Below are 56,246 nucleotides of genomic sequence, written 5' to 3'. Positions count from 1 at the left end.
TAAACGAGATGTGTATTCACCCAGTTCATTTTTCTAATTGCCGCTATCACATCTTCATTACGCCGAATCCATTTGCTATCTGATGGTACTGCACACGAACTGAAGTAAATGAATCTTCTGGTAACCAGGGAGACGGGTAAATCTGTATTGAACTCCCCGGCAAATAATATAGATAAAAAAAAGCGCGTCTGTCGACGCGCTCTTTACTTTTAGCTTGCTGCCAGTTATTTCAGGTATTCACCGCTGCGCAGCGCTTCAATACGTTTATCCAACGGAGGGTGAGTCATAAACAGCTCACTCAGTGATTTGGATTTACCGTTGATGCAGAACGCCATCATGCTGGTCGCTTCCTGCGGCTCATAGCTGGTTTTCAGACGCTGCAGCGCGGCGATCATTTTCTCACGCCCCACCAGTTTTGCTGAACCGGCATCCGCATGGAATTCACGGTGACGTGAGAACCACATGGTAATAATGCTCGCCAGAATACCAAATACCAGCTCCAGCACCGTCGCCACTGCAAAGTAAATCAACGGGTTGCCGTTACTGCTCTCACCTTCATCGCGGTTTCCACCCATAAAGCCAGCGGCAATTTGCGCCAGAATACGTGAGATAAAGATAACGAAGGTGTTCACCACCCCTTGAATGAGCGTCATGGTAACCATATCGCCATTGGCAATGTGGCTGATCTCGTGCGCGATGACGGCTTCAGCTTCATCCGGGCTCATGTTTTGCAACAGGCCTGTACTCACAGCCACCAGCGAAGCATCCCGGCGCGCACCGGTAGCAAACGCGTTAATATCTGGCGCATGGTAGATTGCGACCTGTGGCATGGCGATCCCGGCCTGACGAGCCTGATTCGCTACCGTATTCATCAGCCAGCGTTCCCTTTCATTGCGGGGCTGTTCGATTACTTCCCCACCAACGGACTTTAACGCCATCCACTTGGACATCAGCAGCGAAATGAAGGAACCACCAAAACCAAACAGCAGTGCCATGATCAACAAGCCTTGAACGCTGCTTGACTGAATCCCTGTCAGGCTCAATACCAGCCCGAAAACGACCATCACAGCCAGGTTCGTCAGCAGGAAGAGCGCGATTCGCATCATAATTTTCTTTTAACCTCAATTTAACAAAACGCACTATGCGATTACCCATATCGTATGGGTCTTATGGCTATTTTCAAGCATCCATAGGTGCTAAGTCACCAGAAAGACACAACTTTACATTTTATCGTATCAGACTGACGTCTTCATGCGTTTGTTAAAAAAACAGGCACAATTTCTTGTGCCTGTTTAAGGTTATTTACCGGTTGCGGGCTGTTCCGCTGGCTTTTCTTTTTCAAGATGCGCCAGGTCGAGCGCAATTTTTACCGTTTCATCCAGGTACGGATCGGGTTCCTGGTAATCCTTCGGCAGATCGTCCAGTTTCTTCAGCAGCGGTTTGCCTTCGCGCTTAAACCGATCGTTGATACGCGCCAGACGCATTGCGTCATCTTCGTTATTCTCTTTCTCACGCTGAGCGTAATTGAGAGATGCGATGTTGCGTTTATCCTTCAGCGCATTGAAACGCGCAATGTCCTTCATGATGTACTGGAACTCAGGATCGTTGGCAATACGCGCATTGTGCTCTTTCAGCAATTCAGGCCCAAACGGCGTCAGGTTATCTGATTTGGTGTAGGTCGCAGCATCAATGCTATCCCACGGCAGCGCGTTGTCTTCAAACTTCTCACCGGTTTCAGTTTCTTCATTGCCTGTCGGCATGATGATGTCCGGCGTAACGCCTTTACGCTGCGTACTGCCACCGTTTACACGGTAGAATTTCTGGATCGTATACTGAACAGAACCGAGCGCCGGCCATTCCGGACGCAGCATCTGATCGTAAATACGGTTCAGGGAGCGATACTGCTGTACGGTGCCTTTCCCGAAGGTTGGTTCACCAACGATTAGCGCACGACCATAATCCTGCATTGCCGCGGCAAAAATCTCTGATGCCGAAGCACTGAAGCGATCGACTAACACCACCAGCGGGCCTTTGTAGTACACAACGCCGTCGGTATCGCTGTCTTCACGCACTTTACCGTTATTGTCACGAACCTGAACCACCGGGCCAGAAGGAATGAACAGACCGGAAAGTGAAACGGCTTCGGTTAGCGCGCCACCGCCGTTGGTGCGCAGATCGATAATGATGCTGCTGACGTTCTGTTTTTCCAGCTTCTGCAACTGAACTTTGACATCATCCGTCAGGCCAACATAGAAGCCAGGGATATCCAGTACGCCAACTTTTTCTTTGCCAACGGTTTTCACGGACATTTTCACGGCGCGGTCTTCGAGGCGAATACGTTCACGCGTTAACGTTACGGTGCGCGTCTTGGTACCTTTACCAGCGGGCAGGATTTCAAGGCGAACTTTGCTGCCCTTAGGTCCTTTGATCAGCGCCACGACGTCATCAAGACGCCAGCCAATCACGTCAACCATACCTTTTCCGGTCTGGCCCACGCCGACAATACGGTCGCCAACGCTTATCGCTTTGCTCTTGGCTGCCGGGCCACCCGCTACCATGGAGTTAATGACGGTATAGTCATCATCCATTTGCAAAACCGCGCCAATACCTTCCAGAGACAGGCTCATTTCAGTATTGAACTGTTCGGTATTGCGTGGAGACAGATAGTTAGTATGCGGGTCGATTTCACGGGCGAAAGCCGTCATCGCCAGAGAGAACACATCTTCGCTATTGGTCTGCGCCAGACGGCGAATCGCAAACTTGTAGCGACGCGTCAGCGTTTCACGAATTTCCGCATCGGTTTTACCGGTCAGCTTCAGGCTGAGTTCGTCAAATTTAACCTTGCCGTCCCACAGCGCGTTAAGCTCTGCTTCGCTTTTCGGCCATGGGGCTTTGCTCCGGTCGAGGTTAAAGGTGTCGGTACCGGTGAAATCCATTGGACGAGCCAGTACGCTTAATGCGTACTGATAACGCTCAAATCGACGTTTTTGCGCCAGATTATAGAGATCGTAAAAGACATCCAGTTTACCGGTACGCAGTTCATCGCCGAGGACCGTTTTCTTTTTTGCATACTGTTCGATATCGCTCGCCAGCAGCACGTTGTGGCTGTAGTCGAGCAGATTCAAATAGCGGTCAAAAATTTTTGCCGAAAACGCCTGATCCAGGTCGAACTGGCGATAGTGTGAACGCGTAAAACGCGATGTCACACGTTCGCTTACCGTCGCATGCTGGGTTTCTTCCTTTAATACGGGGATTTGATCGGCACGCGTGATATCTTCTACAGCAAGTGCCTGGCCCGCTAATGCAAGCAGACCAGCTAACGCAGTAAGCCTAAAAAAAGTGTTCATGCCAGGCCTGGCCTCCGTTTCAGAACACCAGGTGTTCTGCGCGTACAATCAAAGACATACCCGAATTCAGCTGTACACGGACGCCATCTTTGGTGATTTCTAATACGGTGGCATCCATCGCATTATTACCTGCTTTCACCTTCAGAGATTGCCCTACCGTCAGTACTGAAATATCAGATACCGGGGTATGCTGTTCTTCACGAGGAGCACGCGGTGCTTTTGCTGCTGGTTTTTCAGCGCGAGGTTTACGCTCAGCGCCTTCTTTACGACGCGGAGCAGGACGCGGCTTACGCTCACGACGCGGTGCGTCTTCTTTTTCACCGGCAGCAGCGGCCGCTTCGCGTTTTTTCGCCTGTTGCTCTGCACGTTGCGCCTGAACGCGGGCTTTAGCTTCTTCGAGCTGTTTGCGGGCATGTTCAACGTGCTGCTCATCCAGCTCACCACAAGGGTTGCCGTCAAGATCGACACGCGTTGCGCCCAATTTTACGCCATACAGATAGCGCCAGCTTGAAGTATAGAGACGTAAGGCAGAGCGGAGCTGCGTCTTGCTGAGGTTCATTTCGCCCTCAACACGCTCTACCAGATCCTGAAAAATGCCAATTTTCAGTGGGCGCGCTTCGCCTTCCGCACTAAAACACTGCGGGAAGCGTTCGGCCAGAAACGCGATGACTTCTTTACTGCTATTCAACTTAGGTTGATTTTCCATGAAATTTCCTGATTACAACGGACGTAGCCAACAAGCGCAGGCATGAACAGGCGACATTATAATGACGTCATCAGTAATTGCTACGTTATCCGTTGATTATCCTGCGACGCGCGCAAAGAATTTTTTGTAATCCGTCGTTGCAAGCACGGTTTCAAGCGCTGCCACCAGCGTTCGCAGCCCCTGTTCATCCTCTTCACTGAAGCGGCCAAACGCCGTGCTATCGATATCAAGCACGCCGATCATCTGATTTTCGACGGTGATTGGCAGAACGATTTCTGCATTGCTGGCGGCATCGCATGCGATGTGCCCGTCAAAAGCATGAACGTCCTCAATGCGCTGCACCTGGTTCTGCGCTACTGCGGTACCACACACCCCGCGCCCTACCGGGATCCGCACACAGGCGATTTTTCCCTGGAAGGGTCCAAGCACCAGCGTATCGTTTTCGAGTAGATAAAAACCGGCCCAGTTTACTTCTGCAAGACGCTCGTACAACAACGCGCTGGTATTCGCCAGCGTTGCCAGAAAACTGGTTTCACCTGCCATTAATGCCTGAAAATCACGGTTCAGATCCGTGTATAGCTCTATTTTGTTCATTATTTAATCACTTGGTTGTCTTACCTAAAACTGCAGCCTACTAAAATAAACATTAAATGCGTTAATGCTCAAGATCATTCCCGTCATGAGTTAAGATAACATTACTTCAACAATTTGATTCGCGATACATGGCCTTAACGACACCACGCATCACGCCGACTAAAAAAATAGCCATCAGGTCCATTGGTGATGCAATTCCTCGTGCGCATTACCATCGCTGCCCTGAATGTGACCTGATCTTTAGCTTGCCTAAAATGCGTTCGCACCAAAGTGCATTTTGCCCACGCTGTCAGGCAAAAATTCGTGACGGACGCGACTGGTCATTAACACGGCTGGCGGCAATGGCTTTCACCATGCTGCTGCTGATGCCCTTTGCCTGGGGAGAACCACTCCTGCACATCTATTTATTAGGTGTGCGCATTGACGCCAATGTGCTGCAAGGTATCTGGCAAATGACCCGACAAGGTGACCCACTCACCGCATCTTTCGTACTGTTTTGCGTTGCCGGGGCACCAATCATTCTGGTTACCTCAATCGCTTATCTATGGTTCGGCAATATTCTTGGCATGAACCTGCGCCCGGTGCTGCTGATGCTGGAAAGACTCAAAGAATGGGTGATGCTTGATATCTATCTGGTTGGTATTGGCGTCGCATCAATCAAAGTTCAGGACTATGCTTTTTTGCAACCTGGTGTGGGGCTGTTTGCTTTTATTGCGCTGGTGATCCTGAGCATTTTGACGCTGTCGCATCTTAACGTTGAGCAGCTTTGGGACCGTTTCTACCCGCAAAGACCGGCTCGTCGGCCCGATGAAAAGCTCCGCGTCTGCCTCGGCTGCCATTTTACAGGTTATCCGGACGCCCGCGGTCGCTGCCCTCGCTGCCATATCCCATTGCGCTGGCGCAGAAATCAAAGTATCCAAAAGTGTTGGGCTGCTCTGCTGGCCTCAGTAGTCCTGCTTTTGCCTGCTAATCTGCTGCCCATCTCGGTAATTTATGTCAACGGCGGCCGACAGGAAGATACGATCCTGTCAGGCATAATGTCACTGGCGAACAGCAACATCGGCGTGGCGGCGATCGTTTTTATCGCCAGTATTCTGGTGCCATTCACCAAAGTGATTGTGATGTTTACGTTGCTCATCAGCATCCATTTTAAATGTGAGCAAGGATTGCGTACCCGCATCAAACTGCTGCGTATAGTGACCTGGATTGGTCGCTGGTCGATGCTGGATCTGTTTGTTATCGCTTTAACCATGTCGCTGATTAATCGCGATCAGATACTTGCTTTTACTATGGGACCGGCTGCGTTTTATTTCGGCGCAGCGGTAATATTGACTATTCTTGCTGTGGAATGGCTGGACAGCCGCTTACTTTGGGATGCACATGAGTCAGGAAACGCCCGCTTCGCAGACTGAAGCGCAGATTAAAACTAAACGCCGTATTTCTCCGTTCTGGCTGCTGCCGTTCATCGCGCTGATGATTGCAGGATGGCTTATCTGGGGAAGCTATGAAGATCGCGGTAATACCGTAACCATTGACTTTATGTCTGCGGACGGCATTGTTCCGGGCCGTACTCCCGTTCGTTATCAGGGCGTTGAAGTGGGCACGGTGCAGGATATCAACCTCAGTAAAGATCTGCGCAAAATTGAAGTCCGCGTCAGCATCAAATCGACCATGAAAGATGCTCTGCGCAAAGATACCCAGTTCTGGCTGGTCACGCCGAAAGCGTCACTGGCCGGGGTTTCTGGTCTGGATGCGTTGGTTGGCGGCAACTATATCGGCATGATGCCCGGAACCGGCGAGCCGGAAGATCATTTCGCCGCCCTCGATACGCAACCTAAATATCGCCTGGATAATGGCGATTTGATGCTGCATCTGCGGGCCCCTGACCTCGGATCGCTCAATAGCGGTTCGCTGGTTTATTTCCGTAAGATTCCGGTGGGCCGGGTGTATGACTACACCATCAACCCAAATCATCAGGGCGTAACTATCGACGTGCTGATCGAACGTCGCTTTACTAATCTGGTGAAAAAAGGCAGCCGTTTCTGGAACGTGTCCGGCGTAAATGCCGATGTCAGCCTCAGCGGAGCGAAGATCAAGCTCGAGAGTCTGGCGGCGCTGGTCAATGGAGCCATTGCTTTTGATTCGCCTGAAGACTCAAAACCCGCGGTGGCCGATGACACGTTTGGTTTATATCAGGATCTCGCGCATAGCCAGCGCGGGGTGATCGTCAAACTTGATTTACCCAGCGGCGACGGACTCAAGGCTGGTTCAACGTCGCTGATGTATCAAGGATTAGAAGTCGGTCAACTGACCAAACTGGATTTAAATCCAGGCGGTAAAGTCACCGGCGAAATGACGGTTGATCCCAGTGTCGTAACGCTGCTGCGTGACAACACGCGGATTGAATTACACAGCCCTAAATTGTCGTTAAGCGATGCAAATATCAGTTCGCTACTGACGGGGAAAACTTTCGAGCTGGTACCCGGCGAGGGAGAGCCGCGTAGCCAGTTTGCCGTGATCCCCGCTGAGAAGTCTTTATTGCACGATCCGGGCGTCATGACGTTTACGCTGACCGCGCCGGAGAGTTACGGTATTGATGCTGGCCAGCCGCTGATTCTCCACGGCGTACAGGTCGGTCAGGTGATTGAGCGCACGCTTTCCAGCAAAGGCGTCTCATTTACCGTTGCCGTTGAACCACAGCATCGTGCCCTGGTGCAAGGTGACAGTAAGTTCGTGGTCAACAGCCGTGTGGATGTCAAAGTAGGGCTTGATGGCGTTGAATTCCTTGGCGCCAGCGCCAGTGAGTGGCTCAGCGGCGGCATTCGCATTTTACCCGGTACCAAAGGTGAAATGAAAAAAAGCTACCCGCTGTATGCTAACCTGGAAAAAGCGATTGAAAACAGCCTGAGCGATCTGCCGACCACCACGGTCAGCCTGAGCGCCGAAACGTTACCTGATGTGCAGGCTGGTTCGGTGGTGCTCTATCGCAAATTCGAAGTCGGTGAAGTGATCAGCGTTCGTCCACGCGCCGATGCATTTGATATCGATCTGCATATCAAACCGGAATATCGCAATCTGTTGACCAGCAACAGCGTATTCTGGGCCGAAGGCGGGGCAAAGGTTCAGCTTAACGGCAGCGGTTTGACCGTACAGGCATCTCCCCTTTCGCGGGCGCTTAAGGGCGCGATTAGCTTCGATAACCTGAGCGGCGCCAGCGCCAGCCAACGCAAAGGCGACAAGCGTATTCTGTATGCTTCCGAAACCGCCGCGCGCGCAGTGGGCGGCCAGATTACCCTGCACGCGTTCGACGCTGGTAAACTCGCTGCCGGCATGCCAATTCGCTACCTGGGAATCGATATCGGCCAGATCCAGACGCTTGAGCTGATCACCGCCCGTAACGAAGTTCAGGCAAAAGCGGTTCTGTATCCGGAATACGTGCAAAACTTTGCCCGAAGCGGTACCCGTTTCTCCGTGATCACACCGCAAATTTCGGCGGCAGGCGTAGAGCATCTGGATACGATCTTACAGCCGTATATTAACGTTGAACCAGGACGCGGTAACCCGCGCCGTGATTTTGAGCTGCAGGAAGCCACTATCACCGACTCTCGTTACCTCGATGGTTTGAGCATTGTGGTGGAAGCGCCGGAAGCAGGTTCGCTGAATATCGGTACGCCAGTCCTGTTCAGAGGCATTGAAGTGGGTACCGTCACCGGGCTGACGCTGGGCTCGCTTTCTGACCGCGTGATGGTTGCCATGCGCATTAGCCAGCGCTATCAGCATCTGGTGCGCAACAACTCCGTGTTCTGGCTGGCATCCGGATACAATCTCGACTTTGGTTTGACTGGCGGCGTTGTGAAGACCGGTACCTTCAATCAGTTCATCCGCGGTGGTATCGCCTTCGCTACGCCGCCGGGTACGCCACTGGCCCCGAAAGCGCAGGCCGGTAAACACTTCCTGCTACTCGAAAGCGAACCAAAAGAGTGGCGTGAATGGGGCACCGCCCTGCCACGTTAATGTATCCACTGCTCCGGCGCGAGTACGTACGCCGGAGCAGTTATGCTACACTGCGCACCTGTTTTTTTGCCGGTGGTACCAAGTGGCTTATTTTCCCGACGCCTTTCTGACGCAAATGCGTGAAGCAATGCCTTCCACGCTCTCATTCGATGATTTTCTCGCTGCCTGTCAGCGTCCGCTGCGCCGCAGTATCCGCGTCAATACGCTGAAAATCTCCGTTGCCGACTTCCTCACTCTGACTGCGCCTTACAACTGGTCACTCACTCCAATTCCCTGGTGTGCAGAAGGCTTCTGGATCGAACGCGATGATGAGGAGTCAGTGCCTCTTGGCAGCACCGCGGAACATTTGAGCGGTCTTTTTTATATTCAGGAAGCCAGCTCGATGCTGCCGGTCGCCGCGCTGTTTGCCGAAGGCAATACCCCGGAACGCGTAATGGATGTTGCGGCTGCCCCCGGCTCCAAAACCACACAAATTGCTGCGAAAATGAATAATCAGGGCGCGATTCTGGCGAATGAATTTTCCGCCAGTCGTGTCAAAGTCTTACACGCCAATATCAGCCGTTGCGGGATAGCCAATGTCGCGCTCACCCATTTTGACGGACGGGTATTTGGCGCAGCATTACCAGAAGCCTTCGATGCCATTTTGCTGGACGCCCCATGTTCCGGTGAAGGCGTGGTGCGTAAAGACCCCGATGCGCTAAAAAACTGGTCGCCAGAAAGTAATCTGCAAATCGCCGAGACCCAGCGCGAACTGCTCGACAGCGCCTTTCATGCCCTGCGTCCCGGTGGCACGATGGTTTACTCGACCTGCACGCTGAATCGTGACGAAAATGAAAACATCATGCAATGGTTGATTGAGTCCTACCCGGATGCCGTCGAGTTTTTACCGTTGGGCGATTTATTCCCGGAGGCCGAACGCGCCCTGACGCAGGAAGGGTTCCTGCATGTGTTCCCGCAGATCTACGATTGTGAAGGTTTCTTCGTTGCGCGTTTGCGCAAAACGGCCTCCATTCCTGCGTTACCCGCGCCGAAATACAAAGTCGGTAACTTCCCGTTCACTCCGCTAAAAGGACGTGAATCCGCCCTTATCACTGAGGCTGCTAACGCCTGTGGATTGCAGTGGGAAGATAGTCTGCGCCTGTGGCAGCGTGATAAAGAAATTTGGCTGTTTCCAACCGAGATTGAACCCCTGATTGGCAAAGTTCGTTTTTCCCGACTCGGCGTCAAACTGGCTGAAACGCACAATAAAGGATACCGCTGGCAGCATGAGGCCGTAGTCGCTCTTGCCAACCCAAATCACAGCCATGCGTTTGAACTGACCCTTGCCGAAGCCGAAGAGTGGTACCGTGGCCGGGATATCTACCCACAAACCGCGCCGACCACCGATGATGTACTGGTTACGTTCCAGCATCAGCCGCTCGGCCTGGCAAAGCGTATTGGTTCGCGATTAAAGAATAGCTATCCACGCGATCTTGTCCGGGATGGCAAACTCTTTACAGGATAACGCACGTTTTTACTGGCGCTTTTGCTAACGTTGGCTACGCTGAAAAATGGACGCCCTAACTGGTCGTACCACAACCAGCAAATAAACGGAGAGCACGATGATGAAAACCAGTGTGCGCATTGGCGCTTTTGAAATCGACGACGCCGAATTACATGGCGAATCGCCAGGGGATCGAACGTTAACCATTCCGTGTAAATCCGATCCGGATTTATGTATGCAACTGGACGCCTGGGATGCCGACACCAGCGTCCCGGCCCTTCTTAACGGAGAACATTCGGTTCTATTTCGCGAGCACTACGATCGTAAGTCAGATGCCTGGATCATGCGCCTTGCCTGATTCAAAAAGAACCCGTCGCCAGACGGGTTATTTCCTGGTTAATTTCCCTCATCTATCAACATCTTCTACACTACAGGTATGGCTTTACCCTTTGAGGATGGAATGTTCACGCTGGTTCTTTTTGTGTGCTACCTGGGCGGCGGTTGTGAAGATATCGTTGTTGATGTCTACAAAACCGAGCAGCAGTGCCTGATATCGATGGACGATCAGCGAATTCGTAACGGCGGATGTTTACCCGCGGATGACTATATCGACAGCTTCTGGCGTCCGGCCCAGGAGTACAGCGATTTTTGATTACTGCAGTTGCACCAGCGTTAACTCGCCTCCAAACACTGCTCCGGTATCAATATAGTGCAGATTCTCGTAATCCAACCGTTGGCGCAATGGCGTATGGCCAAACCAGAAGTGATCCGCGCCGCGAATGCCGCTGCCTTTATTTATTAGCCTTGAGCGATCCCACAGCACCCGCTGTAAATCGATATCTTTTTGCCACTGATAATCATCATCAGGGTAATCTGCGTGGGCAATGACATGAATGCCATTGCTGCAACGCAGCTCCAGAATCCAGGGTAATTGCTGACATTCTTCAAGAGCGAATTTTGCCGCTGGCTGCTCCGCCTGTGCAAACCACGAACCGCCATTCATAAACCACAGCGATTGCTCCCCCATTGCCAGCGCATCCAACCCCATTTGTTCATGATTCCCTCTGACCGCGACAATCCAGCTTTTACGCAGTAATTTCAGGCAGCGCAAACTGTCAGGCCCGCGATCGATAACATCTCCCACTGAAACCAGCAGGTCCTGCCACGGATCAAAATGACAGTGGCGCAATTTAGCCATCAATAATGAGAAGCAACCGTGGATGTCCCCGACCACCCAGACGTGACGCCAGCGCGTCGCTTCCACTCTCTGATAGGCATTGTCAGGCAGTCCCATTTGACCTCCTGCGCTTGTTTCAATCACCATTAAGTTTAGCAATAACAGCAAGAGGCACCGTACCGTATAGTACGTTCTGGCAAATGTTCAAATATTCAATTGTTTATATGTAATTGAGCATTAAGCATTTTCCCTCTGGAGGTAACAACAACCAGGGGTGTTGGCTTTTGTTCATAGCAGTCCAGTATTCTTGAAAGAAGGTCACGCGGGATATTTGTAGAATCCATAGCTTTCATTACAAATGTTTTTTTATTAATAGTCCGGAGAAGCAAACTATTAAAAGCTACTTGTTTATATTCATTGAACTCATAATATCGTTGTGCTTTACAAAAAGCCTTAACTAAAGTTTCCCAAATCTGTATTTCTTTTTCTGGATTATGATCTCTCATAAATCCATCATACCATCTCGCAAGATCTTTGGGGAATACTTCAGCAAAAACAAGCATTAATATCTCAATTCTATTTTTTTGTTCAGCGGTTAATATTGAGTTATAGCAATCTTGCTCAAGAAGATCTTTAATAGATATTATAAACCCAGAACGATGGTAGTCTTCAATTTCAATTGTTAATTCTTCCTTTTTTTCTAATGAAACAGGATTGGTATAATTTAAACCCAGATGCTTATTGATTTTATTACACTCATCCAAAACTACCTTACTACAAATTTCTATGGGTAGTTCAAAAAACTCTCTTCGCCTATTGACCCGATAAGGTTTAAGACGCGCGTGGACGTTCTTCTCAGCTTCCTGATAGTTCCCTACCCGACAGGCCATCACGACATCAAAGGGCAACGGCACGCCAGTCATCCCGTTAAATAGCTGCTTAGCCCTCTGTTCTGGCATGTGCTTTGTGAAACCTATTTTGAAGAGGCTTTTCTGATAAGCTTCATTCTTCATAATGTAAACATAGCCAATTGAATCACTCATACATTCCTTCCATTTAGTGTAATTCCATGACTTTTAGTTAAACGTTGCACTCTTTAACTTCCCCCTCCTGAGCTCCTCACACTAAATTGATAGAATTAATATAATTATTAATGTGTTAAGATGTTATCTTAACCTATAAAACACTGCCGATGTTATATTTTCTCAAAATCCGATAAGTCCGCGCACAGGTACGTAAGTTGTAAGTTAAGAAACCGATCCCCTGAAAAAAGGACCGAAAAGTACTTGGATGTGTGAAAGAAAATGTTTAGATTGTAGTAACAGCCTAGGGAAGCCGAAGCAGATGTTTCGTATCTTTCGGGGCTATGCCCTATAACTAACTGGTTTATAAGGCACATAAAAAGAGACCGAATACGATTCCTGTTTTTTCCAAAATTATTTTTTATCCTTCATTTTCAATGCAATAACAAACCATTAGAACAAAAAATGCACAAATAAAGGTGTGTTTTCAGGCACTAAAAATCATATAGTTAGCCAACATTTCGGACATATTCGGACCGGTTTCGGACAGTTTTTCCTTCCAAAATTGAATGCGTTGACGCCAGCAAGCATAAAATAGAACAGATAAGCCGAAGTGTTCAGGAAATGTTTGAAGAGGCTGATATGTGGATGAATGATTTCTTAAATCTCTAACCAGATAGCCCAACAACAGAGGGAATAACCAGATTAATTCCATGTTTTCTATGAGTTAATATCTGTATTAATATAGCTGTGCATATTAGTTCTAAAGGCCACATTAATGTAACTCTGTAGCTCAACACATAATTCGTTTCTGCCGAAACGTGTAACGGCTGTTATTAAATTCATGGATTTATCATTGATATTCAGTAAATTGTCTCCTTGATTCATCATCCTCAAGGTACTCAAAAGAAAGAAGGCGAATCTTGGTAAGTTTATAAAACCACTCGCAATCTTTTCGTTGAATAATTTCGCCAGGTTTGAAACATATCCCGGATGTCACCCGGATAATCGCATATTTACCATTACTAAACCTGACCCGGTGAATGCAGAAAGGTTGACCGGCCTGCCCGTGACAGCTATTCGACAGAATATGTCCTTCAATAAAAACAGATTTTTTAGATTTCATTATCATACCCTCGACAACTGCAAAACAGGATAAACATTGTCATTTCCCGACATCACTTACGTTAAAAGGCAGAAGCTGATCAGCCGCCGATACACCAGCATTCTGAAGGTCTGAACAACAGTCCGCAGGCAGGGCACTCAAGAACTGCATCTTTTCTTAGTTTACCTGCTTTCTGATCAGCTTTGTGTGCGCATACCGGGCAGGCAACATGAACCGGTCTTTCTTTAAAATACCTGAGCCCTTTTGTATAAGACATAAATAATTCTCTGAGGGATACAGTAATTATTATACGCTTTAATATAAAAATAACTGGCATAAGTTATGTTAAGTTGTGTCTGAATCAGGATATCAAATATTGAAAATTGAACGTCTGATTTATGATACACTACCCTTCCGTGAGAGATTTATAATGAAATCAGAAGACACCCTTGATTGGTATCCGGCACAACTACCGCCAGTGAAAATTATTCTTGGCGAAGCCGTGCTGGCTGTGGGTAAACAGGGCCGACCGATTAATACCCGCACCTTGCTGGAATACCTTCAGTTCATGCAGGACAAACAAAAAAGGCGGGATGACAAAATCGCCATGCAAACTGCGATTGATGTTCTCAGGGATAATCAGCGCATTAACGGCAGACGTTAATGCGCCTCCGGACTCAGTGTCAGTTCTGAATGATCTCAACCATATGGTTTTGTCCATCATCCTTCAGCGGTATTCTGTCATCAGGGAGGAGAACACCATCCAGTGTCACGCGATATTCTGCATCGCCGCGTGAGACACTAATTTGATAATGGCTTTCGCCATATTGATAGCTCATAGAAAAAGATGTCCACCCATCCGGCAACCTGGCATGAACCGTAAAGTCAGCACCGGAACGTTTTATCCCCAGTAATTCCTCGGTAAGTAAACGCCAGGCCCAGCCTGCAGAACCAGTATACCAGCTCCATCCTGCACGTCCGGTATGGGGAGCGACACTGTAGACATCAGCACTCATGACATAAGGTTCAGCTTTATAAATCCCGGCCGAATCTGTATTCAGAGTATGATTTATCGGGTTGAGCATTGACCAGAGTTGCCAAGCGCGTTCGGCATTCCCCATTCGGGCAAATGCCATCACAGCCCAGATAGCGCCATGTGTATACTGCCCTCCGTTTTCCCTCACACCAGGCAGGTAACCCTGTATGTAACCAGGATTTGGACCGTGCCCATCGAAAGGAGGTGTTAATAGTTTTATCAGTCCCCCCTCGTTATCCACAAGGTGCTTATCCAGCGCCTGCATGGCCATTGCGCACCGTCCCGGGCTTGCGGCCCCGGACAATACAGACCAGCTCTGCGCAATCGCATCAATCCGGCAGTCCTGTGAAGCCTTCGACCCCAGGGGAGTACCATCGTCAAAATATCCACGCCGGTACCATTCACCATCCCAGGCGTGGGCTTCGAGATTGCTTTGCAGGCGCATAGCCTGTGAACGGCACATTGAGGCGACGCTTTCATCCAACCTGCGATCAGCCAGCGCCGCAAACTGCTGCAAAATGTCGAACAGGAAGAAGCCCAGCCAGACGCTTTCACCTTTGCCTTCAATCCCCACCCGGTTCATGCCGTCATTCCAGTCACCAGCCCCCATCAGCGGCAGACCATGCTCCCCGAACTGTTGTCCATACTTAATGGCTTTGACGCAGTGTAACCAGAGTGTCTCTTCGGTACCGCTGATCACCGGCGTATCATAGGCAGACTCTTCACCAGGCTGAAGCGGACGTCCCTCCAGATAAGGAATACGTGTTTCCAGTACATCCATATCCCCCGTCGTTTCGACATAGTGGCAAACGGCAAGCGGAAGCCACAGATAATCATCGGAACAGCGAGTGCGCACTCCGTTGCCGTGTGGCGGGTGCCACCAGTGCTGTACATCACCCTCAATAAATTGCCGTGATGCACACAGGATTATCTGTTCTCGCATCCGGTTCGGATCAGCATGGCTCAGCGCCAGCGTATCCTGCAGTTGATCGCGAAAACCAAATGCGCCGCCGGACTGGTAGTAACCGCTGCGAGCCATCAGGCGACAGGCTACCGTCTGGTACAATAGCCAGCCATTCACCAGTAAATTTACCGATGTGTCGGGAGTGTTAGCCACAATTTTATCGAGCACATTGTGCCAGTGGTTGTGAACCCGGTTCAGCTCCTCGCGGACCGTCTCCTCATTCATATAACGGGCAAGCGTCTCCTGAGCTCGAATATGATTCTCCTCTGCGCCTAGGATAAAAATAAACGTCCTCTGATCCCCATCAATTAATGTTACCGCCGATTGTACTGCCCCGCAGGGATCCAGACCGGCGCCCGTTTTACCTGAAAGCCTGCGTAGCTTCATGACCGACGGGGCGTGCAGAGAACCATTACGACCGATAAACTCCCGGCGGTCCCCGGTCAACGAACAGTCATTACCGCTGACGGCAAAAAAGGCAGTACGACCGCTACCGTTATCGCCATAAAAGTTGTTCGCCAGCACTCCGCAGCCGCCAGGTGGTCTGGCCGCATGTGTCACAATGTGATGGGCTGAGCGAGTTCGTGTTCCTCCGAGCGTCCACTCCACATAGCCGGTGACGGAAAGTTTGCGTGTCCGACCCGAAGAGTTACTGAGCGTCAGGAGCGCCAGTTTAACCGGCGCCTCTTCGGCAACCAGGACCGTCAGCTCGCTGTCTATACCATTCTCTCGATGGGCAAACACGCTGTAACCAAAACCATGGCGGGTCAGGTAATCACCATGTCCGCGAACAGGTAAAGCCGTCGGTGACCAACACTCACCACTCTCTTCATCGCGCAGATAAAACGCCTCGCCGCTGCGATCGCTCACAGGATCGTTCTCCCACGGTGTCAACCGATATTCATGTGCATTCTCATACCAGGAGTAGGCCTGTCCCGCCTCTGAAATCACAGTGCCAAAACGGGCATTTGCCAGTACGTTTGACCAGGGCGCCGGTGTCTGCGCATCTTCCCGCAGAACAATCTGATATTCCCGACCATCCTGAGAAAATCCACCGTACCCATTGAAATGGCATAACTGACTGATATCGGGACTCCAGTCCGTATGTTGATTACGCTCGCGTACAGCCCGTGGAATGAGTGCTCTGGCCTGAGGTTTAAGGGTGTGAGTACGCTGATTAAGCTGCTCATTGATACTACCTGTGCGGTCATCAAGATAAAGACAGGCCACGCTCATCAAAAGCAACTTATCCTCAGCAGAGAGATGCTCGCCATTACGAACAAAAATACCGCCCGTTTTGTCCAGCAGACTGGCTTCAGACCCGGCATAAACTAAGTCCATAATCTGATTTTGTAAGCCCTGCTGGTAGCCGCCGGGACTGTTATTCAGGATAACCAAATCAACATCCAGTCCTTTCTGTCTCCAGTAACGGTGTGCCTGAATCAGTGTGGTCACTGAAGCAATACTTTCCTCGCTGGTAATACTGATCAGCACTATCGGCAGATCACCTGAAATTGCCCAGCCCCACAGACCGGACTGACCACGCCGGTTGCGGCTGATCGCCTGGCCTTCGGCGCGCAGCTCCTGGACAGGGTAAAGCACCGCGCTGGCAAGACGATTAAACAAAGTGGCATCATCTTCACTGGCGTTCATCTGGCGTAACACCACCAGACTGTGAGACCAGGCCAGTTCAAATACGCGATCAGCGATAGGGTAATCGCGGTATTTTTCCAGCAATGCCAGGCTCTGCTGGCGGGTCTCGCTGATGCCATAAATGATATCAATCGTGACCGGCTGCCCCGGCTGCAGAGTGATGGCGTGGCGTATTGCCAGGATCGGATCCAGCACTGACCCCGACGTGTTGCTGAGCGCTCCGCCTGCCTTTATTGCCTGGGCATCCGCAGGGTTTCTGCCACGACCAAGAAATTTTGCCCTGTCTGTTTCAAACGAAACGTTATGACGGTTATCGCCATGCACCACCATCATGTGAAACAGGCAGGGACTCTCTTCACCCGGAGAACGCGGGCGCCGGTGGCAAAGAATAGCGTCACGCTCAGGATCCAGTTCCGTCTGAATAAACAAATTGCTAAATGCCGGGTGTGCCAGATCGCTGGCTTCAGGCGCCAGTACCACTTCGGCATAGGTTGTCAGTTCCAGAGAGCGAGGCTGGCGACCACGATGAATCAGTGTGAGTCGTCGCAACTCAATATCATCCTCTGGGGAGATCACAACCTGAGTTTTGATGCTGAGCCCATCGAAAGAGCGTCTGAATTCAGCACTCGCATCGGTGAATATCACTTCCTCGTCATGCCCGCTGGTGTGGGCTGTCGGTTGCCAGGTATTGCTCGACACATTCCCCGTCTGTATATCGCGGATATAGCAGAATGCTCCCCAGTTATCGCGGGTGGTATCACTGCGCCAGCGCGTGAGCGCAATATTATTCCAGCGACTATAGCCGCCGCCGCCCGTGGTCAACATCAGATGATAATGGTTGTTGGACAGCAGTTGAATATCCGGGGCCGGCGTGTCCACGCCATAGAAAATACGGGGTTCATAGCGAACGGGTTTGACCCTGCCCTCATGAGATTCAAAATGACGGCGCGGACTGTACAGATCGACTGCATCCGGCACGCGTTCCTGTAACAGCAGGCTCGCTGAGCGGAAGACCGTACTGGACATGAAGCGTTCAGTCATCGGGGCGTCAAGCAGCACATGAGCCAGCGCCTGAAACGCCATCCCCTGGTGATGCGCCATCCAGGACTGAACCACCGCATAGAGCTGACCGGTTGCGAGGCGTGAGGGAGTATAGTCCAGCGCTTCATAAAAACCGTATTCACCAAGTGCGCCATTTTTTTGCAGCCTTATCAGGTTCTCACAGGCTTTCTGTGGGGAAACCATCAACGCCAGCAGTGTGGCGTAAGGGGCGACAACCATGTCATCAGCAAGCCCCCTGCGCAGGCCGAGACCCGGCACACCAAATGCCTGATATTGATAATTATGCTGAACATCAAAAGCATGATAACCAGACTCTGAAACGCCCCACGGTACTCCGCGTTCTTTCCCCCAATGAATCTGGCGCATAACCGCCGACTGACTCATTTCATCGAGCAGGCTGCCAGGCCAGGTGGGCATTACCAGATTCGGCATCAGGTATTCAAACATTGACCCGCTCCATGACATCAGGGCTGTTTCATTGTCAATGGTGGTGAACAGTCGCCCCAGCGCGTACCAGCTTTTAAGAGGTAGCTGATTAGTGGCAATGGCAAGGAAGCTGGTCAGGCGGATTTCAGACGGCAGAAGATCGTAGTGGCTCTTGTCAGACATATTCGTGTCACAGTTATAGCCAACACTGAGCAGACTGGTTGCTTCGCTGTACAGAAAGACGAAATCCATCCGGGCATGCTCATCCAACCGTTGTTCAAGTTCAGTGATAATATTGAGTCGCATCCGGGCCTGCTCCGTCGCTGACGCCGGGGGGGTTCCTGCACCAGTAAATGTTGCGCGGGCAAGCTCGCACAAAGTCGGCAGCGTCTGTTCGTTCCAGGATGCGGGTAACCAGCCAAGCAGCAGCGACCACTCATGGCAAACCTGAACCAGTTGATGCTCCAGATGTCCTGCCCAACGCATCTGAAGAGGAGATCCCTGATGGCATAGCGTGTTCAGGTGATTGCACTGGGTGCGCATATTTTTCAGCTCGCTGAAAAATGTCTGCGGAGAGAGCGACACCGCGCTCAGGCAGTGTTTTCGCAGCAACCGCAAGCTGTCAGGCGGGTTCTGACCCCACTGTTTTTCCAGAATATCCAGCGTATCGTTCAGTCCTGCCAGTATCTGTTGGCGGTTTAAAACTGGCTGATGACGCATGGCGGACAGCCCTGCACGCAGTGTCAACAAATGCCCTGCCATGTTGCCGCTGTCGACGCTTGAGATATAGCGTGGGCTGAGGGGGGCCAGCGTACGAGTGTCATACCAGTTGTAGAGATGGCCCCGGTAGTGCTCCATTTTATCCATTGTGTCGAGCGTGAGCGACACGCGCCGTAGCACTTCCCCGCCGGGCAGGTAGCCAAAGTCCCATGCCGTCAGGTTAGCCATGAGGGAAAGGCCAATATTGGTAGGAGAGGTTCGATGGGCCACCGTCGGCTGCGGTATTTCCTGGTAGTTATCAGGCGGAAGCCAGTTCTCTTTTTCTGTTGCAAAGGTTTCAAAAAACGCCCAGATTTCACGGCTTGTCTGGCGCAACAGCTGTTTTTGTTCCGGATTGGGCGAAAACACCTTACGCGCAGGCTGGCGACTCAGCCAGCTCATCAGCAGCGGTGCCACACACCATAACAAACCGATCGGCAACGCAATCCCCAGCAGTTGTGGAGCAAATTGTCCGGTCAGTATTATCAGCATCACACCACATGCAACATTCAGCCACATCGCCTGATAAAAACGCGCGACAGTGGGTCCGGCCTGATTGCTGTCCAGGCTGTGGCTGAACCACTGGCTGAGGTGACGCCTGCTGATCCCCAATCTCCATAACGTCACGGCGATCGCTTTTAGCGAATATCCGGCTTCGTGCGGCAGTATCGCAAAATTAAGGCCGATACCTGACAAACGCTTCAGCGCGCTCGCCCCTACCAGTAACAGATGCGGCTTCAGGCGGCGACGCAGAGGTTTATGCAGCAGGTCATAGGTGATGCAGAGGATGGTTGGCAACAGCCATATCAGCGACAGTACGCCCAGCCAGTAAACCGGATTAGGTACCCCTAGCAGGGTGAAGAACAGCAATACCAGTAATGAAGGGGCGACCAGACTGCGACGCAGATTATCGAGTAATTTCCAGTAAGAAAGCGCGGTCAGCGGATTCCTGGTCCGGGTTCCATCGGCTCTTCTGACACGTGGTTTCAGCCAGTTAAGCAGTTGCCAGTCACCCCGGATCCAGCGTGAACGGCGTGCAACATCCGACAGATAATTATTCGGGTACTGTTCATAGAGTAACACCTCACTCAGCAGACCCGAACGTGCATAGCATCCTTCGAGTAGATCATGGCTGAGAACCAGGTTTTCCGGGCAGGTGTTGGCAGTGGCTTGCATAAAAATGTCAACATCGTAAATCCCTTTGCCCACGAACGATCCTTCCCCAAAAAGATCCTGATAGATATCCGAAGACATCATCGAATAGGGATTATTGCCTGGTGTGCTGCTGCGCATGGCGGCGTAACGTCCCTGACCGTTGCGTGGTATCTCCTCCGCAAGGCCGGGTTGTAAAATGCCAAATCCTTTGACAACCCTCTGGCGTACCGGATCATACTCTGGCGTATTCAGCGGATGCGCCATCGTCGCGACCAGTTTGTGCGCCGTATCGCGCGGCAGCACCGTATCACTGTCCAGGGTAATGACGTATTTAATGTGGCCCGGTAAAAGGTTAGCAGGCATGTCTGCAACGCTGACGAATTGTGTCCCCGGATGGCGCAACCAACTATTCAGTAACGCCAGTTTTCCCCGCTTGCGTTCATAGCCCATCCACGTTCCTTCCGCGGGGTTCCATTCAGGCTGGCGGTGTAGCAGATAAAAACGTGGGCGGCTGGAGGGATAGCGGCGATTCAGCGCCTGCGTATCGGCGATCGCCTGTCTGAGCAGCATCTGGCTTTCCGGCGAGGGTTCATTTGCAGAATCAGCGAAATCAGTGAGCAGCGCAAACCTGAGATTTTCGTTTTCATTCCCCAGCCAGCAGACTTCAAGACTGGTGAGGAGCTGGCTGAAACTTTCGTGGCTGGTCAGCATGCAGGGGATGACTAACAGAGTGGCGCTGTCAGGGGGAATGCCGGTTGAGAAATCCATCCGCGGCAAGGGGCGAGGAACGCGAAAACGGGTGGTTGCGTCACTGAGTAAATCGCTCATTAACTGAGTTACAGCGATAATCAGAGGGAATATCACCGCGATCAACAGCCAGTCTGCGCCCTGCATGGCTGTTTCGTGCAAAATCGTTGCGGTCGTTGCGATTGTCAACAACGCCAGGCTTCCAAGCCATGACAGCAGGGTTATTCTGTTGAAACTGTGCCGCAAGCGCATGAACCTTGAGGTGTCTGCTAACAGATGAATTTCCAGCGCCTGCCGACCTTCGCCTGCGAGATAATAACCAACATGATGTTCCAGTGTATCGGGAGCACTGTTCCCTGAAAGCGTCAGCACCCTGTCAGCAACTTCAGGCTCGCTGAGACCACTGTCCCTGGCCAGGACCTCAACAACGTGCCGGTAATGATCCCGGGTATTGAAGTGCATCCGGGGATAGATACCGGCAGGATCATTGCGTAATGCCTGTTCGACGACACTTATCGTTTCGGCGAAATCAGCCCAATCCGTTTCACTCAGTAATCGCAGACCCGCGATGCTGTTACTGACAGATAGCTGGCTGGCGGCAAGCTGTTGATTGAAATTATGTATGAGAACGTCGGTGGTGACCCCCTGTTCCCGAAGGCACTGATCAACCCAGGTCAGAGGTAACGACAACGCATTGCCATGCCCCTGCAGGCGCCGCACCAGCTCTGCGACAAACGCACTGGTTAACGTAGGTCGGGAGCGTGCCATATCGGCAACCACCATGATTAAATCGCCAGGGGCATTCTCTGCACATTCGAAAATCCTGGTTATCCACGTATCGGCAAGGTTTCTGTCCTGCTGCGCATTTATCACTTCCATGCTGATACGACGAAGATTTTCAATCAGCGCCAGGCGCAGCATTCCCGGTAGCGCCCAGACTTCACCTAGCGTCAGCGGTGTCACCTGTTGATAGGCAGTGAGATAGCTGGTCAGGCTCGCGGCATCCCAGCGGCCATCACCGTGAGCAACTGCCTCAGATGCGATATGATAAATTCGTGGGCAATTCAGCGGCGACATCAGCGACGGAAGACCTTTACCAAAGCTTTTCGGCAAGTGCTGGCGGACCGTGCGGATTTGTTCCTCAATAAGATAATAATTGTCCAGCAACCACTCCCCGGCAGGCATGATGCTGGTCTTTTTACCCGCGTTAAACTCATAACAGCTTTGGGTGATGATGGCCTCATTCTCGCCGAGTCTTTTTAGAAGATAATAAGGATGTTTATCCGGCGATAATTTATGGGTCCGGGCGAGCTTCTGACCATAGCGTTCCATCTGGGCGGTCGAAAAGAGTTCTGACTGCAGAGTGCTTTCACCGGCAGGATCGTTCGCCGAAAACGTTACGCTTTCGGTAGCATTCATCGGAATATGGGAGCGGTTAAACCACGCCCTGGGGTTCATTTTCATAGCATTGCTCTGATGCAGAGTTAGCATGCAGGAGCAGTTGCAAAATCAGTTCAGAAACGTTCTCTGAGGATGGGCGTAAGGCATCAGGGATTTAACAGCTGCCGGGATTTGACTTAAGTATAGAATATGAGTTTTGTCTGCGTTTTTTGGCCGCGCTAGCGTCGGGAGATAAACAGAGCCTTACATCCAGGGCAAAGCATGGCCTGATTGCGCCGGATTTTTGACAGAAGTTGAGCCGATTTTAAGCCACAAACAGGGCAGACGGCAGTGGCGGTAGACGCACTGGTGAAGAGTTTCATTGCGTAATTGATAATAGACATAACCATTAACCTTTCAATGAACGAGCTTCACCGTATCACATGTGGTTAAGTTTTAATCTATTTATTTTGAGGCACTGAAATTCAGGAGAGGTAGATATTCGCAACCACAGGCACCCTGAAGGGAGGTTGAGGCCTTTGCCAGTTTAATTTCTCTTGCAGATTCTCTGGATGGCTAAAATATAATTTGCTTATTATTAATTACCGTGCCTTAATGAATCCCATCAGTTCAATGTACAGACGAACGTTAAACATTTTCCGTGTAGTCCTCATTACCAGGTGTTATCGCTGATATCCCCCCCTTTTGAGTCCATACGTTTAATACTATACGTTTACTATCAATACAATCATGTGTAGCAGGAGTTGGTATGACCATAAGAATTAAAGGTTTGGTAAAATGGTTTAACGAAGACAAAGGGTTTGGCTTCATCTCTCCTCTTGATGGTAGTAAAGACATCTCTGTTCATTTTTCTGCGCTTAACGGCGACAACTTTAAGACCTTATTTGAAGGACAGAAAGTTGAATTCGCCATTCACAGTGGTGACAAAGGCCCTGCTGCTGCAAACGTAATACTTTGCGATAAATAAATCTTTGTGGATCTGCGATAACGATGAATAATTATTCCTGAGTAGACAGTTCCATAACTTAAATCAGATAAAAGTCGTTTATTCTTAATATCAGGTCAGCATATTTTTTCGCAATTATGAGTGTGCTGACCGATGTGATGAAGTGCAGGACTGCTGCATAAAAGTCTGAAAGCAGAAGCTAACTGCTTGTTAAATAATAAAGTGCGTAAGAGGCGAGGCTGCCTCCGAAAGCATCACGTCTTTGCTTTTACCTTATGGCATCTGACTGTTTACATCCACGAGAGAACAGGGTAGTGGAATATGATAAAAGTCCTTGTTTTCTTTAATGCTGAATCCTGTAAAGTCATGACTGTTCTGGAAGGTATATCCTCTATCAGGCAGGAATATCCGAACGGTGAAGAAACGCATCTTCGGATTATGTCTGCAGGCTTTCCTTCCTTAACTGGCGTTCATGGTATTGTTTACGTAGCTTCTGACAGGGAGTTAACGTCACAGGAGATACTTGATGCTGCAAGGAAATATTTATAGCTTTTTTTATGCTCTCTGCTTCACGTTTGATTGCATTCTTACCATATTTATCAGAAGCGAACAAAAAATGAGTTAAAAATATTTACGGCCTGCTAACAGCAGGCTTTTTTTCATATTCAACATTTTAATACCTACACTGACATGAGAGAAATATTCTTTGTTATCTGATTAAATGCCGATATCTCTCCCACCCTCTTCATGCTATCTTGCCTTTTATGATGAATCCTTCTGAGCGGCAGGGCTAATTAACCTGATGACTTCTATGCTGGAATGTTCATCATGCACGACTGAAGCAGCGAGTCATGGGAGGTTACCCAAAGACTTACCGGGAGGCACCCGGCATCATATATAAGCCCCTGCATATTGCTGCAGGGGATTTCATGCTTCTGATCACTAAAAGTGATTATCGAACAATTGTTATTTATTTCCGCTTTTAGCACATAGCAATCCTAAAAACAGTAGCCACCGTCATGGGGTCTCGGGGGGCGGAGGTTCAAACCCTCTCGTGCCGACCAAAACTCCTTTAAGAACCAGACTTTACGGCTGGTTTTTTTATGCCTGTTTTCTGTACGGGGAAACTCAGGGGATTATTGGGGTGAAACTATCGACAGATTACCAGCCAACTACGTTCTATCGGGTTGTAATATCCTCTTGAATAGCAAGCACGATAATTGCCAGGAACCTTTTCCCTATACAGTTGTCTGACAATTGAATTCATCTGACATTAAGAAGCTCTATGATTACTAGTCTCTTATTGGTATTTGCCGCGATTACCACTCTGTGCATCATGTTGTTCGCTGCGGTAAAAGTAGGGATTGGTTTGTCTAACAATCCAGACAGAAATGATAATTAGCCTCAACCACGTAACCCCACTTCATACTTCACTTAGCAATAATGTGCTCACATGGCCGGGCAATCATCAAACTCTGCATTCCTAGCATCATTGATGATGTAAGTAATCACCCAGAATATAGCGGGTGCAGAACCGTATCCGTCATCATCTACTGGTTTCGCCTCCTTTCGCCCGCTCTCCAGATTAATCAGGTTGGGTTGAGGGTGAGTCCGATATCGCTTCCCCGTCGATTGCACATATCAGCAGTGAGTCATCGCAGGCAGTAAGTGATGTCTCTACCACAAGCAGCGCCCCTGGAGTATCCCTTCCCTGAAATGTGAACGTGATACCCGCATGAAGTAAGTCGTTGCTGGTTGATAAGCTGCTGATCGAGTGAGATCCTCGTTTCAACGTAATCACTGGCAGTTGAAGGGAACCCCATAGCTAAAATCCTCCGTTTGGGGTGAACAGTAGTAATCTGGTAATCATTCAATACCCGCACTATCGAACGTTCGCCAGTTCGCCGTCGCCCGTTCTTGCATACGACGAGGCGGTGGTGTCTTCTCAACACCGCGCAGGAAATTTTTTGTATAGCGTCGCCCTCCCTACATCGTAAATTATAGCCACACGTTTTCTTGACTCACCTGCAGCTATCAACCTTCCAGCCTGAGCCCACTCTTCTGCGGTTAACTTTAGTCGTCTTGCACAAAAGACGGCGATATATCAGCCAGCGAGGAAACAGAACTGGCAGCGTTGCGAAGCTATCGTACTGAGTTACGCCGCCTCGATTTGTCTTCCGCCCCTGATATTAACTGGCCTGAATATTCGGTTGAGTAGGCCATTCTGGATTTGAGGTATCTACCCGGTTAAGCAAGACACGGTATTTCTTCCACTCCAGTAAAAGTGCGGTTTCAACCTTCGTTGCCATGCCCAGATCAACAGCATCCTGTAAGGGGGCTATAGCGGATGTTGCGACCGCCAGAAGATTTATTTTTTCCTGTTCGGCCAGCATCAGAAGATGTTTATTTTCCGCATCGGTATCGTGGACCCACTGTGCTCCATCCCACTTAACAAAATGGCCTTCCGGCGCGACGGAAACAACATCGTCAGGTAACTTACCTAACTGGTCAATCGTGGTAGCTTTCCCGGTTTGAATGTCGTAGACAATTTTCCCGCGATGGTCCTCAACCAGTGACCATTTTTCTGACTTAAGATTAAATACAGCGACAAAACCGGCCTTCGCTGGCGGCGGAGAAATATTGGTACTGTAAGCAGGTAATCCGGTATTAGCAGGGATAAACCCTTCACATTTCCCAATATATTCATTTGTATCTGCACGAAGATTGTAGAGAGTAATAGTCCGATTTTCTCCGGTCATTTCAAAAGTCATCAGGCAAGCCTCACAATATAGTTAAACGCAATATTTTTGACAGTGTTTTCCGCGTTACCAGTAGCGTTAACAGTGACGGAGTGTCCGTGTGAACCAATAGCAATGGAGTGTGCATGAGCGCCAATTGCAACAGAGTGCGCATGGTTACCCGTAGTGTTTGTGACGCCAGACCAGGTTCTGGAAGCGTTAAAGTTTACAGGAACACCATAAGTAAAATTAGAACCTGTAAAACTTTTAGCCGCTGTAGAGCCACCAAGTGTAAATGTTCCACTTGCTGTATAGAAGCTACTATTATCACTTCTGAAGTAACCGAGAGTACCAGTAATTTCCATAGTACCTCTGTTGTGGTTATGGTCACCGGTAGTGTTTGAAGTCTTAGTGCCGTAATCAAACGATGATGTGGTTTTAGTTCCCAAATCCGTACTGGATGCGCTGGCTCCGTGGGTATGCGATATAACACCATCCTGTTCATATGAAAGTGCCGCACGACCGTTCGGTTTACCCTTAATCGTCTGGCCTCGCATATCCGGGATAACACCCGATGGATACGCAATCGCAAGCAATGGATAGGCTGCTTTATCGAAAGGTTGCCCCTGCATTAAAGCATACCCTTGCGGAGTTGTATCAGACGGCCAGGGAATAGGTGCGCCGACCGGAAAAGAATCATCAGGTACCCAGGGAGTCCATGCCTGCGTTGAATGCTTGCTACGTGTATAACTGCGGGATGAATTGTACACGCGGTAAATCTGTGTCACTCCGGCGCTTCTCAGTACCATCAGAGAACCTGCATTATTCTCCGGGTAATTCAGTGCCGTACTGGTATTAACATTCATATCCTGAGCATACAGCCCCGGCGTCTGGAAATTGTCCAGATTTTGGTCTGCACCAATCATCAAGACTTGCCCGTTAAAAATATCCTGTGAGGTGATGTAAATATCATCTGTAAGCGCTTTTTCGTTTACTCTGCGCGTTGAAGGCACCGCGCCAGCTGCTAAATTTATCGTTTCTACCAAACCAAGGTATGTGATAATTTCATTTATTGAGTTTTTAGCAATCAACCCACGCCCGGTCGTCGTCAGATCCGTCAACATCAACGTATTTTTACTGCTAAAAAATGGCAATTTACTTCCGGAGGTAGACAGCCCGGACAGCGACGTCAGTATTTCATTTAGCGGCTGTTTACCCGCTAACGCATTGAGCATCGTGGTTGCAAAATTAGGATCATTTCCTAATGCCTGCGCTAACTCAGCCAGCGTATCCAGAGCTTCAGGGGATGAGCCAACTAATGCAGCAACCGCAGCCTGAACGTACTCGGTATTCGCAATCTGTTTGTTACTGACACTTAATGGCGGCGTGGGGGCAGTTGGAGTCCCTGTCAGATCCGGACTGTCCAGTGGGGCCTTCTGGTTTGCCAGGTCTTTGACTTTTTTAACGGCTTTCGGTGTCGCTGCATAGGCTTCACTGTCGCTGTCGTCATCGCTGCTTAACTGCACAAGCCCTTTCTGCGTGGTGCTGGCGTCTCCTGGCTTCAGACTTTCAGCAATATCCCTCGCTTCATCACGGTATCCCTGTGAGGCTACTGCCGCGCTTTCAGCGCCAGCCATTGCGGCTTCGGCGCGCTGAGTATCATCAGCTACAGCAGCTTTCAGTTGCTCCGAAACCTTGCCTGCGGCTTTCTCCGCAGCGTCTGTCGCCGCTGTTTCAGCGGCCTCCACTGCCTCGTTCCGGGAAGTCAGCGCCTCATCTCTGGCCTGTTCTGCACGGGTGACACTCTCAGCGGCTGCATTTTTCTGTTTCTCAGCCTTTTCGGCTGACTGCAGGGCTGATGCATCACTGGAAGATGCCGATTCTGCACTGGCTGATGCCGCAGCCTCTGATTTAGCAGCCTTTTCGCTGTACTCCCTGGCATGCTGTTCACTTAGCACTGCAGCTGCCGCGCTGTTATCACCCTGTTCTGCCGCCTGCGTGGCCGTAAGGGCGCTTTCACGCGCTGAAATTTCAGATGCGGCTGCATTACCGGCATGTTCACCCGCTGTTTGTGCTGCTGCAGCAGCACTTCCGGCACTTCCTGCTGCTGACTGTGCCGAAACTCCCGCTTCCTCCTGCGCTTTCTGTACCGTATCGGCGGCGATTTTTGCCTGTCCGGCCTGCTCCGTCGCTGTCTGTGCAGACTTTGCCGCACTGTCCGCATCCGCTGCACAGGCCAGAACGTCCTGCGCGGTCTGTCGGGCATTATCATCAGCAGAGCGGGCAGACACATCAGCAGCATCTGCAGAGCGTGCTGCCTGCTTCTGTGACTCTGCTGCAGCCGTTGCAGAAAGGGCTGCCGAATCCTTACTTTGTTCCGCTGACTGTGCGGCCTGTTCGGCGCGTTCCCGATCCTTTTCTGTTGCACCGCTCAAATCCACTACACGGTTTACCATTTCTTCAAAGCGTTTCATCACCTCCGGGCGCAGATCTGCATCTTTTGGTGCATCGAGAAACGCATTCAGGGTATCCGGCGCATCAGTCGGGGCCACGTAAATGTCGCCAGCCACAGAGGGCGGAAACCCTTCCCGCATCAGTGACACACTGTAATAACCCGGTTCAGCCTCAATGCTGTAGTGGCCGTTCGCGTCTGTAACAGTGGATGAAATCACCTCCACAACAACGGTCGGGCTGGTTTTCTTCGCATTCAGCTGAATAGTGCAACCCTGTACCGGTTTCCCCGCCCCGTCTTTAAATACGCCAGAAATTTGTACTGACATATGTCATTACCTCTTGTTTTCAGCAATAAAAAAGCGCCCATTCAGGCGCTCGTTTCTGGATTCAGGTATCAGTAAATGCTGATCCCCGTGCTGTTCTTCTTCACCACCATGACCAGCAGGTTGCTGATATCAGCCCAGGCCCCGCCGCCATACCCCCTGGATGAAACCGTGAAGCTCAGCGTCACATTTCCACCTCCGGCTGGCATATCAAGAACCCTGCTGAATGATCTCGCTGTAATCGCGGGTTCTGCGTTGTATATCTCTCTGCCGTTGTGCTTCACCACAAGCCCACAGTCTGTCCATATCTCGTTGCTTGTCTCTGATTTTGCCTTTCCTCCTGCAAAGGTGATGGGGGGAATGATTATCTGCCTGTCAAAATGGTGGTCATCCTGTATCTGAACCGTGAGGGTCCCATTCGGGTAATTAGCGCTTCCGGGGAAAGCCCGCCCGACGGCTTTAACGATATCGCCGACAATATTCTCTGCCCGCATTGTCCCGTTAATGGTGCAGTTTTCCGCTATCGTCACATTATTGAGGGTGCCGGAATTCGCGCTGATATTACCGCTGATATCCGCATTACGGGCAGTCAGCCTGCCGTCAGGCGTCAGCATAAAGGTCGGCGGGTTCCCGCCACTGGTGATGCTCGGGGCCGTCAGATATTTGAGGAACACCTCGTTCATAAATATCTGGTTGCCCTGCGCCACAAACATCGGAGTTTCATTGCCGTTCGCCGGGTTGATAAACGCGATACGGTCAGCCGCCACCAGGAACTGGCTCAGCTTACCTTCTTCCGTATCCTCCATGCTCAGGCCCAGACCAGCCACATAGTGCTTCCCGTCTTCGGTCTGTTCTATCTTCACGCCCCACATGGCATTCCACTTGCCGTTCGCGTCCTGCCACTCTTCCGAAAACTGATCCAGCCGGCTGGCGTTGTCTTCTGTCAGTTCCACCTTCTCCAGCAGTTCTTTGCCGAGGTGGCTTTCGGTGATTTCCCCTTTGAAGAAGTCCAGATAGCCCGCCGCATCGTTGCTGGCCTGGCCTTTAGCCTCCACGAACGCCGATTTCCCGACCTGGTTCACGGCCCGGATATAGAAGTAATAGTCTTTACCTGGTTTGATACTCGCGTTTGCCGCAATCCAGTACAGCGCCGTGCCGAGATAACGCGCATCGCTTTCCACCTGGCGGATATCGGTTATCTGCGTATCCGTAAACCAGAATTCATACTGCACCGTGGGGTCATATACCGCCTGACGCGGGGTGGCGGTTATCTGGAAATAGCCGGGAATCAGCTCAACATAAGACGGTACAGCCGGCGCGGCGATACTGAAATCTGTGCTGGCAGGCTCACCCTGCTGGCCCTGGGTGTTCACCGCCCGCACCGTCAGGGTGTAGCGCCCCGGCGTCAGGTTGCGGAAGGTGTGCTCCGTTTCGGTCAGGGTCAGGCTGCTGGCCAGGCGGTCGCTGTTATCTTCCGCTTTCACCGTCAGGCGCAGGAAGAAGTTAACGCCTTTCACCACGCGCGGCGTGTCCCAGCGCGCCCGCGCCTGATACTGCCCGTCCTCTGCCAGAATCTCCGTGGTGAGATGCTGCACAGCGGGTGGTGTGTTCGTGATACCTGTGCCGGGCAACGGGTCAAACTTCGCACCGTTGTCCACGATGCTCTCTTTCTCCGGAACATGCTGCACGGCGGTGATGGCATACGTCCCGTCATCATTCTCCCGTATGGCCACGCAGCGAAACAGGCGCTGGCGCAGGTCCGGCAGTTTCAGCCCCCACACGCTGTACGCCGCCACGCCATCGGGTAACTGGCTGACGGTCACGCGGTCCGGGGCCGGATGTGCAGTGACCGCGACGGTAACAGGCTGGCCATCGCTGCCCACCAGGTTCAGCACCACATTGCCGCCTGGCGGTATTTCCACCTCGCGGTCCAGGGTGAGCGTACGGGACAGGCTGTCGACCGACAGAACGCGTCCGCCCACGGTCACGCCGGCATAATCACTGTCGCAGACCTCAATGATATCGCCGGGAACATGTCGCAGTCCTTCGGCCCCCACGGAAAAATCCACCGTCTGCGTTTCCAGCAATTCGGTGGTGATGGCCCACAGTCCGGCGCGGTGCGCCTGCCCCCGGCTGGTACAGGCGAACGCGTCCATCTTCAGGACGTTGCGACCGTAGCGCCGGATGGCAGCGTCGTTTTCCACCAGTTCGGTGGACGTTTCCCAGCCGTTGTTCGGGTCGGTGTAACGGACCTCGGCGGCATTATGGCGCTCTTTCAGGGCGCTGAAGCTGTAGATGAACGGCGCACCGTCAGCGGGCATCACCACATTACTCTGCGTATAGGTCCAGACTTTATCGGCGGGCCGGTCCTGTACAAAGGTCAGGGTATTGCCGTTCCAGACCGGCATGCAGCGCATCAGGGAACAGAAGTCCCCCAGCACGTCCCACGCTTTACGCTGGTCCGTCAGATACGCATTGCAGGTGATACGCGGCTCTGTCCCGCCAAAACCGTCTGGAACAAGCCGATCGCAGTACTGTGCAATGGCATACAGCGCCCACTTGTCCACATCGGCAACACCGATGCGGCTTCCCATGCCATAGCGCGGGTGGGTCAGCATATCCAGCACACACCAGGCCGGATTATCTGTCCAGGCGGGTTTAAACGTCCCGTCCCACAGCCCGGAATACGTCCGTTTTACCGGATCATAATTCGACGGCACCTGTACGATACGCCCGCGCAGGAGATAGTTTCGCGTGACCTGTTGGCTGCCAAACTGCTCCGCGTCCACTTTTACCCCGATAACGGCGGTATTCGGATAGAGTTGTTTTACATCAATGATTTCGGTATAGCCCGACCACACCGTTTTGTTCTGCAGCAGGTCTGTCGTACTGTCATCAGTGATACGTTGCATGCGGACTTCAAACGGCCGGGGCGGCAAATCATCGATCACCACAGATGCCAGAAACTGCGTGGTTGTTTTACCTGTAATGGTGATATCCCGTTCCGTTCGCCACAGCCCGTCCCGGCGAAACTGGATCAGCATCTGTACGCTGGTCGGGTTGCGGTCGCCTTTGGTACTGGTACTGACCAGAGACTGCACACCAAAGGTAAAACGCAGACGGTCCACCGTTTTAGCGGTAATGGTGCGGGTCACCGGCTCTGACTTCTTCACCTCCACACCCAGCAGGGTTTCAGCACCGGAGTCTTCGAATCCCTCCATCGCGGTCTGCTCATCCTCCCCCACGCGGTAAACCACGGTGACACCGTGAACCATCGCATTACCGTCGCTGTCGAGGACCGGCGTTTTGTTAATTCTGACACTTTTCAGCCCGTCCACCGGACCTTCAATCGGCCCCTCGCAGATGGCATCAACAACGGTCAGCATCTGGCTGGATTTCAGGTCGTCAGGAGCCTCATGCGGCGTTTTACTGCTGCCACCACCCTTACCCATAATCTGTTCCCTCTGAAACGACAAAACCGCCCGAAGGCGGTTCTGTTTTAATATAAATATGCTGCAGTAAATCAGCGACCGATGATCACCACCTGCCCGCCGCCGCCCTCATCCCGTGTGCTTATTTCCTGGGAGATCGTGCGGGAGCCGACCAGCATTTCACCGTACAACACCGGCAGGGCATTCCCCTGCGCCACCATGTTGTCCAGTGACGAAAAATAAGTGTTCTGTTTGCCGTTATCGGTCTGCCGGGACGAGGGGATTTTTGCCTGCGGCGTCAGCATCTGCGCCACACCACCCAGCATCATGGCTGCCCCCATAGAAAACAGAACTGAGGATACCGAAATACCACCGGCAGATAACGCAGCCCCCCAGGCTGCCATTGAAGCGCCTGCCGTAAAAAAGGACGCGCCTATTGCCACAGCACCCAGCACGACCTGAAACAGGCCACCGGATTTTGCCCCTGCCATACGCGGGACAATATGAATAATGGCCCCGTCCGGCAGCGGTTCATGCAGACGGGCTGACACGCTGGTTTCATCCACATCCTGACCGGCGATGCGTATCTGATACCAGCCATCATTCATTTTCTGCCGGAAGCCCGGAACCTGTATGGCCAGCGCGTAAATGGCCTCGGCCCCCGTTTTTATACTGAGGCTGAAGCGGCGGCCAAATCGTTGTAAATCCCCGTGAAGGCAGAGTCGTGCCATGCCCGGTGTCGCCATATCGAGTGTGTGCGGCGTTGCCATTTTTCAGAATACCTCTCGCGTTTACTGAGCTGGTCAGGAATATGGTGCAGCAGTTCGCCGTCGCCGCAGTAAATCGCGGCATGGTTGGCAACTGATGAACCAAAACAACAAATCAGAATGTCTCCGGGCTGTGCCTCTTCAGCATTCACCCGATAAAAACCTGTCGCCTCCAGATTATCCAGATACAGATTCTCGCCCTGCTTCCACCAGTCCTCCCCCCGCGCAAAATCCGGCATCTCAATACCCGCCAGATGGTACGCATCTCGGAACAGGGTGTAACAGTCCGTCCCCCCGTGCTCAAATGCCCGCCCGGTGAGGAATGGCATGCAGCGAAATTTGTATATCCGGTCATCGCAGACCAGCCACCACGGCAGGCCACTTTGCACCTGCAGGCGGCGATCAACATCGCTGAGAAACGGCTGGCCATCGGGATGGCTGTGTACCAGGGCCACCACATCGCCTGCCGCCTGCGCCTGAAGGTAATCTGCCGGATCCATGCGGAAATACAGAGTCGGTTCAGCGGAAAGATTCTGGCAGGGAAAATACCGCTCCCCTGCGGGCGTGTTCACCACCCAGCCACACGATTCAGCCGGCGCGCATGCTGCAGCATGCGCCAGGAGTGTTTTTTTCATGGGTGTATCCATCAGGAAAGACGGTTAATGGAGAGGAAACAGCCGATGCGCGGCAGGTTATTACGCAGCTCGCAGCCGGTACGGCATTTGCTGCAGGCATCTTTTGCCGGGTCTGCCGTGGGCTTATCAAACTCATCCGCCACAGGCGGCCCGATGTAACCACACTCATCAGAACGGTAGGTCCAGTTGCAGACATCAGCCAGCATGATCCGCGCCGGAAACACGCTGCCGTCCGTTTCGGTCGGAGTGGCCAGCACGAAGGTCGCCGTGGTGGCTTTCAGCTCCGACAGTTGTTCAATCACCCAGCGGCTGACCACTTCCTGTTCCGGATCAGCCTCCGGATTGCCGCCTGTAAAGTTCACCGCATCGAGAAAACGGGCGTATACCACGCGCCTTACCACCGTGGCCCCGACGAGGCTCTGCACATCCTCCGCGAGTCCCGTGACCATGCCAAACAGGTTCGACACCGCCAGCGTCGGTCGGGAAGACGTCCCTTTCCCTACCAGATCAAATCCGGTTCCCTGTATCGGGTAAACGTCATACTTCCTGCCCTGCCAGGTGACCGGCTCTCCCTTCTCGTTTAGTTCATTTGAAAAGTAGTAACGCTGGCCACCAAAGGCCGTCAGGTCGATTACCCACAAGTCAATGCGGGCAGACTGCTCGGTTTTCGTGGTTTCGTTGAGGGTGTTCTGAGGAATATCCTGCATAAGGATCCTTAAGCAATAACCTGCTCAAATTTACAGCTGAAATCAGAATACGTGACGTTGTCCGTAACAGACCATTCCCGGCAGACAACTTTAATCGTGCGGTTGTATTTTGGCGGTCGCCACAGAAAGGCTTTATATCCCCCGTGCTCGACCAGAAACGCTTCAAGTGCGGTGCGGGAATTGTCCGACGTTGTCCGGAAAACAGGCTGGAAGTTAATTAACTGATGGTTGAGTCCGGTCGGGCGACGTTGCTCATAGCCATCCCCAAATTTTATGGTTGTCACTGAAGGGGAAACAGAAGACGGCATCCCCTCCCTGGGTGCCCAATGAAAGGTTTTCACTTATCCTCCCGCCAGCATGCCGCCATCGCGGCCCTGAGTTCTCAGGATGCTCATGACGCGCGTATCGATCATTCTGACCAGCATCTGCGATGCCTGCGGCCCTATCTCCCCGTTTTGTCCGTCATTCTGGATGGCAATGTGATACACAGGTGAATAAGTAATCCACCCATTCATACCACCACCAGAGGAACCCGGGTCACCCAGCGCCCTGACGCCCAGCGTACCGTCAGGCGTTTTAGCAAGGGGCATAATGGCTTCCGGACCAGCTTCACCAAACACACCTGCCCCCTTTGCAAAAACAAACAGGGTCGGGCTGTCATAGATGCCGTTACTGTAGGCACTTAATGAAGGTGAGTCATAAACACCGCCCTTCGCATTAAAACTAAAACTGCTGCCAAAACTGCTGATGGCCGTGCCGGTACTCGCGGTGGCTGCACCACCCAAAAGACTGCCGCCGATACCCATAATGGATTTCAGAATGGTGTTAGTAATCAGCGCCTGCGCTGCCATATCGACAAGGTTTTTAATCACCGACTGTGTCAGGGAGGAAAATAACCCAATCATCCCGTCCCGGAGTGTCTGTGTACCGTTCAGCATCCCGGTCAGCATGTTGGAGGTTCGCTCCTGGGTGGTTTCCATCAGGCCAATGGCGAGGCTGTTCAGGTTTCCCTGCGACTTATAAAGCTCCACCGCCGTCTGGTACTGCGCATCAGCGGAATCCTTGTCAGCCTTTTGCTTCAGCAGTTCGTACTGTTCTTTATTGATAACATCGTTCTGATAAAAAGCCTGCAGCAAAGACTGACGCTCGGCCAGTTGATTGCGCAGTTCTGCCAGCGGATCAACCGTGCCGGCGATATCAATCAGAGGGGCAGACATTGCCGCTGCCTGTGCCTGTAACAGTTCGCGGGCTGTACTTTGTGCCAGCGTGATTCTGGCCGTCTGGTATTCCTTTTCATCCAGAAGACGGGCATCCAGGAGCGACTTCAGCTCCTGGCTCGCTTCGCGCTCTTTCGTCAGAGAGGCTCTGGCCGGCGTATACTGTTCTGCCAGTTCGAGGCGCTGTTTCTGATAATTTTCAGCATTCAGTAGCAACGTCTTCTGAATATCAGCCTCGCTGGCCCCGTCAGCGCGGGCGGCTTCAAGGAGTTTTCTGGCGCTTTCCTGCTCCTGCAGGTTGATTCGTACGAGACTTGAGGCATGCGCCGCTTCGATTTCACGCCGCAGTTGCTCATACTGGTTAACCTTCGCCTTTTGCCCCTTCCCTGTATCCCCGCCTTCCCCGGTCCAGGGGGTATCGGGTTTATCGCTCCCTGTTTCATTCCCTGGTTTATCCGGCTTCGGCGAGGGATCGGTTTTCCCTGATTTAGCCTGCTCTATGGCCTCTTTGACAATTTTTTGCCGTTCCTTGAGGAGTTTTAACCCTTGTTCAACGGCATCCAGATCCCCTTTGTAGCGGGTTTTATCGTTCTTTACGCCTTTAAGCTGTCCGAACGGGTCGAAGCCGCTCAATCCATCGATACGGCTGTCCGCATCCTGAATTTCCTTAATCAGTTTATTTCGCTGAATAACCTGATTCTCAAACTGTTCATCAATATCCAGCTGTTTCACGTTGAGCTGGTTAAGCGACAGTTTTTTTAGTTCTTCATTCGTTTCAACGACAGCATTTTTCAGGTCAATCGCTGACTGACGGGCATTCTTCGCCTGATTATGGAAATAGAGCAACGCCGAACCTGCCAGCATCGCCGCTCCCACCGGACCGCCAACAAGTGCCAGCGCCCCTCTTGCCATACCTACTGCTGCAGAGGCTGCGCGGGCTGAAACGGAAAGCTGTTTATTGGCAGCATTCAGCTGGCTCTTTGCCTGGGTGGAGAGCAGTGTCTGCTCGGTTTCCTGCCGGATTAAGCGGTTAAACTCACTCTGATAACTGACGTTAAGGCCAAATTGTCTGGCACTTTTCTCCATTTCCCGATAACGCCCGAATTCTGCGTTATTCTGTGCCAGCGTGGCGGCGGTACTTTCCAGCGTTTTTCGCGCCATATCGGCCTGCGCCATCGCGCTGGCCCTGACTGCCTGCTGCTGCTCCACCCAGGCACCGATGTTGCCCCTGATACCTGCCGTCAGTTTTGTCGCCAGAACAGGAATCAGCGTATACAGCGCAACGTTGGCGACCGTATTAAAATTATCCGTCAGGCCATTAATGGCATCGGTAACGGTCTGAACACCACTGCGCAGCGGGCCGTTTCCGCTCTGTCCCACCTTAATAATCAGACCTTCAAAAGCCGAAGTCAGGCTGAGAAGATCGCCGTTGAGGTTATTTACCCTGATTTCGGCCTGCTCATGTGCGGTCTGTGTACCGGTCAGGGCGGCGGTCAGCGACTCCACCTTCTCGCGGTTCTGCACCAGGATGGATGCCGCGCTGAGGTTTTCCACCCCGAACAGCTTCACGGCCTGCTTTGTTGACTGGTTTTTCCCGGCCAGGTTCTCCAGTGCCTGACTCAGCCCGACAACAGAAGGCTTCAGGGTTTTATCGGTTCCCTTCTCCAGATTCAGGATCACGTTACGCAGCGCGGTTCCGGCCTCGCCGCCTTTAACCTCACGCTCCGCCAGTACCTGTATGGCGGCATTGAGGGTTTCAAAACCTACGCCAGCCTGTGCCGCTGCCACCCCGCCATTTTTAATAGCAGCAGCAGTATCGGCTATCTCCGACGAACCAAATTTCGCGCCGGCAGCCAGCACATTGATATACCGGTCGGCTTCACTGGCTCCCGCCCCAAACTGGTTTAACGACAGCGCCAGCGTTCGGGTGGCATCCGGAAGCGTGGTCCCTGCCGCCTGGGCCAGCGTTAACGCGCTTTTGGTCGCCGCCGTCAGACCCGCAGAGGTACTCAGCAGTTCAGGCTTTGCCGAAGCCATCAGCTTAATGGCCTCGGCAGCCTGCGATGCGCTGTATTCCGTTGTGCGGCCCATTTCCTGCGCTGCCTGATCGTACAGTTTCATCTGCGCACTGGTGGCACCGGTGATGGCCTGCAAATCCGACAGGGACTGGCTGTACTGCCGCGTAGTGTTAATAATGGTGCCCAGCGATAAACCCGCCCCGGCAAAACCTGCCAGCCTGCCAGCCAGCCCTGATACCGAAGCAGAAACACGCTTATAGGCATCCTCCGTCTTTTTCGCATCAGCCTGGGCATTGCGGTTAAACTGGCGTGACTGACTCTCAGCGCTGCCGTAGGCGCTCATCAGCTGCGATTTAAAGTTCGCTGCATTCAGATGCAGCCCAACGGCAAGAGAGGCAACGTCACCCATTACATTAATACCTTCATAACTGCCGCACACTGCGCATCCAGACTCGGATTCACGGCGGCGGTGGGGGATTTAACAGGGGGCGGATTACTGTCAGGCTCTTCCCGGCAAGGCTTTTTGAAAATGCCCTGTTTGAGGAAGAAAGCTCGCCAGTGGAAAAGCGTGTCAGCCGGAAGCGCCGCAATTTTTGACGGGTCAGGCTCGCCCCAGCGGTCGGCCAGCCAGAAAATCAGCTCCAGCCAGGGCGAGTCACTCAGTTTTTTTCGGCGGTTTCCAGCTTACCGATGGCGTGCTTTTTCACTTTGTCGATGGCATCCAGAAGCACAACGTTATCGTGTGCCGCCAGCAGCTCCTTCGCCGTGGGTTTGTCTTTGGCTTTAATCGGCGAGCCGTCAGGCTGAACCAGGCTGTCGATAACAATCTGTACGCTCAGCTCAGACGCCAGGCGGGCATTGCCAGAGGTCTGCGCCTCGATGAGTGCATCTTCATGATCAATAAGCTCAGCCGCCGTCAGCCGACGCAGGTAAACCTTTGTGCCTAAAATTTCAGTTTCAGTAGGCGTGGATTTCGTTTTGAGCAGTGCATTTTTCAGTGCGGAGAGGCTAAATTCAGACATGGTGTATCCTGTTTTTCAGACGAAAAAAAACCGCCCGGAGGCGGTGTATATCGGGAAACAGATTACGCTCCGGCATCTGGTGCCGGCGCGGCGATCCCCCATTTAATGTTGTTTTGCTTACCCTGCACCGTAATCTGGATAACTTCACTGGCAGGCGCTGTGATTTCGTTCATCTGCCAGCCTGAAAGCGCAAGGATCATTGAAGCCGTTCTTTTGTTCGGCAGCTCAATATAAAACTGAACGGTCTTACGCTGTTCTGCAGCATTGAGGAACGCGGTGAAATCTTCGTTTTCCGGGTCGTCAATGAATCCCAGCGATTTCTCCGGCCCTTCCGGCAGGTCTGACACCGACTGCTTACTCTTGTCCAGCAGGGTGGTACAGTCGACAAATCCTCCCGTCTGACCTGTCGCGCCCAGTGCCTTACAGTTAATCAGGGGTTTGAGCGCCGCCACAGCGGCCCCCACCTCGCCGAACTTCACCACCGTCCCGGCAGGAAGCATTGCGTACTCAGGGGATGATTTTGGCGTGTTATTTTCATCAGCCATAATGATTCTCTCTTAAATAGTGGGCAGCGGTTGCTACCTGTTCTGAATACCATTGCGGATTTCAACGGTCAGAATGCGCAGAACCTGCCGGACGTTGTAATCCAGTGCCGGACGGATGAATGGATCGGCAACCTGTTTCACCGTACCGAACTCTTGGGCCAGCGCTTTCATGTAATGCTTCTTGCTGGGGCCAACCCGAAGGGTGACCACCGTATTTCCGCGACCTTTCCGCGTGGATGAGCGAATTTTGATGGAATCACGCATATGCTGCTCTGCAGAGGATGCATCGTCGAAGCCGGCATGTTGTTTCATGTCGTCTTCAACCACTTTCAGCGCCTCACGCCCCGCGTCACGTAACACCTTCGTGCCGACCTTTTCACCGAGTGCGATAAGCTGCCGCTCCAGCTCGTCCAGCCCTTTTACGTCCATAGTGATCATGGTGAGGCATCCCGGTAGTGAAAGGTGAAATCCCGGACGAGCCGGTACTGAATATTGCCGCTGGTCAGTACCGATTTACTCTGCTGTATTCCACCCCGGACCACATTCTGCACGGGAAAGCCCTCCAGCTGGCCATGCACGATAGCGGTCCATTCCGCGCTGATTTTCTTATCCAGCTGTAACAGGCGGGTGTAGTCATTAAGCAGATAAATCGCTATCTGGAAGCGACCCGCAATCAGGCCTGTGCGCAACAGTCCGGCGTACAGCTCCGGATCGGAGATACACTGGTAAGTAATTCCCTCCTGCAGCTCATCAGGCAGGAGCAGAGGGTAAACATCCAGCCCGGTCAGGCGTTCAAGTGCTGCCTTTAATGCCAGCTCGATCATGACGTGCGTCTGCCTCCCCTGTGATGATGATGCGGTCCGCAAGACGTTCGACGTTACGAACGGTATAAACCCGGTCAGACGTCGTTATTTTCCAGTCGATATCAATATTCAGGTTCGGATGAGTGGTAAAAAGACACGTTTCAACAACCTGTTGTTGATCCAGTGTGCGGATCTTTCTGCCCGAGACCAGCTCGCGCTTCGCCCAGGCTTTCCCGGTCGTGACCAGTTGCTCCGGCAGCTGTTCACCCAGCGGTCCCCGACCGGATTGCATATACCCAATCGAAAGACGGCAGGTCATCTCTTCCGGCTTCAGGCTCATACGGTGTTCTCCTGCAACGGGAAAAGAAGATGCCGGACCGGAGCCGTCTCCAGCCACTGACCGGTGAAACCATTCAGATACGCATCCCCGACCAGATACTGCATGGCCAGCTGGATATCTTCATCCGCCACAAAACCGCGTACACCTTCCGGCAGCGCCTGCAGTTCGTCGTCGCTTCCCACCAGTTTGCAGTAGTAGTCACGTTCAATACTCTTCTGCGCAGCCGCCACCATTTTAGTGAGCATGCCGTCATGCTCCGTGAAATCCGGCTCCAGACGGAGCTGGGTTTTCACGTCATCCAATGTCAGTATCATGGTCATCGGCTCCCTTGCGGGGACTCAGCGCCTTTTCCGCATCTTCTGGCCATACCGCAATATGGCGTTCAACCAGTTTTTCTGCGTACTCAGTATCAAAACAGGCCGTATCACCGCGTGAATAACGATGATAGGGTCCCAGGAAAAAAACCGCTTTCCGCATCACTTCTGCTCCCGTCAGGACCGTGGCCCCGTTTGTTTCACTTCCGGTCAGATCAACACCTGTATCACCTGAACCCGCTGCAGTATTCTGACCGTCATCCCCGTCCACTGTATTTTCCGGCGTCAGTTCATCCGGCTTTTTCACATCCCCGGCTGCAACCGCCGCTGCCGCTGCTTTTGCCGCTTTCGTCGTCATCGTTTTGCTCCTGAAAAGAAAAAACCCGCTGCTGCGGGCTTGGGGAATTACGTGCTTTTACGCTGTGCGACCGTGGTCGCACAGAGTGCAGGACCGGTTAAAACAGCACTTTTGTCCCGAGAACAAGACCTTCCGGATGACGGAAGCCGATATCGTGCTCCGTCACCACGCGAATCAACGACTGGTTACGGGAGAACGCGGAAACCAGATTTCCGTCCCCGTCCTGGTAGGAGGCTTCCTGCGAAAACGACACCTTCATGTTGCCGTCTTCACCGATAACCACGTCATTAAAGTCAGCGAAGTAAATTTCCGACTCTTTGCCAGCGTCACCGAGGTTTGCCGGGATAGCGCTGGTACGCTGAATCTGAAATCCCTTCAGCATCCCCTGGGCCATTTCCGGGTAGACCTTATTACCGTTACCGTCGCGCAGCCCGAACAGTTTCATGTAGGTACGGTTCGACATGCCCCAGCCGCAGCTGATCATGTTGCTGTTCCCGTCCATCGCCATCAGGATGATGCTGTCGAGATAGGTATCAATCGTCTGCAGATTAACCTCTGCAGCAGCTTCCCACGGCAGCAGGCGGTTCCACTCAGTTGCTCGCGTTTTCATACCGACAGGCGTATCACCGGTACCGTCATCGCGCATAAAGGCTTTATCTTCACGAACAGAGATCGCGGTCAGAATATCCTGCAGGACCAGCTGCTCCACGTTGTAGCCAGCACGACCAATCAGCTGGTTTGAGATTGGAACCATTGCAATCATGGTTTTCGCAGTGAGTTTCACATCATCGAAGCGCGCTTCTGATGTTTTCGCATCCTTGCCTTCCCCGGTGTAGCTCGCCGTCGCACCACCTGCCAGACGCGGCAGCGCCATGTTGCCGTTCGGCAGCGGAATGGAGCGCGCGCCCAGCTTACGAACGATGGTGCGATCGCGCAGCAGTTCGATCACCTCGCTGTGCAGGTTTTGCGGAATAAGAACACCGCCTGACGCGGCGGCAGTGTTGATGGCCATCGAGACAGACTGGTCATTCAGTTCTTCAGCTGCAAATTTAGCAGCATCCTGAACGTTACCCTGTGCTGCCGCAATCGACATCACCAGACGGGTCATGCCTGCGCCGGTATATTGCTTTGGCTCAGCCTTAATGCTGATACCTGGAGTCTGCTGTGTGCCTTTAACCGGTTTGGCGACAAGCGCTGCAGCACGTTCAGCCGCTTCCAGACGCTCAATCTTGGCGCTGATATCCGTGAACTGCTGCTGCAGGCTGGCAAATTCGGTTAACTGCTCCGCAGTCAGCGTACCGCCACCAGTTTCTACTGCCGCCAGTACCTGAACCTTCTGATTAATACCCGCACGTTCACGACGCAATTCTTCAATATGATCCATGTTTTTCTCTCTTTTTGGCATAAAAAAAGCAGCCTGTTGGCTGCTTTCTGGTAATGACGCGTTAGCGCCGGGTTACATTCTGGTTTGCAGGTCCATCGCGGCTGCCTGCAACTTTATGGAAGTGGTTTGTTGAGGTTGTTTGTACTTTGCCGCAATGGCATTAATCGCGGACTGAGGATCCGAAACTTCATCAGCAAGACCAGCAGAAATGGCATCAGCGCCGAAATAGATTCCGGCCTGTGTGTTAATCACCGTCTGAGGGGCAAGTTTCCGGTATTCCGCTACAGAGGTAATAAACGTCTCGTACATATCGTCAATCATCCTCTGGAACATTCCCCGAGCGTCTTCACTCAGTGGCTCATGTTGTGTACCGTTATTTTTGTTATCTCCCCGAAAAATCGTGGTGAATGTTAACCCCATTTGCTCTTCCATCCTGGAAGTATCCAGGTGTTCCATGATCACTCCAATCGAGCCGACTCCACTGGTCTGGCTGACTACAATTTTGCTGCAGGCCGAAGCGATAAAGTAAGCCGCAGAATAGGCGCTGTAGTTCACAATTGCAGTAATAGGCTTAGTTTGACGTGACTGGAAAATATAATCGGCCAGTTCCTTGCATCCAACCGCCGCACCACCACCAGAATTTATATCCAGCACAATTTCACTGATGGAAGGGTCATTTAATGCAGCATGCACCTGGCTACGTATGCGCTCATAGCTGGTAAGTTCCGAACACATTGCAGTAATTTGCCCACGACGTGGAACCAGAATGCCGTGAACAGGAATAACAGCCATTCCACCAGCTGGTTGAACCAAATCTGGCGCCTGATTGTTATCAGGATTCTGTGTCATGTGAATTCCAGCCTCTTCTGATAATCTCTGAATACGGGGAACCAGCACAGCTTTTACAGAATCCATTGTCTGTCGTGTCACGTAATGTGGAACACCAAAGACCATAGCCGCCAGATGCGGCAGATTAATTAAATTTTTTGTCATGATGTTTACCAGGTCAGCCCGCACTGCGGGTGATATTCAGTTTCTGGACAGAATAGAGTTGATTTCTGCCAGTTGTTTTGCTGTTGGCGTGTTATCGCCAGGTAAGATTTGTTTACTGTCGACCATATTCAGAGGCGTCAGGTATTTGTCCCCTCCGGCGATGGGTGGAAGGTTCTCCATGCGGCGAATGTCGTTAACCGATAACCAGCCCCACTGGCGGCCTAATGCATAAGATTCATAGCGTGACTTCTGATCACCGCGCAGCAGGCCAGAAACATTGAATTCAATGTACAGATCACTGCGCTCGCTGGGTAAAAGCAGATCGCGCATTAATGCGCCTTCATGGCGCTTCAGCCAGGCCAACAGCGTGTACATCACAAACTGCAGCCCCTGGTGCTCAATGTTGTTATTCGTGGCTTTCGCCAGCATCTGCACCATATGGGGCGGGATTTTATAGAGCCGGCACACTTCCTCCACGCCCCATTGACGGGACTGTAACAGCTGCGCTTTCTCATTATCCTGAGATAGCTGTTTGTAGCTCATCCCTTCCTGAAGCAATGCAACAGAGAATGCGTTCCTGACGCCGGAATATCTGTCCGTCCACTTTGCCAGCAGGCGGTCGATAGCATCCTGGCTTTTGATCGTCGGAGCGTCTTTTGGACGTTCAATAACGCCGCTCATCGTTGTACCACGGCGAAAGACCTGAGAAGCATGCTCTTCCACGGCGAGGTTTAGCCCAAGAACATCCGCGTTCGTCTGGATTGGGGAACTGCCGATATAGCCATCCAGTGAGAAGACCTTCACATGATGCATCATGCGCATTGGCAACGTTTCGCCAATTTCGGGTAGTTCATAATATGGCATCCCATCCGGGCCTTTCAGGACAATGACCTTTTGGGGATTAACCGGGATTAATTCGCGGGGATAACCTTTCCCGTCCCTGTCGATGATCGAGTAGCAATTTCCCTCCAGGCCAAGCAGGCCCTGCTGCTGTTCAAAGTATTCAAATGAAGTGTCTTTTTTGTTGGGCTCGGAATGAATCAGATCATATACAGGGTGGTCAGTCGCCCGTTCACGGCCTCCGTTAGCGCCTCGCCTGTAAAGTTCACACGGCAGCTGCGCCACCGATTCTGCCAGAAGCGTTACACATGCCCGGACCGCCGATAACGCCATTGCGGTTTCAGAAGTGATAACGATCCCCGCCTTGCTCTGGCTGGAACTCACACCACCCAGCATCGCCTGCCAGAAACTACCACCAGACTGAGATTTACCCCGAAACATCTGGGGAATGAACATTATTCACCCCCTGATTTAATTACGCTGGCAGACATTGATTTCGCGATTAAAAATGACCACAGCAGGCAGATTGAACCGCCAGTAATAAGCCCGGCTGCAGGTGAAATAAGCCAGGCACCGGCAGACAGTAACGCGGCTCCGGCGAGGCCGATAAAAAAACTTAAAAACGTCATTAGCATGCTACATCTTCCTCGTCGTAAACGGATGAATTACTCGCCCGGCTATTCAACATTGCCCGTCCGATTGCCATAATTAGCGAAACCGCGCCATCGATTTTGTTTTCGTTATGCTCTTTGATGGGTTTAACCACATCGTCATTACCGGGCAAATACTTCCCGACGACGTTGCTGATACACCAGCTCATAATCGGGTTCCCGTCGTGATGAAAGCGGCCTGACTCAATGGCGGCTTCCAGCTCCTTCGTCGGATCAGACATATTGGTGTAGTTCTGAACAATAGTGATCGGATTAAGGCTTTCATCAGCCAGATCATGTGAAAGCCCCGTCGCGCCGAACGGGTCAATCGGTGACTCACTGACTGGGTTGAGCTTGTTTGCCGCCTTGGCCTCTTCAAGGATGTAGCGGTAATCAACTTCAGCGCCATCAGTAACTGTAAGCAGTCCCATTTCAACCCATTTCTGAAATCGCTCCGCAGTACGACGATCTTCGTTCTTTTCAACGCTGAATACTGCGTCGTAGGGAACCCAGAAGCGGGGAGCAACGCTGTAGTAATGTGTCTTGCCGTCAATTTCCCTGGTGAACAACCGCGCCATACTGTTCATATCCAGCTTGCGCGCCAGGTCGAAAGACAGAACACATGGCTGTCCTTCGAATTGCTCCAGCGTAAGTGTCTTATCCTCACAGTTCTGCCAGGAAACCAGGTTGTAGAAAGCAGCACGGGCTGCAACCCAGATGTTGAGGTGTTTAGTTTTAAATACACCAGCCTGACGGGCGTTATTAATAGCTCTCTGTTGCTGGCTGAGGAGAAAGTCACGATAGACCGACACGCCCATATTCGGGTTAGCTTTTTCCAGCACTTTAGGATCGGTCCAGTCATCCCCCTCGTCGACGGTGTATATCACGCCGAACAATTCCTCATTCGGTACTGTGCCATTCAGCATCTCAATCACTTCACGCCGTTTGTCGTAGCATGGACCCTCAATGTTGTAACCCGCCGTCGTGATCGCCCACATTAGTGGTTGTCGCCGCGCCCCCATACCCGTCAGCATAGTGGTGTAGAGCGAATCTGTGGGATGTTCGTGATACTCGTCAACAATCGCACAGTGCGGTGAAGCGCCGTCCCCAGGGTTACCAATCAGCGGCTCAAAACGCGCGCCATCTTCTGGCCGGCTCAGGTTGGACGCATTAACTTCAATCCCGAACGCTTCCACCAGCAGCGGGGTGCGCTTACACATCAGACGAGCTGGTCTGAATACTTCCCACGCCTGTTTTTCAGTTGTGGCCCCGGAATATACTTCAGCGCCAAACTCGTTATCACAGGTAAAACAGTACAGCGCCACACCTGCCGAAATAGCTGATTTCCCATTTTTACGCGGTATCTCCGTGTAAACCTCGCGAAATCGTCGAAGCTTCGACCCTTTCTGGACCCAGCCAAAGGCGCAGCACACAATAAACAGTTGCCATGCCTCCAGAGTGATCGGCATCCGCTTGAATGCCCACTCTCCTTTTGTATGTGGCAACAACTGGATAAATTTCGCGGCCTTTTCTGCCATGTCTTTATCGAAGCGGTAACGAAATTTCTTACTCTTTTCAGCCGCCATGTCATCGATATGACGCTGGCAGGCCTGAATGACAAACTGGCACGCCGGAATTTTCCCCCGCACAACGTTGCGGGCGTATTGATTCGCGGCGTTTACGTTGGGGTACGATTTCCGGCTCATGAGTTGATCATCTTCAGGAATGGGTTAGAGGTTTTCTTCTGTCCGGCAAGGCCGATTAGGCGTTGTCGACTGCTGGGATCAAGGCCAAGCATGGAGCCGGTAGAGCTCATCTCCGATTCCTGCTCTTTCTTTGCGGTTAGCTCAGGGTTTTTTATCTTCCCCCCCATAGCACCAGTGATAGTCAGCCCTTCTCTGGCGATATTTTTAACCGCCCTGCGCCAGAACTCATATGCAACACACCAGCGCTCAAGTACGGCAAGATCGGTAACACACAGTAATCCCTGTCCACATAATTCTTTCGTGGTCAGTTCCCACATGACGGCCGCCATTGGCAGACCATCATCCTCAGAAAACCAGTCAGGTGGTGCCACACCTTTAATCGGTGTGAATACAGGTTCCTCTTTATTCAGGGCTCGTTTGCCGGGGTTCCCTGCCAGCTCCTTGCGCGCCGTTGGCTTGGGGCGACGCCCGGAACGCCCCGCCGTTCCAGCCATAAGCGACACTCCTGGTTAAATTTCATTTTTCGCGGGTATAAAAATACGAGGAAGCGGGCAGTCCTGAAAGGCGAAAGGGGTCAGGGATTTGATCCCCCCTCCCCCTGGCCTGTGTGGGCATCAATCAAGATGGAAATCATCATTCAGGTTGCACCGACAAGCGCTGCTCGCATTGTGCGGACAGGCATTAGAGTTATGCCCTGACTGCCCACAATAGCTGCAGCGCAGGTTGGCGCGGCGGGATGAACCACCCCATGTTTTGGGACAGTTCGCGTATGTATGAAGCCGTGAACCGCAGTACGTGCAATAGGTATAACTCATCGGATACGCTCTCTTGCCGTCTTCGCTCTGTGGCATTCCCAGCACAACGACTCAAGATTGGAATCGTCATCAGTACCGCCATGAGCTTTTGGGATGATGTGGTCAACGCTTGCCGCTTTCTTCGCTATCCTCTGTCGGCGATGGTTCTGACACAGGTATTTATCACGCTGAAGGATACGCGCTCGTTTAATTTCCCAGAGTCGCCCGTATCCACGTTCTTGCCTGCTCTTTCCTGACTGATAACTCCGCCAGCCGTCACCAGCATGCTGCTGTCGGTGTTGGTCACAATATCCGCTGACATCATTGGTGATTGCCGCACACCCTTTGTGTCGGCATGGGCGTTTAGCACGTGCTGGCATCGGCATAGTCCTGTTTGTTGGATACAAATTGTGTAATAGGCGGAAAGTAAAAATGAACCAGTAGCTGATTAAAAGTTCTCATAAATAGCGAGAATCTGCGCGGTTCTTGCCCCGTGACATCACGGATTATCAGAAAGAAATAAAAATAATAATTATTATCAAAATATTCTAGTAAGATCGCTGGAATAACAAATCCTTAATCTCTCAACAAAAATAAGGATTTGTTAAGCTTCATGATTTATGGTCGATGTAACACACCGTTTGAGGCAAGAATAATGGTCAAATTCTCAAAACTTCAGATTCGCTTACACTGGCTAACCCTGATATTAATAGCGATAACCTATGCAGCTATGGAGCTTCGTGGCTGGTTTCCCAAAGGCAGCAACACCTACCTTCTCATGAAAGAAACACATTACAATGTTGGGGTGTTTGTCTGGTTTTTAATGATAATGCGATTAATTATTAAACAAAAGTATCATGATCCAGCTATCACTCCCCCCCACCAGCCTGGCAGATGATGGCTGCTAAAATAATGCATATCCTGCTGTACATTTCTTTTTTGGCTCTACCATTATTAGGTATTGCAATTATGGCTTACGGTGGAAAGGACTGGAGTTTCTTAGGTTTTAACGTTGCATCGTTCGTTACTCCTGACGGGGAAACAAAATCACTTATCAAAGATACTCACGAAACACTGGCAAACATCGGATATTTTTTAATCGCAGCGCATGCTGGTGCAGCGTTATTCCATCACTACGTCCAGAAAGATAACACTCTTTTGAGGATGATCCCTGATTGTAACGATAAGAAATAAATACAAATTTTAATGTTTAACATTACAGCAGGCACTCAGTGAATGTCTGCTGTAATGCCTGCTCAGTCAAGTTGAAGCACACCGTGTTCTTTTGAATCAGAGAATGCAACCAACCCAGTGTATTCGGGGATAGTGTTCCGTCATCAGCATCAAATGCTGAAATGGTTGCGTGAAGAATCAAAAATGCTCCAAATCCCGCGCCGCTGCTGCCCCTCGATGGTCAGAATCGTCAAGGAGGACCCGTTAAAAGGTAAGCAGAAAATCTATGGTTAGAAGTGAAGGCTTTGACAACGTTCTAAATTTTATGACAGAAATAAAAAAGCATTACCTTTCAAGATAATGCTTTTTCACTCGAACTGAGTCTTATAACAATTAGATTAATGTGATTTTAATATCATAGCTTTCAAGCCCAGTCATTTTTTCACGAGCATTAAACTGGATATCGGAAACTTCTTTTCCTGTCTTTTTTTTGAGTTCAATAATTTTTTTTGTGATGAATTCAGAAATATCCGCTTCAGTTTTTCTTTTTAAATCTTCGACGTTCATTGTTTACCTCTCTTGATCTCTAACGTATCAACGCCAAGCATGCTACATTCCCCGTAGAGCACTTGTATAAGCGCTGATATGTTTAAAAGATAGAATAGAAAGACTCAATTATCAATAGTTTGCAGTACAATCTTCATGTAAAGGAGCTCGCGACCACACAAACCACTGTACTAAAATCCGGGTCGGTCACGAAACAACCAGATCTCATTTCAAAAGCTTCGATGCTGCCTCGAGGATCTCTTCTGAACTGACATCACGATCAGAGGCTACATAAACTATTTTATGGTCTCCTGTCAGAGATGGAAATCCCGCTGACATCACGGGTAGGTGTGCTTTTTCCCCATTGGGAAACTCGCGCATTATCGTAGTAATACCTTTCATTACGGTTACAACAACTGCAGGTTCTGCATTAAAAAAAACGATGACTTTTTTCATAATTTTACCGTGATGTCTCTTACAGAGATTGTCGGTTCAGCATACAAAAAAGGCTCCATAAGGAGCCTGAAATTTATTTTCTGAATTCTAAAGAAGACTGACCAGAACGAATGTACAGTGCAATATTATCAAATGTAATCATTGTTGATTTGCAAAAAATACATTTTGCTCCGAAAGGATTTTTTTCAGTAACATCAAAGTTTGACGTTCGGTACTGAGATCCGTGGCAACACGGACATCTGAAGTGAATATTATTAGTAATAACAGTTACCTTATACAGCCACGACATTAACTGCCGTGGGGCCTTTAGGTCCCTGTTCAACACTAAATTCAACTTCCTGATTCTCATTCAGCGTCTTGAAATCATTACTCTGGATAGCAGAGAAGTGAACAAACACATCTTTACTGCCATCTTTTGGAGTGATAAAACCAAAACCTTTTTCAGGATTAAACCATTTAACTAAACCAGTCATTTTATTAGACATAAACATTACCTTTATTGAGTAAGCCCTTGGGCAGAATGGTCCGAAAAAAATTATCAGAGAGAAAAGCTAACAAGGAAATCTCAACAGGAACAAGGAATAAAATTATTACAGCGACTGCTTCAGATAAATTCGTTACAAACCAGACATTCATTAACGCATGATTAACCAAACATAGCAAGGTTTAGTTTTGTAAGTAAATCTCAGTGGGTTTTGACCATAAAAATTAATTTAAATAGCTTAAATCGAAAATTATGTCATGCTGCGTAAGACCTTTATCTATCACCCTAAGTTGTCAGGGATTTTGACTCAAGGAAGAGTCGTATTTCTTTCATAGTAAAAATATACAAATTTATCCACGAAAACCGTCAACATCTTAATTTATAGATCTATTATTTTTTCTCTACGATTCATTGTTAGTATTTTTACGGACTCATAAATCCGCTCACATGTCATTCCTGCCCGGTAGTTTTCATCAGCGCGCTCAGCATTGTATCGAGCTTCTTCTGCCAGGCTTCCTGGCATGTCTACGAGCATTGCAGTGTCATGACGGATGGAAAGTTTTGTTGATTCGTTAGTTATCGAGCTGTAGAACGCTATGCTCTAGCTACTCGGAATAGGCAATCAGCCCGGTGTACTCAGGGATAACCTTGCCATCATCCGCTTCGAACTCAGGGATTGTTCCGGTAGTGATGGTGTATTGTGGCTGGCCATCTTCTTTTGCGAAGGCCGCCAGGTCTTCAATCTGCTTAGCTGTAAGAACTACTGTATTGCTCATTCCTCAGTTGTTAAAAAGCCCCGCTACTGCGAGGCTTGATTGATTATCGCTAACGATTACATCGTAACGGTTATAAAAGAAGCTATTAGCCAACATGTGGTGTATGGTTGTTAACCGCCCACCAGGACAATCAACATGTCGATACTCAAAGATATCAAGATGCGTACTTTACGCCATGTGAAAAGTACTTGTCCTCATTGCTCCCGCCAGTCAATGCACAGTCTGTCGAGAATAAAAAACAATATAACGTTAATTTGCCCCTTCTGTGGAAACATCTATCTTCCATCTGAAAGCAAACCAATAAAGTAACTGATTGAATACCAAATAAAACCCATACTCTCAGAATGTGGCAAAGCAGACATAACCTTTTATTGTTGTTCTCATTTAAGAGAGTGTAACACCCAGAGTGGAGAGGGATTTTTTCTTCTCCACAATACGGCGGTCAAGTTCAGTCACTGCATGCGGGCGTATGGCATCAAGAAAGGCGCTATCCTGATAGGTAGACTGGATTGTCACACCAAGTCCGGCACCACTTTCCAGTATGCTTTTCTGACGCTGTAGTTCTTTTATATCGTTATTGAGGTAATACGCTTCACTTAGGTTTTCTGCGTTCATCGTCTAACCCTGTTGTTGTTTGACTGCCTCACTGAGTCGTAAATGCGCTCACACGTCATTCCTGCCCGGTAGCGTTCGTCAGATCGTTCAGCATAATATCGAGCTTCTTCTGCAAGGCGTCCAAGCATGTCGGCGAGCATTGCGGCGTCGGCTCCGGCTGTTTTGCTTCTGACGGCAGTGGCAAGATTTGCGGTATGCTTTGCGGCGTCCAGGAGGGTGGCAAGCTTTGTTGCTTCGGTACGCAGCTGGTTAACAGTGGCAGACAGGCCAGCAGCAGTGGCAGCAGATTTAGCGGCTTGCGCTTGTGCATCTTTTACAGCCTCATCACGGGCAATTATGCGCCCTTGCTCAATCATGCGGGCGGCGGTCTGCGCGTTCGCAACCTGCGAAGACTTAGCACTATCACGTTCCGCCCATTTCTTTTGCCAGCCCCGGTCGCTCCAGACATTTCCGGCAATAAACGCACCAGCCAGCAGTAGAAACACAGCAAATGTTTTACTCACTGGCCTATCCCCCAGCATGTCAGAGCGCTTTCCTGGTCTCTTCGATCAACCTGTCCGTAGCAGCCGCTTTTCTGGCCTTTGGTCAGACGACAGTCGCGGCCACCGTCTTTAATCCACCAGCGGATCGCTTCACAGGCACCTCTACGGTCGCCCGCATTAATTCGCTTATAGAACGTAGATGGGAAACATTTTCCGGGGCCGATGTTATATGGGCAGAAGGACGCGATCCCGGCTTTCTGTGGTTCGGTCAGTGGTACCTTGATATTTCGCTCAACCCACGCCAGCGCCTTGTCGCGTTCTATGGCGTTCACCCGGGCGCATTTCTCAGCAGACACCTTCATACCATGCTCTACTGGCTTACCATCAACCATTGTGGCGCCACGGCAAATAGTCCAGATTCCGCCGCCGTCGCGATATGCTTTCAGGCTGTTACCCTCTTTCTCATCCAGAAACTGATCGAGAATTACGGACGCGGAAGCCCCCGCAAGAATCAAACCAACGACCGCTGCGCTCAGTTTATTCTTCAGCTTTGGTGACATTGCCATTAAGCCGGTCCTCCCTTTCCTTTTTCCTGTAGTACCAGTTCACTGCACAGGTGATTACAGTGCATGCGATACCGACAATAATTGCCCAGTCGCTCAGGCTTAACCCTGCAATTCTGTCGGCTAACATCCAGGACACCTCTTTTGCTGTTTTAGCTGTTTCGGCATATGCCTTCGCTGATACACCGCAGCCGGTCAGCGTGGTGCCTGTTCCATATGAAAGTCTGCTGTAAATGGTGCTCATTCTGGTCATAGCCTCACCTCCGAGAGTTCGGATGGCGCTTTACGATTAAGGAGGTCAGGCTTCACGGGCTGGATTTATTAACAAAGCACGTAGTGGATGCTTCCCGTGAGCCTGAAATAAAAAAGGCCACCATGCGGGAGCCTCAAAGTAAGTCCGATTGTCTAGTTTGGTGGAGTGAGTGGCCCTTCTAGCACCTCTGCCTCACCGTTATGGCAAATATCATCACCTCTGCTCAGATGCCATACCCCTGTAACGACTTTCCCCGTCTCCAGGTCATCTACAGTGTCGTTCGTGTAATAGGCCACCTGTACAACACCTAAATGGTGAATCCAGTAATACCCTTCCTTCATATCGCCCCCAATAACTAAAAATTATACTGTAAAGGAAAGCTCATATGCTGTTTGTGCAAGAAAACACAGCGGCCAAGAGTGAGACGTCCCATTAGTTCACTGTCAGTTTTCTCAGAGAGAGGCATTCTCATACTCACGTTCTTTACGAGACTTTTTCTAGTGCTATTCACCGCTCAACACTATCTTCTCAGTGACTCATCACAATCAATCTATACGCGTTATCTTACTAATGGCTATATCAATTCAGTCACCGATATTTTTATCAGCCCACATATTTTCACAAAATTAAGATTTCCTGGGCAAATTAAGGTAAAGTTGAAGTCCATCCATCAAGGAAAAGCCTATGTCAGAACGTAAAGACTCTAAATCACGCCGTAACTATCTTGTCAAATGCACCTGCCCAAACTGTACCCAGCAATCTGAACACAGTTTTTCAAGAGTACAAAAAGGTTCCCTTTTAATCTGCCCTCATTGCAATAAAGTATTCCAGACAAATCAAAAAGAAGCAGCCTGAATCTGTTTGAGATACCGTTTCTCGCACAGAGTCACTACATCTGTATTTTAAGATTGATCAAGCTACAGATAATAAAAAACCCGCTGGCTGCGGGTTTAGTAGTTTCATATTCAATGAATAGCAATTATGGTGATATCTGGGAAAACCATCCCCTTGCGTACTTTATCGTGTAAAGCAAACAGTCAGTCTCTACCGTTATACTTTTCGTGCAGTGAACCTACACTCAACGACAATGGTCAGCATACTTTCTCATTCGAGATTGAGATGAAATATGCTTACCGTTACCTTTAATGCCGGATCAGTAACATTTTAACTCTACTGATCCAACAATACTTCCATTACTTCTGTCAGTATGTCTACTCAGGTCTAAACCGTCTTCGTTATCGCATATTAGTTTAAGTTCAGAAAAAATCAGGCAGCAACAACGTTTTCGGCTGAAGGCCCTTTTGCACCAGCAGTAATACTGAACTCAACTTTCTGGCCTTCATTAAGTGTTTTAAAACCACCACTTTGAATGGCAGAGAAGTGAACAAACACATCTTTGCTACCATTATCAGGAGTAATAAAGCCAAAACCTTTAGACTCATTAAACCATTTTACTAAACCAGTCATTTTATTAGACACAGATCATTCCTTAAATTCTATGTAGCCTTACGGCGAAAAGGTTTTCGCACACAATCTAATTAGTAACGATAAGAAGGCTCAAAAGGAAGGATTATCAGTGGATAACGCTTGAGATGAGAACTGCTTTACTAAACCGCTTTAATGGGTCTGTGTACCAAAACAACCACTCATTAATCACACAACCCACAAACAATAGCAAGTTATTTTTATTAAATTGTTCAGAACTTCTTAGAAATGGATGCTGTGACAGCATAATCAGTGATTTTTTTGACCTCGATAACATATGAGTGATTGTCCCCTTTATGAACAGAAACAGAATACATCAGTTTTATCAAACACCTATAAAGAACTTTCAATCACTCTGAAAAAATCCAGTAACAAGGTTTTTGTTCTATGTTTTCGTAGTCCAGGGAATTGGTGGTAACAAAGGAAATTATTTAATCCAACTAAAAAAATATTTACAAAACTATGCAACTTTTATTGCATATATGTGTATTATTAGGTAAAGGAAATCAGAACTTTCAAAGGAGAAAAAATGCAACGACAGAAAATGATATCATCGAAAATAAAATTTGTTGGTTACTACCCATTAGAAAAAATCCTCGAGATAGGATTCGTTAACTCTTCAACCTTCCAGTACGTTGGTGTCCCAAAAAGCATCTATAATTCTTTTCTAACAGTACAATCTAAAGGTCGTTTCTTTGATGGCGTTATTAAAGGTAAATTCTTGTGTCGTAAAACCGGATGATTCAAGAAAACTACTCTTACTTATATCCTGAAAGTCGTTTTTATTGTTTCCAGTTGTTGGTGTCCATTTGCACAGGAGGTTGATATCCCACAGAACACTATTCTCATCAACTTCATACCCTTCATTAAAATGAATCTTTGCAATACGGGAATGCTTACAATTTTCGAGTTCTTAGAAAATAAAACCCCGCCTAGGCAGGGTTTCAATGATTAATTTCGTGCAGGCGCTATACCCCACGGTTCAAATCGTACAGGACAGAAGTATGCAAAGTCAACACTATCATGCGAAAACTTGTCGGCATCTGTTACGATCGTATTAATTACTGGTTACTTTCTCAAATTCTGATGATGCGTGACGCTCTCCCTTGTGCAATACATCAACAAGCATTTCATAGAATGGTTTCCAGTTACGCGACCATGAGGACTGATGGAGATCCGGGAGGCGTTTCAGAATGGTTCGGTGTACCGTCGCAGAGGAGATAGCAGAGAATCCATTACCAGAGCAACGTTCACACGTTTTGAAAACCGGTGCGCCCCGCTCTTTAGTCGCTTTACGGTCGAGTACCTCCCCCTTTCCACCACAGCGGCATCGGGCGCTTATAGCTCCCTTCCCTTCGCAAGCGTCACAAACAGCGGGCACAATCTCTGTAACCTCTGTCCACTGCTCCCAGTCTGACGGACGAACGGCTCGCGAACGGCTGGCCCAATACGGCGCTTTACCCCACGGGTAAGATACTTTGCGCGTGGTCACTGTGCGGTATGTTCTCCCGCTACCGCTGCAACTGTGACACATCACGCTGGCTGCAGCCGAACGGGAGTATTCAGCAAAGGCAAATTGCGCCAGCATCAGCATGCACCATTCGAACTCACCACCGGCTGCTTTGCGCACGTTCTTTGGTGCTGTCTTCATCGCATGGCGCGCCAGCGCCTGTACAGCCAGTTGTTCATCCGATTTACTGATACCCGCCTTACCAAAGAACGCCGCCAGACCGAACCGCGCGCGGCTGCTGGTCGTACCGATGGCTACCATAACATC

The 56,246-nt window shown here is 50.6% G+C and carries 58 protein-coding genes and 4 pseudogenes (1 of these 62 cut by a window edge); 15 read left to right on the top strand and 47 right to left on the bottom strand.

Annotation, left to right across the window (positions count from 1 at the left end; translation table 11 throughout):
• Window positions 1–224 precede the first annotated feature (224 nt).
• The 4 genes from htpX to msrC all read right to left on the bottom strand — a co-directional run bounded on the left by htpX (window position 225) and on the right by msrC (window position 4,647).
• Entirely contained in the window at window positions 225–1,106 is an 882-nt protein-coding gene (gene htpX / locus OGW16_RS16375) for a protease HtpX (RefSeq protein ID WP_043016677.1), read from the bottom strand.
• Window positions 1,107–1,298: 192 nt separating this feature from the next.
• Window positions 1,299–3,347, bottom strand: a complete 2,049-nt coding sequence (gene prc / locus OGW16_RS16370; RefSeq protein WP_043016678.1) for a carboxy terminal-processing peptidase — start codon at window positions 3,345–3,347, stop codon at window positions 1,299–1,301.
• Window positions 3,348–3,366: 19 nt separating this feature from the next.
• Window positions 3,367–4,053, bottom strand: a complete 687-nt coding sequence (gene proQ, locus OGW16_RS16365) for an RNA chaperone ProQ (RefSeq protein ID WP_003833781.1) — start codon at window positions 4,051–4,053, stop codon at window positions 3,367–3,369.
• Between the two features lie 96 nt (window positions 4,054–4,149).
• Window positions 4,150–4,647, bottom strand: a complete 498-nt coding sequence (gene msrC / locus OGW16_RS16360) for a free L-methionine (R)-S-oxide reductase MsrC (protein WP_043016679.1) — start codon at window positions 4,645–4,647, stop codon at window positions 4,150–4,152.
• Window positions 4,648–4,775: 128 nt separating this feature from the next.
• Between msrC and yebS the strand changes: the two genes are divergently transcribed.
• The 5 genes from yebS to OGW16_RS16335 all read left to right on the top strand — a co-directional run bounded on the left by yebS (window position 4,776) and on the right by OGW16_RS16335 (window position 10,796).
• The gene (gene yebS, locus OGW16_RS16355; RefSeq protein ID WP_043016680.1) at window positions 4,776–6,059 is read left to right on the top strand and encodes a membrane integrity lipid transport subunit YebS; all 1,284 of its coding nucleotides are present in this window, start codon (window positions 4,776–4,778) and stop codon (window positions 6,057–6,059) included.
• Window positions 6,028–8,661 (top strand): PqiB family protein, encoded by a 2,634-nt coding sequence (locus OGW16_RS16350; protein ID WP_193144955.1) that lies wholly within the window; start codon window positions 6,028–6,030, stop codon window positions 8,659–8,661. The genes yebS and OGW16_RS16350 overlap by 32 nt, the downstream gene beginning before the upstream one ends.
• A gap of 82 nt (window positions 8,662–8,743) precedes the next feature.
• Window positions 8,744–10,165: a 16S rRNA (cytosine(1407)-C(5))-methyltransferase RsmF gene (rsmF, locus tag OGW16_RS16345; RefSeq protein WP_286518624.1), complete on the top strand. Its 1,422-nt coding sequence runs from the start codon at window positions 8,744–8,746 to the stop codon at window positions 10,163–10,165.
• A 100-nt stretch (window positions 10,166–10,265) separates the two neighbouring features.
• Entirely contained in the window at window positions 10,266–10,502 is a 237-nt protein-coding gene (locus OGW16_RS16340) for a YebV family protein (RefSeq protein WP_029139506.1), read from the top strand.
• A gap of 102 nt (window positions 10,503–10,604) precedes the next feature.
• Window positions 10,605–10,796, top strand: a complete 192-nt coding sequence (locus OGW16_RS16335; RefSeq protein WP_016152779.1) for a YdfD/YebW family protein — start codon at window positions 10,605–10,607, stop codon at window positions 10,794–10,796.
• Here OGW16_RS16335 and pphA read toward each other — a convergent pair whose 3' ends face one another.
• Together pphA and OGW16_RS16325 are read right to left on the bottom strand one after the other, a co-directional pair.
• Window positions 10,797–11,438, bottom strand: a complete 642-nt coding sequence (pphA, locus tag OGW16_RS16330) for a protein-serine/threonine phosphatase (RefSeq protein WP_100194484.1) — start codon at window positions 11,436–11,438, stop codon at window positions 10,797–10,799.
• Window positions 11,439–11,533: 95 nt separating this feature from the next.
• Window positions 11,534–12,364 (bottom strand): GIY-YIG nuclease family protein, encoded by an 831-nt coding sequence (locus OGW16_RS16325; protein ID WP_286518623.1) that lies wholly within the window; start codon window positions 12,362–12,364, stop codon window positions 11,534–11,536.
• A 543-nt stretch (window positions 12,365–12,907) separates the two neighbouring features.
• Here OGW16_RS16325 and OGW16_RS16320 point away from each other — a divergent pair.
• On the top strand, window positions 12,908–13,015 hold the full coding sequence (locus tag OGW16_RS16320; protein ID WP_080626304.1) for a DinI-like family protein: 108 nt from the start codon (window positions 12,908–12,910) through the stop codon (window positions 13,013–13,015).
• Between the two features lie 181 nt (window positions 13,016–13,196).
• Here the strand turns inward: OGW16_RS16320 and OGW16_RS16315 are convergent, their stop codons facing one another.
• Entirely contained in the window at window positions 13,197–13,469 is a 273-nt protein-coding gene (locus tag OGW16_RS16315; RefSeq protein ID WP_172313143.1) for a hypothetical protein, read from the bottom strand.
• Between the two features lie 79 nt (window positions 13,470–13,548).
• Window positions 13,549–13,725: a YnfU family zinc-binding protein gene (locus tag OGW16_RS26380; protein ID WP_216350677.1), complete on the bottom strand. Its 177-nt coding sequence runs from the start codon at window positions 13,723–13,725 to the stop codon at window positions 13,549–13,551.
• 153 nt (window positions 13,726–13,878) lie between these two features.
• On the opposite strand from OGW16_RS26380, the gene OGW16_RS16310 reads away from it, so the two are divergent.
• Window positions 13,879–14,112 (top strand): YnaE/YdfK family cold shock protein, encoded by a 234-nt coding sequence (locus OGW16_RS16310; protein WP_080625052.1) that lies wholly within the window; start codon window positions 13,879–13,881, stop codon window positions 14,110–14,112.
• Between the two features lie 19 nt (window positions 14,113–14,131).
• Here OGW16_RS16310 and OGW16_RS16305 read toward each other — a convergent pair whose 3' ends face one another.
• Together OGW16_RS16305 and OGW16_RS16300 are read right to left on the bottom strand one after the other, a co-directional pair.
• Entirely contained in the window at window positions 14,132–22,714 is an 8,583-nt protein-coding gene (locus tag OGW16_RS16305) for a glycoside hydrolase family 94 protein (protein ID WP_286518622.1), read from the bottom strand.
• A gap of 155 nt (window positions 22,715–22,869) precedes the next feature.
• Window positions 22,870–23,034, bottom strand: coding sequence for a YnfU family zinc-binding protein (locus OGW16_RS16300; RefSeq protein WP_216350678.1), 165 nt, complete (start codon window positions 23,032–23,034; stop codon window positions 22,870–22,872).
• Between the two features lie 365 nt (window positions 23,035–23,399).
• Here OGW16_RS16300 and OGW16_RS16295 point away from each other — a divergent pair, with 365 nt between their 5' ends.
• From OGW16_RS16295 to OGW16_RS26375, 3 genes are all read left to right on the top strand, one after another.
• On the top strand, window positions 23,400–23,618 hold the full coding sequence (locus OGW16_RS16295; RefSeq protein ID WP_080625051.1) for a cold shock domain-containing protein: 219 nt from the start codon (window positions 23,400–23,402) through the stop codon (window positions 23,616–23,618).
• A gap of 300 nt (window positions 23,619–23,918) precedes the next feature.
• Window positions 23,919–24,146, top strand: a complete 228-nt coding sequence (locus tag OGW16_RS16290) for a hypothetical protein (protein ID WP_080625050.1) — start codon at window positions 23,919–23,921, stop codon at window positions 24,144–24,146.
• Window positions 24,147–24,882: 736 nt separating this feature from the next.
• Window positions 24,883–24,999: a YnaM/YnfT family protein gene (locus OGW16_RS26375; RefSeq protein ID WP_352477250.1), complete on the top strand. Its 117-nt coding sequence runs from the start codon at window positions 24,883–24,885 to the stop codon at window positions 24,997–24,999.
• A gap of 47 nt (window positions 25,000–25,046) precedes the next feature.
• Here the strand turns inward: OGW16_RS26375 and OGW16_RS16285 are convergent.
• Window positions 25,047–25,420 (bottom strand): annotated as a pseudogene (locus OGW16_RS16285) (HumD family translesion DNA polymerase).
• Window positions 25,421–25,542: 122 nt separating this feature from the next.
• Window positions 25,543–25,680: pseudogene (locus OGW16_RS16280) on the bottom strand (helix-turn-helix domain-containing protein); the annotation flags it as partial.
• A gap of 9 nt (window positions 25,681–25,689) precedes the next feature.
• Here OGW16_RS16280 and OGW16_RS16275 point away from each other — a divergent pair.
• A pseudogene (locus OGW16_RS16275) lies at window positions 25,690–25,815 on the top strand (tail fiber assembly protein); the annotation flags it as partial.
• On the opposite strand, the gene OGW16_RS16270 reads toward OGW16_RS16275, so the two are convergent.
• From OGW16_RS16270 to OGW16_RS16165, 22 genes are all read right to left on the bottom strand, one after another.
• Complete coding sequence (locus tag OGW16_RS16270; protein ID WP_075847165.1) at window positions 25,787–26,368, bottom strand: tail fiber assembly protein; 582 nt, start codon at window positions 26,366–26,368, stop codon at window positions 25,787–25,789. The pseudogene OGW16_RS16275 and the gene OGW16_RS16270 overlap by 29 nt on opposite strands.
• A complete protein-coding gene (locus tag OGW16_RS16265; protein WP_080625047.1) occupies window positions 26,368–29,115 on the bottom strand; it encodes a prophage tail fiber N-terminal domain-containing protein in 2,748 nt (915 codons plus the stop codon). The genes OGW16_RS16270 and OGW16_RS16265 overlap by 1 nt, the downstream gene beginning before the upstream one ends.
• A gap of 68 nt (window positions 29,116–29,183) precedes the next feature.
• Complete coding sequence (gene gpJ, locus OGW16_RS16260) at window positions 29,184–32,564, bottom strand: phage attachment tail tip protein J (RefSeq protein WP_080625046.1); 3,381 nt, start codon at window positions 32,562–32,564, stop codon at window positions 29,184–29,186.
• 71 nt (window positions 32,565–32,635) lie between these two features.
• Window positions 32,636–33,313 (bottom strand): tail assembly protein, encoded by a 678-nt coding sequence (locus tag OGW16_RS16255; protein WP_049268765.1) that lies wholly within the window; start codon window positions 33,311–33,313, stop codon window positions 32,636–32,638.
• The gene (locus tag OGW16_RS16250; protein WP_075847159.1) at window positions 33,211–33,945 is read right to left on the bottom strand and encodes a C40 family peptidase; all 735 of its coding nucleotides are present in this window, start codon (window positions 33,943–33,945) and stop codon (window positions 33,211–33,213) included. The genes OGW16_RS16255 and OGW16_RS16250 overlap by 103 nt, the downstream gene beginning before the upstream one ends.
• An 11-nt stretch (window positions 33,946–33,956) precedes the next feature.
• Entirely contained in the window at window positions 33,957–34,652 is a 696-nt protein-coding gene (locus OGW16_RS16245; protein WP_080625044.1) for a phage minor tail protein L, read from the bottom strand.
• An 8-nt stretch (window positions 34,653–34,660) separates the two neighbouring features.
• Window positions 34,661–34,993, bottom strand: a complete 333-nt coding sequence (locus tag OGW16_RS16240) for a phage tail protein (RefSeq protein WP_053090390.1) — start codon at window positions 34,991–34,993, stop codon at window positions 34,661–34,663.
• Window positions 34,994–38,296 carry a phage tail tape measure protein gene (locus tag OGW16_RS16235; RefSeq protein WP_286518621.1) on the bottom strand — a complete coding sequence of 1,101 codons (3,303 nt, stop codon included), beginning with the start codon at window positions 38,294–38,296 and terminating at the stop codon, window positions 34,994–34,996.
• A 250-nt stretch (window positions 38,297–38,546) separates the two neighbouring features.
• On the bottom strand, window positions 38,547–38,909 hold the full coding sequence (locus OGW16_RS16230; protein ID WP_075847155.1) for a phage tail protein: 363 nt from the start codon (window positions 38,907–38,909) through the stop codon (window positions 38,547–38,549).
• Window positions 38,910–38,971: 62 nt separating this feature from the next.
• On the bottom strand, window positions 38,972–39,454 hold the full coding sequence (locus OGW16_RS16225) for a hypothetical protein (RefSeq protein ID WP_003832379.1): 483 nt from the start codon (window positions 39,452–39,454) through the stop codon (window positions 38,972–38,974).
• Window positions 39,455–39,487: 33 nt separating this feature from the next.
• Entirely contained in the window at window positions 39,488–39,892 is a 405-nt protein-coding gene (locus OGW16_RS16220) for an HK97-gp10 family putative phage morphogenesis protein (RefSeq protein ID WP_016152739.1), read from the bottom strand.
• On the bottom strand, window positions 39,889–40,278 hold the full coding sequence (locus OGW16_RS16215; protein WP_016152738.1) for a hypothetical protein: 390 nt from the start codon (window positions 40,276–40,278) through the stop codon (window positions 39,889–39,891). The genes OGW16_RS16220 and OGW16_RS16215 overlap by 4 nt, the downstream gene beginning before the upstream one ends.
• The gene (locus tag OGW16_RS16210; protein ID WP_016152737.1) at window positions 40,247–40,597 is read right to left on the bottom strand and encodes a phage head closure protein; all 351 of its coding nucleotides are present in this window, start codon (window positions 40,595–40,597) and stop codon (window positions 40,247–40,249) included. Before OGW16_RS16210 ends, OGW16_RS16215 begins: the two co-directional genes overlap by 32 nt.
• Window positions 40,594–40,911, bottom strand: coding sequence for a head-tail connector protein (locus OGW16_RS16205; protein ID WP_016152736.1), 318 nt, complete (start codon window positions 40,909–40,911; stop codon window positions 40,594–40,596). The genes OGW16_RS16210 and OGW16_RS16205 overlap by 4 nt, the downstream gene beginning before the upstream one ends.
• Window positions 40,892–41,269, bottom strand: coding sequence for a hypothetical protein (locus OGW16_RS16200; protein ID WP_016152735.1), 378 nt, complete (start codon window positions 41,267–41,269; stop codon window positions 40,892–40,894). The genes OGW16_RS16205 and OGW16_RS16200 overlap by 20 nt, the downstream gene beginning before the upstream one ends.
• 97 nt (window positions 41,270–41,366) lie before the next feature.
• Window positions 41,367–42,653: a phage major capsid protein gene (locus OGW16_RS16195; RefSeq protein WP_016152734.1), complete on the bottom strand. Its 1,287-nt coding sequence runs from the start codon at window positions 42,651–42,653 to the stop codon at window positions 41,367–41,369.
• 72 nt (window positions 42,654–42,725) lie between these two features.
• Window positions 42,726–43,646, bottom strand: a complete 921-nt coding sequence (locus tag OGW16_RS16190) for a S49 family peptidase (protein ID WP_286518620.1) — start codon at window positions 43,644–43,646, stop codon at window positions 42,726–42,728.
• A 36-nt stretch (window positions 43,647–43,682) separates the two neighbouring features.
• Window positions 43,683–44,942, bottom strand: coding sequence for a phage portal protein (locus OGW16_RS16185; RefSeq protein WP_016152732.1), 1,260 nt, complete (start codon window positions 44,940–44,942; stop codon window positions 43,683–43,685).
• Window positions 44,942–45,121: a hypothetical protein gene (locus tag OGW16_RS16180; protein WP_003832363.1), complete on the bottom strand. Its 180-nt coding sequence runs from the start codon at window positions 45,119–45,121 to the stop codon at window positions 44,942–44,944. Before OGW16_RS16180 ends, OGW16_RS16185 begins: the two co-directional genes overlap by 1 nt.
• A complete protein-coding gene (locus tag OGW16_RS16175) occupies window positions 45,115–46,842 on the bottom strand; it encodes a terminase large subunit (protein WP_016152731.1) in 1,728 nt (575 codons plus the stop codon). Before OGW16_RS16175 ends, OGW16_RS16180 begins: the two co-directional genes overlap by 7 nt.
• On the bottom strand, window positions 46,839–47,336 hold the full coding sequence (locus OGW16_RS16170; RefSeq protein ID WP_003832359.1) for a phage terminase small subunit P27 family: 498 nt from the start codon (window positions 47,334–47,336) through the stop codon (window positions 46,839–46,841). The genes OGW16_RS16175 and OGW16_RS16170 overlap by 4 nt, the downstream gene beginning before the upstream one ends.
• 317 nt (window positions 47,337–47,653) lie before the next feature.
• Complete coding sequence (locus tag OGW16_RS16165) at window positions 47,654–48,016, bottom strand: HNH endonuclease (protein ID WP_080625039.1); 363 nt, start codon at window positions 48,014–48,016, stop codon at window positions 47,654–47,656.
• Window positions 48,017–48,291: 275 nt separating this feature from the next.
• Between OGW16_RS16165 and OGW16_RS16160 the strand changes: the two are divergent.
• A pseudogene (locus OGW16_RS16160) lies at window positions 48,292–48,830 on the top strand (cytochrome b).
• A gap of 372 nt (window positions 48,831–49,202) precedes the next feature.
• Here OGW16_RS16160 and OGW16_RS16155 read toward each other — a convergent pair.
• From OGW16_RS16155 to OGW16_RS16130, 6 genes are all read right to left on the bottom strand, one after another.
• On the bottom strand, window positions 49,203–49,376 hold the full coding sequence (locus OGW16_RS16155) for a GnsA/GnsB family addiction module toxin (RefSeq protein ID WP_001100119.1): 174 nt from the start codon (window positions 49,374–49,376) through the stop codon (window positions 49,203–49,205).
• 204 nt (window positions 49,377–49,580) lie between these two features.
• Window positions 49,581–49,811: a hypothetical protein gene (locus OGW16_RS16150; protein WP_000756041.1), complete on the bottom strand. Its 231-nt coding sequence runs from the start codon at window positions 49,809–49,811 to the stop codon at window positions 49,581–49,583.
• 73 nt (window positions 49,812–49,884) lie between these two features.
• A complete protein-coding gene (gene ymcF, locus OGW16_RS16145; RefSeq protein WP_057069020.1) occupies window positions 49,885–50,073 on the bottom strand; it encodes a cold shock small protein YmcF in 189 nt (62 codons plus the stop codon).
• Window positions 50,074–50,083: 10 nt separating this feature from the next.
• On the bottom strand, window positions 50,084–50,296 hold the full coding sequence (gene cspG, locus OGW16_RS16140) for a cold shock protein CspG (protein ID WP_000066494.1): 213 nt from the start codon (window positions 50,294–50,296) through the stop codon (window positions 50,084–50,086).
• 378 nt (window positions 50,297–50,674) lie between these two features.
• Window positions 50,675–50,830 carry a DUF2514 family protein gene (locus tag OGW16_RS16135; protein ID WP_080625038.1) on the bottom strand — a complete coding sequence of 52 codons (156 nt, stop codon included), beginning with the start codon at window positions 50,828–50,830 and terminating at the stop codon, window positions 50,675–50,677.
• Window positions 50,831–50,900: 70 nt separating this feature from the next.
• A complete protein-coding gene (locus OGW16_RS16130; RefSeq protein WP_167394263.1) occupies window positions 50,901–51,071 on the bottom strand; it encodes a hypothetical protein in 171 nt (56 codons plus the stop codon).
• 135 nt (window positions 51,072–51,206) lie between these two features.
• On the opposite strand from OGW16_RS16130, the gene OGW16_RS16125 reads away from it, so the two are divergent.
• Window positions 51,207–51,380 (top strand): YnfU family zinc-binding protein, encoded by a 174-nt coding sequence (locus tag OGW16_RS16125; protein WP_218116983.1) that lies wholly within the window; start codon window positions 51,207–51,209, stop codon window positions 51,378–51,380.
• 75 nt (window positions 51,381–51,455) lie between these two features.
• Here OGW16_RS16125 and OGW16_RS16120 read toward each other — a convergent pair whose 3' ends face one another.
• The 5 genes from OGW16_RS16120 to OGW16_RS16100 all read right to left on the bottom strand — a co-directional run bounded on the left by OGW16_RS16120 (window position 51,456) and on the right by OGW16_RS16100 (window position 53,325).
• Window positions 51,456–51,686 (bottom strand): hypothetical protein, encoded by a 231-nt coding sequence (locus OGW16_RS16120; protein ID WP_286518619.1) that lies wholly within the window; start codon window positions 51,684–51,686, stop codon window positions 51,456–51,458.
• A complete protein-coding gene (locus OGW16_RS16115) occupies window positions 51,683–52,207 on the bottom strand; it encodes a DUF2514 domain-containing protein (RefSeq protein WP_181231323.1) in 525 nt (174 codons plus the stop codon). Before OGW16_RS16115 ends, OGW16_RS16120 begins: the two co-directional genes overlap by 4 nt.
• The gene (locus OGW16_RS16110) at window positions 52,186–52,734 is read right to left on the bottom strand and encodes a lysozyme (protein WP_080625035.1); all 549 of its coding nucleotides are present in this window, start codon (window positions 52,732–52,734) and stop codon (window positions 52,186–52,188) included. The genes OGW16_RS16115 and OGW16_RS16110 overlap by 22 nt, the downstream gene beginning before the upstream one ends.
• Window positions 52,706–52,984, bottom strand: a complete 279-nt coding sequence (locus tag OGW16_RS16105; protein ID WP_003832349.1) for a phage holin — start codon at window positions 52,982–52,984, stop codon at window positions 52,706–52,708. The genes OGW16_RS16110 and OGW16_RS16105 overlap by 29 nt, the downstream gene beginning before the upstream one ends.
• Before the next feature lie 152 nt (window positions 52,985–53,136).
• Window positions 53,137–53,325 (bottom strand): hypothetical protein, encoded by a 189-nt coding sequence (locus OGW16_RS16100; RefSeq protein ID WP_080625034.1) that lies wholly within the window; start codon window positions 53,323–53,325, stop codon window positions 53,137–53,139.
• A 343-nt stretch (window positions 53,326–53,668) separates the two neighbouring features.
• On the opposite strand from OGW16_RS16100, the gene OGW16_RS16095 reads away from it, so the two are divergent.
• Entirely contained in the window at window positions 53,669–53,839 is a 171-nt protein-coding gene (locus tag OGW16_RS16095) for a YnfU family zinc-binding protein (RefSeq protein ID WP_162835200.1), read from the top strand.
• Between the two features lie 411 nt (window positions 53,840–54,250).
• Here OGW16_RS16095 and cspE read toward each other — a convergent pair whose 3' ends face one another.
• A complete protein-coding gene (cspE, locus tag OGW16_RS16090) occupies window positions 54,251–54,463 on the bottom strand; it encodes a transcription antiterminator/RNA stability regulator CspE (protein ID WP_005127641.1) in 213 nt (70 codons plus the stop codon).
• 535 nt (window positions 54,464–54,998) lie between these two features.
• On the opposite strand from cspE, the gene OGW16_RS16085 reads away from it, so the two are divergent.
• Window positions 54,999–55,211 carry a KTSC domain-containing protein gene (locus tag OGW16_RS16085; RefSeq protein ID WP_080625033.1) on the top strand — a complete coding sequence of 71 codons (213 nt, stop codon included), beginning with the start codon at window positions 54,999–55,001 and terminating at the stop codon, window positions 55,209–55,211.
• Window positions 55,212–55,526: 315 nt separating this feature from the next.
• Here OGW16_RS16085 and OGW16_RS16080 read toward each other — a convergent pair whose 3' ends face one another.
• Window positions 55,527–56,246, bottom strand: partial view of an antitermination protein gene (locus tag OGW16_RS16080; protein ID WP_080625032.1) — the 3' portion only. Its footprint extends 96 nt past the window's final position; only the last 720 of its 816 coding nucleotides appear in the window; its start codon lies off the right edge, out of view; it ends in the stop codon at window positions 55,527–55,529.

Origin of the sequence: Citrobacter sp. Ce104, assembly GCF_030334595.1 — a bacterium.
GTDB lineage: Bacteria > Pseudomonadota > Gammaproteobacteria > Enterobacterales > Enterobacteriaceae > Citrobacter > Citrobacter europaeus.
The sequence above is the reverse complement of the archived record's forward strand: the minus strand, read 5'-3'. Positions and strand labels throughout refer to the sequence as shown.

Excerpts from the sequence above, each read along its gene's own strand:
- OGW16_RS16235 (WP_286518621.1), bottom strand. The coding sequence starts at position 38,296 with ATGGGTGACGTTGCCTCTCTTGCCGTTGGGCTGCATCTGAATGCAGCG.
- yebS (WP_043016680.1), top strand. The coding sequence starts at position 4,776 with ATGGCCTTAACGACACCACGCATCACGCCGACTAAAAAAATAGCCATC.
- gpJ (WP_080625046.1), bottom strand. The coding sequence starts at position 32,564 with ATGGGTAAGGGTGGTGGCAGCAGTAAAACGCCGCATGAGGCTCCTGAC.
- OGW16_RS16230 (WP_075847155.1), bottom strand. The coding sequence starts at position 38,909 with ATGTCTGAATTTAGCCTCTCCGCACTGAAAAATGCACTGCTCAAAACG.
- OGW16_RS16095 (WP_162835200.1), top strand. The coding sequence starts at position 53,669 with ATGTCAGAACGTAAAGACTCTAAATCACGCCGTAACTATCTTGTCAAA.
- OGW16_RS16305 (WP_286518622.1), bottom strand. The coding sequence starts at position 22,714 with ATGAAAATGAACCCCAGGGCGTGGTTTAACCGCTCCCATATTCCGATG.
- OGW16_RS16340 (WP_029139506.1), top strand. The coding sequence starts at position 10,266 with ATGAAAACCAGTGTGCGCATTGGCGCTTTTGAAATCGACGACGCCGAA.
- OGW16_RS16210 (WP_016152737.1), bottom strand. The coding sequence starts at position 40,597 with ATGAGCCTGAAGCCGGAAGAGATGACCTGCCGTCTTTCGATTGGGTAT.
- OGW16_RS16325 (WP_286518623.1), bottom strand. The coding sequence starts at position 12,364 with ATGAGTGATTCAATTGGCTATGTTTACATTATGAAGAATGAAGCTTAT.
- OGW16_RS16310 (WP_080625052.1), top strand. The coding sequence starts at position 13,879 with ATGAAATCAGAAGACACCCTTGATTGGTATCCGGCACAACTACCGCCA.
- msrC (WP_043016679.1), bottom strand. The coding sequence starts at position 4,647 with ATGAACAAAATAGAGCTATACACGGATCTGAACCGTGATTTTCAGGCA.
- OGW16_RS16175 (WP_016152731.1), bottom strand. The coding sequence starts at position 46,842 with ATGAGCCGGAAATCGTACCCCAACGTAAACGCCGCGAATCAATACGCC.
- OGW16_RS16290 (WP_080625050.1), top strand. The coding sequence starts at position 23,919 with ATGATAAAAGTCCTTGTTTTCTTTAATGCTGAATCCTGTAAAGTCATG.
- OGW16_RS16250 (WP_075847159.1), bottom strand. The coding sequence starts at position 33,945 with ATGAAAAAAACACTCCTGGCGCATGCTGCAGCATGCGCGCCGGCTGAA.
- OGW16_RS16205 (WP_016152736.1), bottom strand. The coding sequence starts at position 40,911 with ATGATACTGACATTGGATGACGTGAAAACCCAGCTCCGTCTGGAGCCG.
- OGW16_RS16100 (WP_080625034.1), bottom strand. The coding sequence starts at position 53,325 with ATGAAGGAAGGGTATTACTGGATTCACCATTTAGGTGTTGTACAGGTG.
- OGW16_RS16195 (WP_016152734.1), bottom strand. The coding sequence starts at position 42,653 with ATGGATCATATTGAAGAATTGCGTCGTGAACGTGCGGGTATTAATCAG.
- OGW16_RS16270 (WP_075847165.1), bottom strand. The coding sequence starts at position 26,368 with ATGACTTTTGAAATGACCGGAGAAAATCGGACTATTACTCTCTACAAT.
- OGW16_RS16150 (WP_000756041.1), bottom strand. The coding sequence starts at position 49,811 with ATGAAAAAAGTCATCGTTTTTTTTAATGCAGAACCTGCAGTTGTTGTA.
- OGW16_RS16130 (WP_167394263.1), bottom strand. The coding sequence starts at position 51,071 with ATGAGCAATACAGTAGTTCTTACAGCTAAGCAGATTGAAGACCTGGCG.
- cspG (WP_000066494.1), bottom strand. The coding sequence starts at position 50,296 with ATGTCTAATAAAATGACTGGTTTAGTTAAATGGTTTAATCCTGAAAAA.
- OGW16_RS16085 (WP_080625033.1), top strand. The coding sequence starts at position 54,999 with ATGCAACGACAGAAAATGATATCATCGAAAATAAAATTTGTTGGTTAC.
- OGW16_RS26375 (WP_352477250.1), top strand. The coding sequence starts at position 24,883 with ATGATTACTAGTCTCTTATTGGTATTTGCCGCGATTACCACTCTGTGC.
- OGW16_RS16165 (WP_080625039.1), bottom strand. The coding sequence starts at position 48,016 with ATGCCAGCACGTGCTAAACGCCCATGCCGACACAAAGGGTGTGCGGCA.
- OGW16_RS16220 (WP_016152739.1), bottom strand. The coding sequence starts at position 39,892 with ATGATCACTATGGACGTAAAAGGGCTGGACGAGCTGGAGCGGCAGCTT.
- pphA (WP_100194484.1), bottom strand. The coding sequence starts at position 11,438 with ATGGGACTGCCTGACAATGCCTATCAGAGAGTGGAAGCGACGCGCTGG.
- OGW16_RS26380 (WP_216350677.1), bottom strand. The coding sequence starts at position 13,725 with ATGTCTTATACAAAAGGGCTCAGGTATTTTAAAGAAAGACCGGTTCAT.
- OGW16_RS16225 (WP_003832379.1), bottom strand. The coding sequence starts at position 39,454 with ATGGCTGATGAAAATAACACGCCAAAATCATCCCCTGAGTACGCAATG.
- OGW16_RS16265 (WP_080625047.1), bottom strand. The coding sequence starts at position 29,115 with ATGTCAGTACAAATTTCTGGCGTATTTAAAGACGGGGCGGGGAAACCG.
- prc (WP_043016678.1), bottom strand. The coding sequence starts at position 3,347 with ATGAACACTTTTTTTAGGCTTACTGCGTTAGCTGGTCTGCTTGCATTA.
- OGW16_RS16335 (WP_016152779.1), top strand. The coding sequence starts at position 10,605 with ATGTTCACGCTGGTTCTTTTTGTGTGCTACCTGGGCGGCGGTTGTGAA.
- htpX (WP_043016677.1), bottom strand. The coding sequence starts at position 1,106 with ATGATGCGAATCGCGCTCTTCCTGCTGACGAACCTGGCTGTGATGGTC.
- OGW16_RS16185 (WP_016152732.1), bottom strand. The coding sequence starts at position 44,942 with ATGTTCATTCCCCAGATGTTTCGGGGTAAATCTCAGTCTGGTGGTAGT.
- OGW16_RS16190 (WP_286518620.1), bottom strand. The coding sequence starts at position 43,646 with ATGACAAAAAATTTAATTAATCTGCCGCATCTGGCGGCTATGGTCTTT.
- OGW16_RS16180 (WP_003832363.1), bottom strand. The coding sequence starts at position 45,121 with ATGCTAATGACGTTTTTAAGTTTTTTTATCGGCCTCGCCGGAGCCGCG.
- OGW16_RS16300 (WP_216350678.1), bottom strand. The coding sequence starts at position 23,034 with ATGTCTATTATCAATTACGCAATGAAACTCTTCACCAGTGCGTCTACC.
- OGW16_RS16295 (WP_080625051.1), top strand. The coding sequence starts at position 23,400 with ATGACCATAAGAATTAAAGGTTTGGTAAAATGGTTTAACGAAGACAAA.
- OGW16_RS16170 (WP_003832359.1), bottom strand. The coding sequence starts at position 47,336 with ATGGCTGGAACGGCGGGGCGTTCCGGGCGTCGCCCCAAGCCAACGGCG.
- OGW16_RS16120 (WP_286518619.1), bottom strand. The coding sequence starts at position 51,686 with ATGAACGCAGAAAACCTAAGTGAAGCGTATTACCTCAATAACGATATA.
- OGW16_RS16245 (WP_080625044.1), bottom strand. The coding sequence starts at position 34,652 with ATGCAGGATATTCCTCAGAACACCCTCAACGAAACCACGAAAACCGAG.
- OGW16_RS16315 (WP_172313143.1), bottom strand. The coding sequence starts at position 13,469 with ATGAAATCTAAAAAATCTGTTTTTATTGAAGGACATATTCTGTCGAAT.
- OGW16_RS16200 (WP_016152735.1), bottom strand. The coding sequence starts at position 41,269 with ATGACGACGAAAGCGGCAAAAGCAGCGGCAGCGGCGGTTGCAGCCGGG.
- OGW16_RS16135 (WP_080625038.1), bottom strand. The coding sequence starts at position 50,830 with ATGCTCGTAGACATGCCAGGAAGCCTGGCAGAAGAAGCTCGATACAAT.
- OGW16_RS16125 (WP_218116983.1), top strand. The coding sequence starts at position 51,207 with ATGTCGATACTCAAAGATATCAAGATGCGTACTTTACGCCATGTGAAA.
- OGW16_RS16105 (WP_003832349.1), bottom strand. The coding sequence starts at position 52,984 with ATGACCAGAATGAGCACCATTTACAGCAGACTTTCATATGGAACAGGC.
- OGW16_RS16350 (WP_193144955.1), top strand. The coding sequence starts at position 6,028 with ATGAGTCAGGAAACGCCCGCTTCGCAGACTGAAGCGCAGATTAAAACT.
- OGW16_RS16110 (WP_080625035.1), bottom strand. The coding sequence starts at position 52,734 with ATGGCAATGTCACCAAAGCTGAAGAATAAACTGAGCGCAGCGGTCGTT.
- OGW16_RS16215 (WP_016152738.1), bottom strand. The coding sequence starts at position 40,278 with ATGATCGAGCTGGCATTAAAGGCAGCACTTGAACGCCTGACCGGGCTG.
- proQ (WP_003833781.1), bottom strand. The coding sequence starts at position 4,053 with ATGGAAAATCAACCTAAGTTGAATAGCAGTAAAGAAGTCATCGCGTTT.
- OGW16_RS16255 (WP_049268765.1), bottom strand. The coding sequence starts at position 33,313 with ATGGCAACGCCGCACACACTCGATATGGCGACACCGGGCATGGCACGA.
- OGW16_RS16155 (WP_001100119.1), bottom strand. The coding sequence starts at position 49,376 with ATGAACGTCGAAGATTTAAAAAGAAAAACTGAAGCGGATATTTCTGAA.
- OGW16_RS16115 (WP_181231323.1), bottom strand. The coding sequence starts at position 52,207 with ATGCTGGGGGATAGGCCAGTGAGTAAAACATTTGCTGTGTTTCTACTG.